50 protein-coding genes (2 of these 50 running past the window's edge) are annotated in these 57671 nt (G+C 71.2%); 21 read left to right on the forward strand and 29 right to left on the reverse strand.

Translation table 11 applies throughout. The features are described 5' to 3' along the window. Both ABZU32_RS18075 and ABZU32_RS18080 read left to right on the forward strand, forming a co-directional pair. Positions 1-85, forward strand: the end of a protein-coding gene (locus tag ABZU32_RS18075; protein WP_354923512.1) for an RNA polymerase sigma factor. 554 nt of this gene lie to the left of the window's left edge; only the last 85 of its 639 coding nucleotides appear in the window; its start codon lies off the left edge, out of view; its stop codon occupies positions 83-85. Continuing rightward, positions 78-1037, forward strand: coding sequence for a CU044_5270 family protein (locus ABZU32_RS18080; RefSeq protein ID WP_354923515.1), 960 nt, complete (start codon positions 78-80; stop codon positions 1035-1037). The genes ABZU32_RS18075 and ABZU32_RS18080 overlap by 8 nt, the downstream gene beginning before the upstream one ends. A 171-nt stretch (positions 1038-1208) precedes the next feature. Here the strand turns inward: ABZU32_RS18080 and ABZU32_RS18085 are convergent, their stop codons facing one another. Beyond that, positions 1209-2711 (reverse strand): PucR family transcriptional regulator, encoded by a 1503-nt coding sequence (locus ABZU32_RS18085; protein ID WP_354923518.1) that lies wholly within the window; start codon positions 2709-2711, stop codon positions 1209-1211. A gap of 93 nt (positions 2712-2804) precedes the next feature. Here ABZU32_RS18085 and ABZU32_RS18090 point away from each other — a divergent pair, with 93 nt between their 5' ends. Genes ABZU32_RS18090 through ABZU32_RS18100 form a run of 3 tightly spaced genes read left to right on the forward strand, consistent with a single transcriptional unit; the run spans position 2805 to position 5599 of the window. Continuing rightward, positions 2805-3266, forward strand: coding sequence for a nucleoside deaminase (locus tag ABZU32_RS18090; RefSeq protein ID WP_354923520.1), 462 nt, complete (start codon positions 2805-2807; stop codon positions 3264-3266). Positions 3267-3269: 3 nt separating this feature from the next. Then, complete coding sequence (locus ABZU32_RS18095) at positions 3270-4226, forward strand: 2-oxoglutarate and iron-dependent oxygenase domain-containing protein (RefSeq protein WP_354923523.1); 957 nt, start codon at positions 3270-3272, stop codon at positions 4224-4226. Next, positions 4223-5599, forward strand: a complete 1377-nt coding sequence (locus ABZU32_RS18100) for a cytosine permease (protein WP_354923526.1) — start codon at positions 4223-4225, stop codon at positions 5597-5599. The genes ABZU32_RS18095 and ABZU32_RS18100 overlap by 4 nt, the downstream gene beginning before the upstream one ends. A 92-nt stretch (positions 5600-5691) precedes the next feature. On the opposite strand, the gene ABZU32_RS18105 is transcribed toward ABZU32_RS18100, so the two are convergent. Beyond that, entirely contained in the window at positions 5692-7029 is a 1338-nt protein-coding gene (locus ABZU32_RS18105; RefSeq protein ID WP_354923530.1) for a helix-turn-helix transcriptional regulator, read from the reverse strand. 364 nt (positions 7030-7393) lie between these two features. Between ABZU32_RS18105 and ABZU32_RS18110 the strand changes: the two genes are divergently transcribed. The 6 genes from ABZU32_RS18110 to ABZU32_RS18135 all read left to right on the forward strand — a co-directional run bounded on the left by ABZU32_RS18110 (position 7394) and on the right by ABZU32_RS18135 (position 11364). Continuing rightward, positions 7394-7657: a hypothetical protein gene (locus ABZU32_RS18110; RefSeq protein ID WP_354923532.1), complete on the forward strand. Its 264-nt coding sequence runs from the start codon at positions 7394-7396 to the stop codon at positions 7655-7657. Then, positions 7654-8073: a DUF397 domain-containing protein gene (locus ABZU32_RS18115; protein WP_354923535.1), complete on the forward strand. Its 420-nt coding sequence runs from the start codon at positions 7654-7656 to the stop codon at positions 8071-8073. Before ABZU32_RS18110 ends, ABZU32_RS18115 begins: the two co-directional genes overlap by 4 nt. 192 nt (positions 8074-8265) lie before the next feature. Continuing rightward, positions 8266-8565: a hypothetical protein gene (locus tag ABZU32_RS18120; RefSeq protein WP_354923538.1), complete on the forward strand. Its 300-nt coding sequence runs from the start codon at positions 8266-8268 to the stop codon at positions 8563-8565. A 30-nt stretch (positions 8566-8595) separates the two neighbouring features. Continuing rightward, positions 8596-8769: a S26 family signal peptidase gene (locus ABZU32_RS18125; protein ID WP_354923634.1), complete on the forward strand. Its 174-nt coding sequence runs from the start codon at positions 8596-8598 to the stop codon at positions 8767-8769. Between the two features lie 107 nt (positions 8770-8876). Next, on the forward strand, positions 8877-9680 hold the full coding sequence (locus ABZU32_RS18130) for a purine-nucleoside phosphorylase (protein ID WP_354923541.1): 804 nt from the start codon (positions 8877-8879) through the stop codon (positions 9678-9680). A 52-nt stretch (positions 9681-9732) separates the two neighbouring features. Further along, positions 9733-11364, forward strand: a complete 1632-nt coding sequence (locus ABZU32_RS18135; RefSeq protein ID WP_354923544.1) for a phospho-sugar mutase — start codon at positions 9733-9735, stop codon at positions 11362-11364. A gap of 267 nt (positions 11365-11631) precedes the next feature. Here the strand turns inward: ABZU32_RS18135 and ABZU32_RS18140 are convergent, their stop codons facing one another. The 5 genes from ABZU32_RS18140 to ABZU32_RS18160 all read right to left on the reverse strand — a co-directional run bounded on the left by ABZU32_RS18140 (position 11632) and on the right by ABZU32_RS18160 (position 16306). Next, the gene (locus tag ABZU32_RS18140; protein WP_354837306.1) at positions 11632-12252 is read right to left on the reverse strand and encodes a PH domain-containing protein; all 621 of its coding nucleotides are present in this window, start codon (positions 12250-12252) and stop codon (positions 11632-11634) included. A gap of 65 nt (positions 12253-12317) precedes the next feature. Next, a complete protein-coding gene (locus ABZU32_RS18145) occupies positions 12318-13397 on the reverse strand; it encodes an adenosine deaminase (protein ID WP_354837307.1) in 1080 nt (359 codons plus the stop codon). 37 nt (positions 13398-13434) lie between these two features. Further along, on the reverse strand, positions 13435-13788 hold the full coding sequence (locus ABZU32_RS18150) for an AraC family ligand binding domain-containing protein (RefSeq protein WP_354923547.1): 354 nt from the start codon (positions 13786-13788) through the stop codon (positions 13435-13437). A 115-nt stretch (positions 13789-13903) separates the two neighbouring features. Then, positions 13904-14617, reverse strand: a complete 714-nt coding sequence (locus ABZU32_RS18155) for a hypothetical protein (protein WP_354923549.1) — start codon at positions 14615-14617, stop codon at positions 13904-13906. A gap of 240 nt (positions 14618-14857) precedes the next feature. Then, a complete protein-coding gene (locus tag ABZU32_RS18160; protein ID WP_354923552.1) occupies positions 14858-16306 on the reverse strand; it encodes an MFS transporter in 1449 nt (482 codons plus the stop codon). A gap of 86 nt (positions 16307-16392) precedes the next feature. Between ABZU32_RS18160 and ABZU32_RS18165 the strand changes: the two genes are divergently transcribed. Continuing rightward, on the forward strand, positions 16393-16776 hold the full coding sequence (locus tag ABZU32_RS18165; protein ID WP_354923555.1) for a MarR family transcriptional regulator: 384 nt from the start codon (positions 16393-16395) through the stop codon (positions 16774-16776). 109 nt (positions 16777-16885) lie between these two features. On the opposite strand, the gene ABZU32_RS18170 is transcribed toward ABZU32_RS18165, so the two are convergent. The 9 genes from ABZU32_RS18170 to ABZU32_RS18210 all read right to left on the reverse strand — a co-directional run bounded on the left by ABZU32_RS18170 (position 16886) and on the right by ABZU32_RS18210 (position 27297). Beyond that, positions 16886-18160 carry a thymidine phosphorylase gene (locus tag ABZU32_RS18170; RefSeq protein ID WP_354923557.1) on the reverse strand — a complete coding sequence of 425 codons (1275 nt, stop codon included), beginning with the start codon at positions 18158-18160 and terminating at the stop codon, positions 16886-16888. Positions 18161-18363: 203 nt separating this feature from the next. Further along, complete coding sequence (locus ABZU32_RS18175) at positions 18364-18783, reverse strand: cytidine deaminase (RefSeq protein WP_354837324.1); 420 nt, start codon at positions 18781-18783, stop codon at positions 18364-18366. Positions 18784-18901: 118 nt separating this feature from the next. Continuing rightward, positions 18902-20173 carry an ABC transporter permease gene (locus ABZU32_RS18180; protein WP_354923560.1) on the reverse strand — a complete coding sequence of 424 codons (1272 nt, stop codon included), beginning with the start codon at positions 20171-20173 and terminating at the stop codon, positions 18902-18904. After that, positions 20170-21306, reverse strand: coding sequence for an ABC transporter permease (locus tag ABZU32_RS18185; protein ID WP_354923563.1), 1137 nt, complete (start codon positions 21304-21306; stop codon positions 20170-20172). The genes ABZU32_RS18180 and ABZU32_RS18185 overlap by 4 nt, the downstream gene beginning before the upstream one ends. Then, positions 21303-22937, reverse strand: coding sequence for an ABC transporter ATP-binding protein (locus ABZU32_RS18190; RefSeq protein WP_354923566.1), 1635 nt, complete (start codon positions 22935-22937; stop codon positions 21303-21305). Before ABZU32_RS18190 ends, ABZU32_RS18185 begins: the two co-directional genes overlap by 4 nt. A 227-nt stretch (positions 22938-23164) precedes the next feature. Then, on the reverse strand, positions 23165-24238 hold the full coding sequence (locus ABZU32_RS18195) for a BMP family ABC transporter substrate-binding protein (RefSeq protein ID WP_354923568.1): 1074 nt from the start codon (positions 24236-24238) through the stop codon (positions 23165-23167). A 224-nt stretch (positions 24239-24462) separates the two neighbouring features. Beyond that, entirely contained in the window at positions 24463-25704 is a 1242-nt protein-coding gene (locus ABZU32_RS18200; RefSeq protein ID WP_354837334.1) for a M20 family metallopeptidase, read from the reverse strand. After that, the gene (locus ABZU32_RS18205; RefSeq protein ID WP_354923571.1) at positions 25691-26872 is read right to left on the reverse strand and encodes a glutamate--cysteine ligase; all 1182 of its coding nucleotides are present in this window, start codon (positions 26870-26872) and stop codon (positions 25691-25693) included. Before ABZU32_RS18205 ends, ABZU32_RS18200 begins: the two co-directional genes overlap by 14 nt. A gap of 215 nt (positions 26873-27087) precedes the next feature. Continuing rightward, a complete protein-coding gene (locus ABZU32_RS18210; protein WP_354837338.1) occupies positions 27088-27297 on the reverse strand; it encodes a hypothetical protein in 210 nt (69 codons plus the stop codon). 111 nt (positions 27298-27408) lie between these two features. On the opposite strand from ABZU32_RS18210, the gene ABZU32_RS18215 reads away from it, so the two are divergent. After that, positions 27409-28536 carry a D-alanyl-D-alanine carboxypeptidase gene (locus tag ABZU32_RS18215; protein ID WP_354837340.1) on the forward strand — a complete coding sequence of 376 codons (1128 nt, stop codon included), beginning with the start codon at positions 27409-27411 and terminating at the stop codon, positions 28534-28536. 69 nt (positions 28537-28605) lie between these two features. Here the strand turns inward: ABZU32_RS18215 and ABZU32_RS18220 are convergent, their stop codons facing one another. The 3 genes from ABZU32_RS18220 to ABZU32_RS18230 form a co-directional block, all read right to left on the reverse strand. Further along, the gene (locus ABZU32_RS18220) at positions 28606-29547 is read right to left on the reverse strand and encodes a YihY/virulence factor BrkB family protein (RefSeq protein ID WP_354923574.1); all 942 of its coding nucleotides are present in this window, start codon (positions 29545-29547) and stop codon (positions 28606-28608) included. Between the two features lie 73 nt (positions 29548-29620). Beyond that, positions 29621-30625, reverse strand: coding sequence for a tryptophan--tRNA ligase (gene trpS, locus ABZU32_RS18225; protein ID WP_354837344.1), 1005 nt, complete (start codon positions 30623-30625; stop codon positions 29621-29623). A gap of 65 nt (positions 30626-30690) precedes the next feature. After that, positions 30691-32016 (reverse strand): hemolysin family protein, encoded by a 1326-nt coding sequence (locus ABZU32_RS18230; RefSeq protein WP_354923576.1) that lies wholly within the window; start codon positions 32014-32016, stop codon positions 30691-30693. 147 nt (positions 32017-32163) lie between these two features. Here ABZU32_RS18230 and galE point away from each other — a divergent pair, with 147 nt between their 5' ends. Beyond that, the gene (gene galE / locus ABZU32_RS18235) at positions 32164-33126 is read left to right on the forward strand and encodes a UDP-glucose 4-epimerase GalE (RefSeq protein WP_354923579.1); all 963 of its coding nucleotides are present in this window, start codon (positions 32164-32166) and stop codon (positions 33124-33126) included. Positions 33127-33239: 113 nt separating this feature from the next. Next, entirely contained in the window at positions 33240-33371 is a 132-nt protein-coding gene (locus ABZU32_RS18240) for a hypothetical protein (RefSeq protein ID WP_354923581.1), read from the forward strand. 83 nt (positions 33372-33454) lie between these two features. Here ABZU32_RS18240 and ABZU32_RS18245 read toward each other — a convergent pair whose 3' ends face one another. Both ABZU32_RS18245 and ABZU32_RS18250 read right to left on the reverse strand, forming a co-directional pair. After that, a complete protein-coding gene (locus tag ABZU32_RS18245; RefSeq protein ID WP_354923584.1) occupies positions 33455-34309 on the reverse strand; it encodes a hypothetical protein in 855 nt (284 codons plus the stop codon). A gap of 152 nt (positions 34310-34461) precedes the next feature. Next, positions 34462-35928, reverse strand: a complete 1467-nt coding sequence (locus ABZU32_RS18250) for an MDR family MFS transporter (RefSeq protein ID WP_354923587.1) — start codon at positions 35926-35928, stop codon at positions 34462-34464. Between the two features lie 122 nt (positions 35929-36050). Here ABZU32_RS18250 and ABZU32_RS18255 point away from each other — a divergent pair, with 122 nt between their 5' ends. Then, a complete protein-coding gene (locus ABZU32_RS18255) occupies positions 36051-36566 on the forward strand; it encodes a PadR family transcriptional regulator (protein WP_354923589.1) in 516 nt (171 codons plus the stop codon). Positions 36567-36989: 423 nt separating this feature from the next. Here the strand turns inward: ABZU32_RS18255 and ABZU32_RS18260 are convergent, their stop codons facing one another. The 4 genes from ABZU32_RS18260 to ABZU32_RS18275 form a co-directional block, all read right to left on the reverse strand. Further along, on the reverse strand, positions 36990-38990 hold the full coding sequence (locus ABZU32_RS18260) for a serine/threonine-protein kinase (protein WP_354923592.1): 2001 nt from the start codon (positions 38988-38990) through the stop codon (positions 36990-36992). Positions 38991-39235: 245 nt separating this feature from the next. After that, positions 39236-40453 (reverse strand): NADP-dependent isocitrate dehydrogenase, encoded by a 1218-nt coding sequence (locus ABZU32_RS18265; protein WP_354923595.1) that lies wholly within the window; start codon positions 40451-40453, stop codon positions 39236-39238. 104 nt (positions 40454-40557) lie between these two features. Next, complete coding sequence (locus tag ABZU32_RS18270; protein WP_354837361.1) at positions 40558-40839, reverse strand: DUF3017 domain-containing protein; 282 nt, start codon at positions 40837-40839, stop codon at positions 40558-40560. After that, on the reverse strand, positions 40826-41947 hold the full coding sequence (locus ABZU32_RS18275; RefSeq protein ID WP_354837363.1) for a citrate/2-methylcitrate synthase: 1122 nt from the start codon (positions 41945-41947) through the stop codon (positions 40826-40828). The genes ABZU32_RS18270 and ABZU32_RS18275 overlap by 14 nt, the downstream gene beginning before the upstream one ends. Before the next feature lie 182 nt (positions 41948-42129). On the opposite strand from ABZU32_RS18275, the gene ABZU32_RS18280 reads away from it, so the two are divergent. Then, complete coding sequence (locus tag ABZU32_RS18280) at positions 42130-42780, forward strand: FHA domain-containing protein (protein ID WP_354837365.1); 651 nt, start codon at positions 42130-42132, stop codon at positions 42778-42780. Positions 42781-42936: 156 nt separating this feature from the next. Here ABZU32_RS18280 and ABZU32_RS18285 read toward each other — a convergent pair whose 3' ends face one another. The 4 genes from ABZU32_RS18285 to ABZU32_RS18300 all read right to left on the reverse strand — a co-directional run bounded on the left by ABZU32_RS18285 (position 42937) and on the right by ABZU32_RS18300 (position 46656). After that, positions 42937-43542: a response regulator transcription factor gene (locus ABZU32_RS18285; protein ID WP_354923598.1), complete on the reverse strand. Its 606-nt coding sequence runs from the start codon at positions 43540-43542 to the stop codon at positions 42937-42939. Positions 43543-43549: 7 nt separating this feature from the next. Beyond that, positions 43550-44686, reverse strand: a complete 1137-nt coding sequence (locus tag ABZU32_RS18290; protein ID WP_354923601.1) for a histidine kinase — start codon at positions 44684-44686, stop codon at positions 43550-43552. Positions 44687-45019: 333 nt separating this feature from the next. After that, positions 45020-45736 carry an ABC transporter permease gene (locus tag ABZU32_RS18295; RefSeq protein WP_354923603.1) on the reverse strand — a complete coding sequence of 239 codons (717 nt, stop codon included), beginning with the start codon at positions 45734-45736 and terminating at the stop codon, positions 45020-45022. Next, positions 45733-46656, reverse strand: a complete 924-nt coding sequence (locus tag ABZU32_RS18300; RefSeq protein ID WP_354923606.1) for an ABC transporter ATP-binding protein — start codon at positions 46654-46656, stop codon at positions 45733-45735. The genes ABZU32_RS18295 and ABZU32_RS18300 overlap by 4 nt, the downstream gene beginning before the upstream one ends. A 482-nt stretch (positions 46657-47138) precedes the next feature. Here ABZU32_RS18300 and pglW point away from each other — a divergent pair, with 482 nt between their 5' ends. The 4 genes from pglW to ABZU32_RS18320 form a co-directional block, all read left to right on the forward strand. Then, positions 47139-51371 (forward strand): BREX system serine/threonine kinase PglW, encoded by a 4233-nt coding sequence (pglW, locus tag ABZU32_RS18305; protein WP_354923609.1) that lies wholly within the window; start codon positions 47139-47141, stop codon positions 51369-51371. 70 nt (positions 51372-51441) lie between these two features. Beyond that, on the forward strand, positions 51442-52188 hold the full coding sequence (locus ABZU32_RS18310) for a hypothetical protein (RefSeq protein WP_354923612.1): 747 nt from the start codon (positions 51442-51444) through the stop codon (positions 52186-52188). 656 nt (positions 52189-52844) lie between these two features. Then, positions 52845-57476 (forward strand): DNRLRE domain-containing protein, encoded by a 4632-nt coding sequence (locus ABZU32_RS18315; RefSeq protein WP_354923615.1) that lies wholly within the window; start codon positions 52845-52847, stop codon positions 57474-57476. A gap of 82 nt (positions 57477-57558) precedes the next feature. Continuing rightward, positions 57559-57671: the 5' end (the start) of a DUF6461 domain-containing protein gene (locus tag ABZU32_RS18320; protein WP_354923618.1), read on the forward strand. The gene runs 943 nt beyond the window's last position; 113 of the gene's 1056 nt are visible here — the first part of the coding sequence; its start codon is at positions 57559-57561; its stop codon lies beyond the right edge, outside the window.

Genomic DNA, 57671 nt, shown 5'->3' on the forward strand with positions numbered 1-57671 from the left:
CGCCAGGAAGAAGACCCGCGCGGCGTTGGGCGGCCTCGATCCGTCCGCCGTCGCCACCGACGAGGAGGACGCCGACCATGGATGACCTGAAGATCCTCGGCGAGATGCGCGCCGAGGCGCCGACGCCGGACGCCGACCGGCTGGGCGGCGTCCGCCGCCGGGTGATCCGGGACGGGCGGAGGTTCGCGCTCATGCCGTCCTTGCTGATCGCGGCGGTGGCCGCCGTGCTGGTCGTCGCGATCGCCGTGCCGATGTCGCGGAGCACGCCGGAGGTTCCGGGCACTCCCCCCGTTCGGACCGTTCTGCTGAACTCCGAGACGGTGCTGGAGAAGGCGGCGAAGACCGTGGAGAAGCGAACTCTCGCGCCCGAACCCCGGGCCGACCAGTGGGTGTACACCAAGAGCCTCGACAGGCAACCCGCGGACGGCGAGACCACGGTGCGGGAGGGATGGACGCGTTACGACGGCAAGCAGACCGCCGGGTGGGACTTCAAGGGGAAGTTCAAGGTGAGCGATGTGCCGCCCGATCCGGACGACGACGATCTCTCACCTCAGCAGTACCGCGAGAAGCTGCTCAAGCTCCCGACCGACCCGGACAAGCTGCTCCGCCACGTCAAAGGCGACCGGCACTGGGTCGACTACCCCAAGGAGGAGGCACAGTCCAAGGTCGTCGAGGACCCGAACTCGCGGGCCTATCGAATCCTGTCGTTGTATCTCGGCCAGCAGGCGGTCATGCCGCCCAAGCTGGAGGCGGCCATCTTCCGCGCGATGGCGAAGATCCCGGGAGTGGCGATCGAGCAGGGCGTCAGGGACGCGACCGGACGAACAGGGCTCGGCCTGTTCCGGCGCACCGAGGGCGAGGAAACGACACGCCGCTACCTCATCCTCGATCCCCGCACCTACCGGGCGATGGCCGACCAGACCATCTGGCTGCGCGACGAACTGATCAACGGCGAGGTCGCCTTCCGCAAGGGCGCCGTCTTCGCCGACGTGGAACTCGCCTCCGGCATCGTCGACAAGCCGGGCCAGGTCCCATAGCCCATACGGCCGAGGTGACGGACACGGGGACGGGCTGACGCGAGCCGATGGACGCGCGACGTCCCCGTGTGCGCCCCGAGCCCGTCTCACGAGCATGGACACTCGCCGGGCCTGCGTTCCCTGCGCGTACCGCTCACACGGCCGACGCGCCCGGCGGGGTCTGCTGGATGGTCAGCGAAGGAGGCGGTGGGCGGTGGTGGCCAGTAGAAGGGCGGTGTGGACGGTGGGGTCGGTGACCGGGTGTCCCAGGAGGGTTTCTATGCGGTGGAGGCGTTGGTAGAAGGATTGGCGGCCCAGGTGGAGGGCGGCGGCGGTGCGGGTGGCGCTGCAGCCGTGGAGAAGGAAGGTTTCCAGGGTTGTCACCAGGTCGGTGCGGTGGGTGCGGTCCCAGTCGACCAGGGGTCTGATGGCGCGGCGGACCAGGTCCGCCGCGTGGGAGGGGTCGAAGTGGCGGGTGAGTTCCAGGTCCAGGGCCAGGGCGCGGGTAGTGACGACGGGAGTGACGCGGCGCAGGCCCAGGGCGGCCCGGGCGTCGCGGAGTGAGGGGCCGAGATCGGTCAGGTCCACGACGGGGTGCCCCACGGCGACGTGGAGCTGGGTGGCACTGAGCCGGCGCAAGGCCTCCTCCAAAGCCTGGGCGGCGGCGCCCACCGTGTCCGTCAGGGAAGGGGGGACGGCCAAGGCTCCGAGTACCAGGCGTGACACCCGGCCGCGGATCGCGGAGGTGTGCAGGATGTGCGCGGCCCGGTCGACGACGGCCAGCGCCGCCGCGGTCTCCACCGCTTCGGCGGCCACCCCGACCAACACGTGGCCGGGCGGCAGCTGGAACCCCGCCATCATGGCCCGCACCGCCGCGTCCGCCTCGGCGGTGCCCTCGATCAGGTCGCGCAGCAGCGCGGACACCTGCCGGTCCCGCTCGCTCGGCGGGCTGCCGGTGCGTAGCATCGCCAGGGCCAGCGCGACAGCCGTCCGCTCCAGCGCGATCATCAGGTCCTCGCCGGGCAGCGCCGACCCGGGCCCCGCCACCAGCCGTCCCCAGGGCCCCCCGTGCAGGGTGACCGGCGTCTCGCACGCGGCGTGCTCCACGGCCCGCCACGCCTCCCGGTCGCCCGCCACACCGTGCGCGGCGACCAGCGCCCCGCTCGCCGCCACCAGCACCAGCGGCGCCCCGATCACCTCGGCCCCGGTGGCGAGCACCCCGGCCACCCCGGCCCCCGCGATGAGCGTCTCGTTGAGCGCCCGGGTGGCCCGGTCCCCGAGGCGCAGCCGCCGGCTGGCGTAGTCGACGATCAGCGTGTTGGCGTGCTCGGTGATCCGGATGAACGGCACCACCGCGTGCAGCGCGATGAACGGCAGCTCCTGCCGCCGCGCCTCCTCTACCAGCTCACGCGGCGTCTCGGGGAAGGTGCGGCCGAGTTCCAGCGCGACCCCCGCCACCCCTCGCTGCGCGATCTCGCGCAGGTAGTGCCGCCGCGCGCCCGCGTCGGTGCCCGCGAGCCCGAGCCCGGTGGTGAGCAGCAGCTCGCCCCCGGTGAGCAGCGGCCCGATCTCGTAGATCTCGCTGGAGTGCACCCAGCGCACCACGCGGTCCAGCGATGCATCGCCCGCGAGTATGCGCGGCCGGGCCTCGCGCAGTACGTCGAAGGCCAGCAGTTCGCGAAGCGTGAGCGGCATACCTACCCGCTTTACGGATTGTCCGGTGAAGGTGGCCATAATACGGACGATCTGCCCGTTCTCGCCGGGCGCCTCCCGGGAGATAGTTGCCCTATGACCAGCGAAGCCGCCGACCCGGTCACGATGCTCGCCATCGCGCTGGAGGAGGCCAGTAAAGGGCTCGCCGAGGGCGGCATTCCCATCGGCGCGGCCCTGTTCGGCCCGGACGGGCGCCTGCTCGGCCGGGGACGCAACCGCCGCGTCCAGGACGGCGACCCCTCGGTGCACGGGGAGACCGCGGCGTTCCGGAACGCGGGACGCCAGCGGACGTACCGGGGCACCACCATGGTGACCACCCTGTCCCCGTGCTGGTACTGCAGCGGGCTTATCCGCCAGTTCGGCATCACCGGCCTCGTCGTCGGCGAGAGCCGCACCTTCACCGGGCAGCACGAGTGGCTCGCGGAGAACGGCGTGTCCGTCACGGTGCTGGACTCCCCCGAATGCGTCGAGCTGATGACCGCGTTCATCGCCGCCAACCCGGCGCTGTGGAACGAGGACATCGGAGAGGATTCATGACCCATGAAGACGGTCCCGATCATCGATCTGACCCCATGGTTCCAGGGCGACGCCGCCGATCGCGCCCAGGTGGCGGGGCAGGTCGACCAGGCGCTGCGCGAAATCGGCTTCCTCCTCGTCACCGGCCACGGGGTGCCCCCGGAGCTACGTGCCGGGGTGCGGGCCGCGGCCAAACGGTTCTTCGCGCTGCCCGAGGAGGTGAAGCGGCGCTACGCCGTCACCGTCGGCGGCCGGGGCTGGCTGCCGCCCGGCGTGGAGGCCAACGGGTACGCCGAGGGCACTCCCACCCCGCCGGACCTGAAGGAGACGTTCGCGGTGGGCGCCGACGACCCGATCGGCGACCCGGTGATCGACGCCGAGTGGTTCCTGCGGAACGTGTGGCCACCGGAGGTGCCCGAGCTGCGGAGCCTGGTCACCGAGTATCTGGCCCGCATGCGCGCCCTGGCCGATGAGCTGCTGGTCGTCTGCGCGGCGGCGCTCGGCCTGCCGGACGGCTTCTTCACCTCGCGGGCCGGCCACCCGTCGTACACGATGAACATCAACAGATACCCTCCGCTGTCGCAGGTCGGCCCGCCCGAGCCCGGCCAGTTCCGCATCGGCCCGCACACCGACTTCGGCACGGTGACCGTCCTCGACCGGCAGCAGGGCGTCGGCGGCTTGCAGGTGTTCACCCGGGACGGCGAGTGGATCGACGCGCCGTACGCCGAGGACTCCTTCACCATCAACATCGGCGACCTGCTCGCCCGCTGGACCGGCGACCGCTGGCGCTCCACGCGGCACCGGGTGCTGCCGCCCGACCCGAGCGCCCCGGACGAGGAACTGGTGTCCCTCATCTACTTCTACGAGTGCGACCCCCTGGCGGAGGTGCAGTCCCTGGGGCCGCCGATCGGCACGGTCGCGCATCCTCCGGTCATCGCGCACGAGTACCTCATGGAGAAACTGAAGGCGATCACGGTATGACGGTTCTGGAACCCCCCGGCGTCGCAGTACGCGAAGGCGACTATGGCGCGAAGGTCACCGCGGTGGAACCCGGCGGTGTCGAGTTCATCCCCCTGGCCGACCGGCACGGCACGCCACGGCAACTGGTGTGGACGTGGATGTCCCCCAACCTCGAATTCGCGACCATCTTCCTCGGCGTGCTGGCGGTCGCCGCGTTCGGGCTGAGCTTCTGGCAGGCCGTGCTGGCGGTCACCGTGGGCACCGGGCTCGGCGCGCTGTCGCACGGCGTGCTGTCGGCGCGCGGCCCGGCGGCCGGAGTGCCGCAGATGGTGCTCGGGCGGCTGCCGTTCGGGTACTGGGGCAACCTGCTGCCCTCGGCGTTCAACACGGTGGCGGCCGGCATCGGCTGGTTCGCGGTGAACAGCGTCAGCGGGGCGCTGGCGCTCAACACGCTGACCGGGCTGCCGGCGTGGCTGTGCCTGGTGGTCGTGGTCGCGGTGATGGTGGTGCTCGGCTTCTTCGGGCACAACCTGGTGCAGGCGTTCGAGCGGTACGCCTTCCTGGTGCTCGCCGTGATCTTCCTGGTCGCGTCGGCGATCATCCTGACCAAGGCGGACCCAGGGTTCGCGGGCAGCGGCGGCGGACTCGGTGGGTTCCTGCTCACCGTCGGCGCCACCTTCGGGTACGCCGCCGGCTGGAACCCCTACGCCGCCGACTACACCCGCTACCTGCCGCCGGACGCCGGCAAGCGGGCCGTGGGGCTCGCGGCCGGGCTCGGCGTGTTCGTCCCGTGCGTGCTGCTGGAGGTGGTGGGCGCGGCGTCGGTCACCATCGGCGGCGACGCCCTCGGGCAGCCCACCACCGCCTTCACTTCGCACTTGCCCGGCCTGATCGCCGGCCTGACCCTGCTGGCCATCGCGCTCGGCGCCGTCTCGGCGAACGCGCTGAACGTCTACTCTGGCGCGATGTCCCTGCTCACCATGGGCGTGCGCCTCCCGCTCACGATGCGCCGCGCGCTCACCGCTGTCGCGTGCGGCGTCGTGGGCTTCGTCGTGGCTCTCACCGGACTTGAGGACGCGGGCCACAAGTACGAGTCGTTCCTGCTCGTCATCTCGTACTGGATCGGCCCGTGGCTGGCCGTCGTGCTGGCCGACCAGTACCTGAGCCGCGGGGAGGTGCCCCTGGCCCGCCTGTACGACCGGTCGCACCGCAGCCCCGCGGGGCCGATCGCCATGCTCGCCGGCGTGGTGTTGTCGGTGTGGCTTTTCTGCAACCAGGAGTTGTACGTGGGCCTGGTCCCGAGCCGGTTCCCCGCGGTGGGCGACATCACGTTCGAGGCGGGCTTCCTCATCGCGGGCGTCGTCTACGTCGCGCTCAAACCCCTGCGCCGCTGACCCCGGCCCCGTGGCGCCCGGCGTCACGGGGCCTCTTCCTGCACGTCGCAGCTCGCGCCGAACCCGTCGGTGAAGCGTCATCGTGGTCGAGTTCAGGCGTGCTTCGAGGCTTCGGTGGTGGCAAGGACCTCACGGAACTCCATGACCGCCGGCCGGGCTTGCTGGGCGATGGAAACGGCGCGGAGCACCATGCGTCCTGTCTCCAGGATGTGGGTGCTGCGGTACGCCGACGACATCCCGCCGATCGTCCCCGCCGCCTGCCGCACCCCTTCGTCCGTACCACCTTGAACGACCGTGCACAGCGCTCCATGCAGGGCGATGTTCGCCTTGTACTGGTAGTCCCGAGTGAGTCTGAGCACGTCATCGCGGGCTCTGGCCGCCGCGGCCTCCTCGCCGGCGCCGGCGAGGACCCAGCTCTCCGCGAAATGAACCTGACTCGCACTCCAGAAGCCCCATGGGTCGGAGGGACTGTCGGTCTCGGCGAGCCGGAGGAGTGCGTGCAAGGTCCGCTTCGCCTCCTCATGCCGGCCGAGCATGGACAGCGCCTTTGCCCGCGTGGTCATGAAGTCGACGCTCGGCTTCCCGGCGATCTGTTCTGCGGACTCGACCAGGCGGATGACGGTCTCGGGGGCGCGCTGGCCGTACAGTCCGTGCCCGGCCTCCTCGCCACGTACGAGCAGGCGGAGCCCGAAGTCACCGGAGAGGTCGGCCGACTGGCGGGCGGTGCGCCACCAGCGGATCGCGGCACCGTGATCGCCGCGGCGGGTCAGCGCGTTCGCGAGGATGGCCGAGAGCGTGGCCGTGACGCGGTGCAACCCGGCCAGCTCGGCGGGGGCGCAGGCATCCAACTGCCTGCGTATCGTCATCAGGTCGATCGCCAGGTCCGCGGCCACCTGCGCGGGCGGCCGGGTGCGCAGCGCGTGCAGATGATCGGCGCAGCTCACCTCCCACTCTGCCACGCTGCGGAAATCGTGGTTCAGAGACAGGCTGAGAAGCCGGCGAACGGGTTCGCCTGGCATGCCGAACGCTCCGAAGGCAGCGCTCGTGGCGGCGAATCGCAGAAGCTGTCGGCGTTCCGTGGCGACCTCCTCGTCGGAATTCTCCTTTGTTGCGAGTGTACGTAGCCGGTCGATTTCCACAACCAACCCATAAAGCGTTACAAGTCGCCCCTCAGCCCCCAGAGCATCATCAATCCCTTTGATGTGATCGGCGCGCGGGCGCGCGAGCCCACGTTCCCACCGGGACAGCTCGCCCTGATCGACGAAGGCGGCCCTGGCCAGCTCACGCTGCGAAATACTGCGCACTTCCTCCCGCCAATGGCGCATATAAGCACCCAGTAGATGCCATGGCGACTCGTCGAGGACGACCGGCTCGCACGCGCGCGGCATGAACAACTCCCCGTGATGGATCGATGGGAATGCGCATCCCATCAACATTCCTCTTGGACCGCTCCCAAAGCTCTTCCACTATGACATCGACCAGGCAGAAAGACCTGCGTAAAGCGAACCGGCCCGACGCTGGGAACGCCAGGCCGGTCCTTGATCAGAAAGGCGAGCCCAGGCCGATGCGAAAGATCAGGCACGCCCCGGCGATCGAGGTCGGTTGGAGTCCCCACCAGCCCCCCACGTCGCCGGACCACAACTCGCCGGCTCGTGACCGGCACGAGCCGTATCCGGCCGGAGCGGCGTCATGAACCGGCGACCAGAACGCCTCACGAGCCGGCGACCCGGACGGCCCATGAATCGGCGACCGCAAGCGGGACGACCGCCGGGCCGGCGACCGGGACGGCACAGGGTGGGTGGCGTACCTCCCGGCCCCGTCCGGCCCAGGCGCTGGGACCTGCCTCAGCGGGCCGCCGCCGCCCAACTCGACCAACTGGAACCGGCCTGGTTCATCTCCTACGGCGTAGGCAGCAGGCGGTTCCTCGCCATCGCCTCCTGGCACCCCGCCCCGCTGATGGTCGAAGCGACCACGGTCCACGACCTACGAGAACTGATGCGCGACGCCGAGCTGGAGGCCGTCCTGTCCCCGGCCCCTATCCCCGCGAGAGCAAGATGAGCCCCGCCGCCCCGTCCTGCTGCACCGGCCTACTGCCCGGCTTGGCCCGTCCCGACGCCGTGTCCCTGGTGATGGCTCTAGTCGTCCAGGACGAGATCGCCCGCCAGAACGGCGACTCGGGTGAGCGGACACGGGCTCCGGCCGTCAATCGTCCGGCGGACCCGCCGGGCGGTCCCACCTCCATCAGGAAGGAAGACCATCACATGGATGACCTGTACGACCGCGACCTCACCGGCATCGCGTTCACCCGGATGTGCGGCGGAAACACGGGCGAGGAGGGCGAGGCGTGCGTCGAGTTGGCCCACATTTTGGGCGTGGACGACGCGTTCGCCCTGCGTGACAGCAAGAACCCGGATGCCGGGACGCTCCGCTTCAGCGGTTCCGAGCTGCGCACCGCCGGCATGACCACCATCTAGCGAGACCATCACCCCGGGTGGCTCCCGCCCGCCGCAGACAGGCGGGAGCCACCCTCACCGTACGGGGCGTTCATGCACTTTCACTGCTACTCGTGGACGGGAATCGGCGACGACCAGCGCCGGGAAGGCGAACGCCGCCCGCCGCTGCCTCCTGGGGACCTCGCCGCGTTCCGAGCCTCGCCTCTGCCTCCCATGCGGACCTGCGACTGGCTGCTCAAACCCGCCAGCATGATCGACACCTCCCCGGAGACCGTCGCCGAGGCACTGACCTGGCTGGCCGAACGCTACAGGGCCGCCGAGCCGTCCTTCCTCCACCCGGCCGGCGAGGCCCGCATCGGCCTGGACACCCGCCTGGCCAACGCCGAGGAGTCACTCACCGGCGGCGTGGACGTCCAATGGGGCATCTGGCTGACAGCCGGCAGATTCCTCACCCTCAACATCACCTGCTGCACCCCCAACCGCCACGCCTCGTACGCCTGTCCTGAAGCCTGATGTTCGCCTGAGTTCCTGGACGAGCCTTACATCGCTCGCTCGTCCGGCTACCGGAGCTTCGGTCCCGTCACGGTGCCACCGGGGCGCATCTGGACCATGGGGGACAACCGCGACGCGGCCATCGACTCCCGCTCCTTCCAGAAGTCTCTGGGCGACGGCACCATCCCTGCGGAGAACGTCGTCGGGATCATCTCCTCGAACTGACGCCCCTTGGCTTCCGCCGATTCGCCTCGGCGGCCCGGGTCACGTGCGCGGGTGCACGGGTACCGGCGTGTGTTGGTGGGAGGCATCCGGTTGTAGCCTCGGTGAGCGTGAGCAAAGACGCTTATTCACTGGCCGCGGAGGCGGCGGGGGTGCTGAAGGCCCTCACCGGGGTTGAGTCCTTCGATGTCGCGCTGGTCATGGGGTCGGGGTGGGTCCCGGCCGCCGACGCCATCGGGACGACGATCGCCGAGCACGACGTGACCGAGGTGCCGGGGTTCGCCGCGCCGTCGGTGGCCGGCCACGCCGGGAAGGTCAGGGCGGTCGAGACCGAGTCGGGCAGGAAGGCGCTCATCTTCCTGGGCCGCACCCACCTGTACGAGGGCCGGGGCGTGGAGCCGGTGGTCCACGGCGTGCGGACGGCCGTCGCGGCCGGGGCGGGCACGGTCGTGCTGACCAACGCGGCCGGCGGGCTGCGGCCCGAGACGCAGGACGTCGGCGACCCGGTGCTGATCAGCGACCACATCAACCTGACCGGCGCCAACCCGATCACGGGCGCGACCTTCATCGACCTGACCGAGGTCTACTCGCGGCGGCTGCGCGAGCTCGCGCGCGAGGCCGACCCGTCGCTGGCCGAGGGCGTGTACGTCGCCTTCCGCGGGCCGACCTACGAGACCCCGGCGGAGATCCGCATGCTGCGGACGCTGGGCGGGGACCTGGTCGGCATGTCCACCGTCCTGGAGGCCGTCGCCGCGCGCGAGGCCGGGGCCGAGGTGCTGGGCATCTCGCTGGTGACCAACCCGGGCGCCGGGCTGGCCGGCGAGCCGCTGAACCACGAGGAGGTCCTGGAGGTCGGCAGGGCCACAGCGGCCCGCATGGGCGTCCTGCTGGCCAAGGTCGTCAACAAGCTGTAGGGCCCCTTAGTTCGGGCGGCGGGTGAGGCAAAAATGCGAGCAAAGGGGTGTGATGTCCGATCTCGTGCGGCGGGCGGAGGAGTGGCTGGCGCAGGATCCCGACCCTGAGACCCGGCAGGAGCTCAGGCGGATCCTCGACGGCGGCGACACCGCGGCGCTCCAGGACCGGTTCGGGGCCAAGCTGGAGTTCGGCACGGCCGGGCTGCGCGGCGAGCTGGGCGCGGGGCCGAACCGGATGAACCGCGTGACCGTCATGCGGGCGGCCGCCGGGCTGGCCGCGCGGCTGGGGCCGGGCGGGCACGTCGTGATCGGGTACGACGCCCGGCACAACTCCGACGTGTTCGCCCGCGACTCGGCGGCGGTGCTGAACGGGGCGGGGTTGCGCGTCTCGCTGATGGGCCACCACTGGCCCACTCCCGTTCTCGCCTTCGCCGTGCGGCACGTTGGGGCCGACGCCGGCGTCATGGTCACCGCCTCCCACAACCCGCCGCGCGACAACGGCTACAAGGTCTACTGGGGGGACGGCGCCCAGATCGTCCCGCCGCTCGACGTGGAGATCTCGGCGGCGATCGACGCCGTCGGCCCGGTGGACCGGCTGCCGCTGGGCCAGGAGTGGCGGACGCTGAGCGAGGCGGACATCGTCGAGCCGTACCTGGCCGCGATCACCGCGCTGCCGATCGGGGACGATCGCGACCTGCGCACCGTCTACACCCCGATGCACGGGGTGGGCGGGGAGCTCCTGCTGCAAGCCTTCGCCGTCGCCGGGTTCGAGCCGCCCGCGGTGGTCGAGGCCCAGTTCGCCCCCGACCCCGACTTCCCGACGGTGGCCTTCCCGAACCCGGAGGAGCCGGGCGCGATGGACCTGGCGCTGCGGCTGGCCGAGAAGGCCGGCGCCGACGTGGTCATCGCCAACGACCCGGACGCCGACCGCTGCTCCGTGGGCGTGCCCACGCGGGACGGCGGCTTTCGCATGCTGACCGGCGACGAGGTCGGCGGGCTGCTCGGCGAGTACGTCATCGAGCACACCACCGCGCCGGACCGCCTGGTCGCCGAGTCGATCGTGTCCTCGTCCCTGCTCACCAAGATCGCCAAGGCGCACGGGGTGCGCCATGCCGAGACGCTCACCGGCTTCAAGTGGATCGTCAAGGCCGGCGACGGGCTGGTCTACGGGTACGAGGAGGCGCTCGGCCACAGCGTCGGGTCCGACCAGGGGCTGCCCGTGCGCGACAAGGACGGCATCGGCGCGGCCCTCACCGTCGCCGGGATGGCGGCGCGGGCCAAGCGGGACGGCAAGACGCTTCTGGACCTGCTGGACGAGCAGGCGCAGCGGTACGGCCTGCACGCGACCGCGCAGCTCTCGTTCAGGGTCGCCGACCTGTCGCTCATCGCCGCCGCGATGGAACGGCTGCGCTCCCGGCCGCCTCAGGCGCTCGGCGGGCGGGCGGTCGGTTCGGCGGAGGACCTGACCGCGGGCGTGGACGGCCTGCCGCCGACGAACGGGCTGCGCTACCGGCTGGACGGCGACGCCCGCGTGGTGGTCCGCCCGTCGGGCACCGAGCCGAAGCTGAAGTGCTACCTGGAGGTCGTCGTCCCGGTGACCGGCACAGTCTCCGACGCCAGGACGCTGGCGGCGAGCGACCTGGACGCCCTGAAGACCGACCTCACCGCTGCCCTCGGCCTCTGAGCCCACGGCACGCCCCACCTCCGGAGCGGCCGGTGGACCACCGTAGCGAGGGCGCCGGAACCGCCGTGCCACGACCCGCCGCCTCGGCGCCTGGTGGGGCGAACGCCGGGGGCGGACGGGACGGGGCACGGCACAAGACGAGCAGGCCGCCGTAACCGGGACGCCGAAGCCGCCGTACCGCGACCCGCCGCCTCGGCGTCCTTGGGGCCGGAGTGGCAGCGGGGAGACGGTGGACGATCGGCGGCCAAGCCTCGTGCCGGGGGGTGGTCAGGAGGTGATGAGGGCGGCTATGACGAGGATGAGGGCGGCGGCCAGGGCGCCGAGGGCCGAGGGGGACCAGGTGGCGGTGAGGGGCGCCCTCTCGCCGGCGGTGCGGGACTTCTTCTCGACCAGTTCGGTGAGCTGCTGGGCGACCCAGTCGGCATGCGTGCGGCCGGCCATGGCCTGCGCCGCCGCGTGCTCGGCCTTGGAGAGCTGGGGCTGGGTGCTGGGGTAGCGCCCGGCCTTGGCGGGGACGCCGGCGGTGCCGCGCCGTACGGCCTTGGCCCGTTCGCGGGCGCTCGCCTGCGGCGTCCAGCAGCGCACGCTGTCGTCGCCCGACTCGATGATGATCGCGTGCGAGACGTGGATGCCGTCGATGGCCTTCCACGGCACGAAGTAGTTGCGCAGCGGGTTGCGCACGAAGATGCCGTCCTCGCGGGCGAGGACGGCCGGGCGCAGGCAGCCGACGAAGACGGCGGCGGTGAGCACCGCGAGCACCGCGCCCGCGACCAGCGCCGACGGGATGCTGCCGTGGGCGATCAGGTCGGCCGTGTTCAGCGCGGCGAACACCATCCACACCCAGCCGAGCACCCATGCGATCTTGGACCGGAAGACCTGTGGCTTCACCGCTCGCTCACCGCTACCTTTCCGTTCAGCAGGCGGTCACCACGCTAACGCCTCCCGCGCACTGCTCACGCCTGCCATTTGAGCTGCGCGAAGCCCGGCTTGATGACACCGTTGATCAGCGCCAGCCGCTCGTCGAACGGGATGAACGCCGACTTCATGGCGTTGACCGTGAACCACTGCAGATCGTCCCACCCGTAGTCGAAGGTTTCGACGAGGTTGGCGAATTCCTGGGACACACTGGTGTCACTCATCAACCTGTTGTCGGTGTTGACGGTGACCCGGAAGTACAGGCGGCGCAGCAGGCCGATCGGGTGCTCGGCGAGCGACGAGGCCGCTCCGGTCTGCAGGTTCGACGTGGGGGCCATCTCCAGCGGAATGCGCTTGTCGCGCACGTAGGCCGCGAGCCGGCCGAGCTTGGCGGTGCCGTCCTCGGCGACCTGGATGTCGTCGATGATGCGCACGCCGTGCCCGAGCCGGTCGGCGCCGCACCACTGGATGGCCTGCCAGATGGACGGCAGCCCGAACGCCTCGCCCGCGTGGATGGTGAAGTGGGCGTTCTCCCGCTGGAGGTACTCGAAGGCGTCCAGGTGGCGGGTGGGCGGGTACCCGGCCTCGGCGCCGGCGATGTCGAACCCGGCGACGCCCACGTCGCGGTAGCGCACGGCCAGTTCGGCGATCTCCATGGACCGCGCCTGGTGGCGCATCGCGGTCAGCAGCGTGCCGACCCGGATGCCGCGCCCCTCCGACCCGACCCGGAAGCCCTCCAGAACGGCCTCGACCACCTGGTCGAGGCTGAGTCCGCCGGAGGTGTGCTGTTCCGGGGCGTAACGGACCTCGGCGTAGACGACCCCGTCGTCGGCGAGGTCCTCGGCGCACTCGGCGGCGACGCGGATCAGCGACTCGCGCGTCTGCATGACCCCGACGGTGTGGTCGAAGGTCTCCAGGTAGCGTTCGAGGGACCCCGAGTCGGACGCCTCGCGGAACCATTCGCGCAGGTTGTCGGCGTCCTTGCTCGGCAGCCTGTCGTATCCGGTCTCGCGGGCCAGGTCGATGATCGTCTGCGGCCGCAGGCCGCCGTCGAGATGGTCGTGCAGGAGGACCTTCGGGGCCTTGCGGATGCCGTCACGTGTGGGCTGCTGAGTCATCGCAACATCCTAGAGAGTGGTCTGCCGGAGCCCCGGCTCATTCGTCGCGGTTCACGGTGTCGGGCGAGAACGCGGGCAGGCAGACCGCGACGTACTCGGCGCCCTCGGGGCCGGCGGTGTAGCGGATCTTCTCGCCCGGCAGGGTCGTGATCGCCTCACCGGCGTGCACCTCTGTCGTGCCCCCTTCGTGCTCGACCACGACGGTGCCGCGCAGCACGAGGGTGTACTCGGTGAACTCGGGCGTCTGGGCGGGCTCCTCCCATCCCGCCGGAGCCACCATGTGGGCGATGGACACCTGGTCGTCGCCGGTGTTGACCCGTCCGACGTACTCGTCGATGACCTTCCCACCCGGGACCGGGATGCGGGTCGCGCCCGCGATTCTGCGTACCACGCGGCCAGTCTAGGAGGCGTACATGAGAACTATGTCCAATTCCGTCCAAGGGGGTGCGCGACCGGCTCCGCCGTCCGCGCCGGCCGGCCGCGGATCGGCGGGCGGACGCCGGGCGTCAGTGGGCGACGTCGATGACCAGGCGGGCGGGGTCGGACTGCTCGAAGACGCGGAACCCGGCGCGCTCGCGCAGCACGAGCGCCACGGTGACGACGCCCTCGTAGTCGCCGGTGCGCACGACGCCGAGGAGGTTCGGCAGCCCGGGCCGCAGGACGGGCGTCCGGGGGAAGGTCGGCCTGCCGTTCTCGGTGTGGGCGTTGGCGGGCTTGAGCATCACCTGCAGGTACGCCCCGCCCTTGATGTCCACGAGCTTGCCCGAGCCGTCCTCGTACAGTTTGCGCACCCAGTCGACGCTGTAGCCGGTCTTGGCGCCCCGCAGGTCGATGACGACCCGGTCGAACCCGGGATGCGCGGCGAACCGCGCCCCCGTGACCACGGGCGGCCGCTCGGGAGAGCGCGTGACGGCGACCCGCCTGGTGCTCGTGGGCGCGGGCGGTTCGCTCGCGCCGGCGGTCGGCGCCTGGCTGACCGGCGGGACGCCGCCCGTCTCGCCCGGCGTCGGGACGGTCCGCCCGGACGGCGTCACGACGGGCGTCACCGCTGGTGTCACGGCCGGTGAGGAGACGGACAGGTCCGGGGATGTCGGAGTAGGGCCTGGCGAGGACGCGGCGGGCGTGCTGCTCGCGGAGGTGTCGGACCCGGGCGCCGCGCCGCAGGCGGCGGTGGCCAGGGCCACAGGCAGGAGGGCGGCTGCGACGGCGATCCTGTTCATGGCCTCGGCTCCTCCACTGAATGCGCCTACTCCTTTGACCCCGAGAATGCCTCACAGGTTCGCGGAGAAACTCCGTAACCCGAAAATGTGTCCGATGTGCCCCTTGACCTCCGAAAGGACGCCACCGCGTGCGCCAGGCCCCCGGCGCGTGCGCACCGAGGGCCTGGACGAGGGGACGTCATGAGGGCGGAGGGAGGACGGAGGCGGTCCGGACCGGCCTGGATCGGAGCCGGCCGTGGATCAGGCGTTCTCCAGGACGGGCAGGTCGCCGCCCTCCTGCTCGCCCTTCGCGGCCGGGGAGGTCGCGCGGCGGGCGAACAGGCCGGTCAGGGCGATGCCGAGCCCGATGAGGGCGATCACCGCGCAGACCGCGAACGAGGACCTGATCGCCGGCATGGTGACCGCGCCCCCGTGAGCGGTCACCACGGCGGTCACGACCGCGAGCATCAGCGCCCCGCCGACCTGGCCGGAGGTGTTGAGCAGCCCGGAGGCCAGGCCCTGCTCGTCGTCGGCCACCCCCGCGGTGGCCTGAATGTTCAGCGAGGGGAACATGAGGGCGAAGGAGATGCCGAGCAGCAGCATGCCGGGGATGACCATCGTGGCCAGGCTCGGGTGCTCCCCCGCGCCGAGGAACACGGCGTACCCGGCGACCAGAGACACCGAGCCGATGGCGATCAGCCGGGCGGTGCCGAACCGGTCGGCGAAGTCGCCCATCTTGGTGGAGGTCAGGGCGACGAGCAGACCCGCGGGGAGGAACGCCAGCGCGGTGTGCAGCGCGGTCCAGCCCAGGAGGTTCTGGAAGTACTGCATGGCGACGAACTGGAAGCTGACGTAGGAGCCGAACAGGACCACCAGTCCGAGGTTGGCCCGCACGAGCGGGCCCGAGCGCAGGATGGCCAGGCGGACGAGCGGGTGCTTGACCCGCAGTTCGGTGACGACGAACAGCGCGAGCAGGGCCACGGCGCCCGCGAGGCTCGCCAGCGTGCGCACCGAGCCCCAGCCGGCCTCGGGGGCCTGCACGACGGCGAACACGAACAGCAGCATCGAGAACGTGATGGTGGCGGCGCCGACCAGGTCGTGGCCTCCGTGGGTGCGCTCCTCGCCGGAGTGGCGCGGCAGGAGCCTGAAGCCCGCCACGAGGGCGATGATCGCGACCGGCACCGGGCTCAGGAAGGTCCAGCGCCAGCCCAGCTCGGTGAGGAAGCCGGACAGGACGAGGCCGAGGGAGAAGCCGCTGGCGCCGCAGGCGGTGAAGATGCTGAGCGCCCGGTTGCGGGCCGGGCCTTCGGCGAAGGTCGTGGTGATGATCGACAGGGCGGCGGGCGCGGTGAAGGCCGCGCTGATGCCCTTGATGAACCGGGCGACGATGAGCAGGCTGCCGTTGTCGACCAGGCCGCCGAGCAGCGAGGCCACGGCGAAGACCGCGAGGGCCGTCAGGAAGACCCTGCGGCGGCCGAGCAGGTCGGCGGTGCGCCCACCGAGCAGGAGCAGCCCGCCGTAGCCCAGGACGTACCCGCTGACGACCCACTGCAAGGTGGAGGTGGACAGGCCGAGGTCGGCCTGGATGGACGGTAGGGCCACTCCCACCATCGAGACATCGAGCGCATCGAGGAAGATCACGGCGCTGAGCACGGTCAGCGCCCCCCAGAGGCGTGCATCCCAACGCTGGTCATGTGAGGTGAGGGACATGGGACAGGACAGTACATGCACATACATTCAATGCACAAGCATTTAATTCCCGTGCATTTATTGACGACGCATGCTACAGTCACGTCATGGACGACGATGTCGATGTCGTGAGCTCATGGCGGGAGATCCTCGCCTGTCATGCCACGACCTGGTGCGCGCTCGAGCGCGAGCTCGGCGACAAGCATGGGCTCGGTGTCAGCGACTTCGAGGTCCTCGACCGCATGGTCGAGTCCGACCACGGCAAGTACCGCGTCCAGGAACTCGCCGACGCCGTCCACCTCAGCCAGAGCGCCCTCTCGCGCCTGATCTCCCGCCTGGAGAAGGCCGGCCTGGTGTGCCGCAACATGTGCGAGGTCGACCGGCGCGGGGTGTTCGTTCAGATCACCGAGGCCGGCATCGAACGCCACCGCCAGGCCCTGCCCACCCACCGCGCCGTCCTCAACACCTCCCTCACCGACCTCCCCCGCTGACCGAGCGAAGGAGTCCGCGCGAGTGGACCCCTCGCCACGACGGCCCGCTCGGCGCTGAGGCTCGCAGGCTCACCCCCGCGCCGTCGCAGGACCGCCGGCGCCGAGTGGGTCAGGCGGTGACGCGGTCGATGACCAGTGGAAGCAGTTCAACGGGGCCCTCGGTGATGGCGTAGGCGCCGGTGAGGGCTTGGAGGGCCCGGTCGAAGCGGGACGGGTCGTCGGCGTGGAGGGTCAGCAGCGGCTGGCCCTCGCGGACGGTGTCGCCGGGCTTGGCGTGCAGGGTGATGCCCGCGCCGAAGGACACCGCGTCCTCCTTGCGGGCCCTGCCCGCGCCGAGACGCCAGGCGGCCAGCCCCACCTGATAGGCGTCCAGGGTGGCGAGGACGCCCGAGGACGGCGCCGTCACCTGCGTGGTCTCGGCGGCGGCGGGCAGTCCGGCGTCCGGGTCGCCGCCCTGCGCGCTGATCATGCGACGCCAGGCGTCCATGGCCGAGCCGTCGTTCAGCGCGTCCGCGGGGTCCTTGCCGCTCATCCCGGCCGCGGCCAGCATCTCACGGGCGAGGAGCACGGTGAGCTCCACGACGTCGGACGGACCGCCGCCGGCGAGCACCTCGACGGCCTCGGCCACCTCCAGGGCGTTGCCGACCGTGAGGCCCAGCGGGCGGTCCATGGCGGTCAGCAGGGCCACCGTGGTGACCCCGTGGTCGGTGCCGAGGTCGACCATGGTGCGGGCGAGCTCGCGGGCCGTCTCGACGTTCTTCATGAACGCGCCCGAGCCGACCTTGACGTCGAGCACCAGCGCGCCCGTGCCCTCGGCGATCTTCTTCGACATGATCGACGAGGCGATCAGCGGGATCGACTCGACGGTGCCGGTGACGTCGCGCAGCGCGTAGAGCTTCTTGTCGGCGGGGGCGAGCCCGTCGCCGGCGGCGCACACCACCGCGCCGGCCTGCCGCAGGACCGCGAGCATCTCGTCGTTGGACAAGGAGGCACGCCAGCCGGGGATCGACTCCAGCTTGTCCAGGGTGCCGCCGGTGTGGCCGAGACCGCGCCCGGACAGCTGCGGGACGTAGGCGCCGCAGGCGGCCACGAGCGGAGCGAGCGGCAGCGTGATCTTGTCGCCCACGCCGCCGGTCGAATGCTTGTCCGTGGTGGGCCGGTCGAGCCCGGACCAGTCCATGCGCGCCCCGGACCGGATCATGGCCTCCGTCCACCGGCCGATCTCGCGCCGGCCCATGCCGTTGAGCAGGATCGCCATGGCCAGGGCCGACATCTGCTCGTCGGCGACCTCGCCGCGGGTGTAGGCGTCCACCACCCAGGCGATCTGCTCGGAGGAGAGCTCGCGGCCCTCCCGCTTGGTGACGATGACGTCGATCGCGTCCATGAACTCAGGATCCCCCGGAACGGTGGTCGGGCATGAAAGGTACGGTCCCGGCGCCCGCGAGGCGGGCGCCGGGAAGGGCGGACAGGGCGCTCGCGCGCGGCCTGAGGCGCGTGCGCGCGAGCCAGGGACGCCGGTCGCGCGTCAGGCATCACACGCCGGACATCACACGCCGGACATCACGCGCCGGACGTCGGCGTCGCGCGTCAGGCGCCGCGGGAGAGATCGTCGGGGCCGAAGGCGTGCGGCAGGACCTCGGCCATCCGCCACGCGCCGTCGGGGGTCTCCACGAGCAGCTCGGGACCGCCGTGCTCGAACAGGAGCTGGCGGCACCGGCCGCACGGCATGAGCAGCTCGCCGTGGCCGTCCACGCACGTGAAGGCCACCAGCCGCCCGCCGCCGGAGGCGTGCAGCGCCGACACCAGCCCGCACTCGGCGCACAGCCCGAGCCCGTAGGAGGCGTTCTCGACGTTGCACCCGGTGACGACGCGGCCGTCGTCCACGAGCGCGGCGGCGCCCACCGGGAACTTGGAGTAGGGCGCGTAGGCGTTGGCCATCGCGTCGGTCGCGGCCTCGCGCAGCGCGTCCCAGTCGATGGGGACGTCGGTGGTGCCGGTGTCGCTCACGTGCTGGTTCCCCCGTGGTTCCGATGGCGTCGGTCATGGCACGGCCGGCTCGCGCCGGCCCGCCTGTTGTCGTGGCGTGGCCGTCCCGTGGCCTGGCCCGTGTGGCGGTACGGCCGTCTCACGTGGCCTGGCCCTTGCGGTACGGCAGGCCGTCGGTCGCCGGCATGCGCAGCCGCTGGGAGGCCAGCGACAGCACCAGCAACGTCGTGAGGTGCGGCGTGAAGGAGGTGAACTGCTCGGGCACGGTGTCGGTGGTGGCGAACACCGCGAAGACCAGGACCGCGAAGATCCCGGTGAACAGCGCCGCGCGGCCCCGCTGCTGCCGTACGAGCTGGTAGACGGCGAACGCGGCGAGCAGCATCGCGACGACCAGCAGCAGCGCGTGGACCGAGGTGCCGCCCTGGCGCAGTTGCAGGGCGTCGGTGTACCCGAACAGCAGCGCGCCGCCGGCCAGGCCGCCCGGCCGCCAGTTGCCGAAGATCATGGCGGCGAGGCCGATGAAGCCGCGCCCGCCGGTCTGGCCCTCCCGGTAGATGCCCGCGGCCACGATCGACAGGAACGCGCCGCCGAGCCCGGCCAGGGCTCCGGAGACCACGACGGCGAGGTACTTGTACAGGTACACGTTGACGCCGAGCGACTCGGCGGCCACCGGGCTCTCGCCGCACGAGCGCAGGCGCAGCCCGAAGGCCGTGCGCCACAGCAGGTAGAAGCTGAGCGGGACGAGCAGGATGGCGAGGATGACGAACAGCGACACGTTCTGCGTCACGCCGTAGAGCACGCCGGCGAGGTCCGAGAGCAGGAACACGTGCGTGTTGGCCAGGTCGCGCAGCGGCGTGCCGATGCCGGGGACGCTGACGGTCTCGATGGGCGGGATGCGCGGCGACTGGGTCTCGCCGCCGCCCTTCATGCCGACGAACACCAGCTTGGACAGGTACTGGGTGACACCCTGGCCGAGCAGGGTGATCGCGACGCCGGAGATGATGTGGTCGACGCCGAAGGTGACGGTCGCGACGGCGTGCAGCAGACCGCCCAGCGCCCCGCCGATGGTCCCGGCGATGACGCCGGCCCACGGGGTGCCGAAGGTCAGCGCACCCCAGGCGCCGCACCAGGTGCCGAGGATCATCATGCCTTCGAGGCCGATGTTGACCACGCCGGACCGCTCGGACCACAGTCCGCCGAGGGCGGCCAGGCCGATGGGGACGGCGAGCCCGATGGCCGCGCCGATGGTGCCGCCGGAGGTGATGTCGTTGGCGCCGGTGACGACCCGGGCGAGCGACATCATGACCAGCAGCGCCAGGACGCCCAGCAGGGCCACCTGCCAGTTGAGCGTGAGACGCCGGGCGGCCGGGGGCGCGGCCGGCGCCTTGGCGGACAGGCCGGTGACCGTCATACGGCCGCTCCCTGGGGCTCGGTGGGGGCCGCGGTGGACAGCTGGCGGCTGACCCGGCGCTGCTCGGCCACCGCGCGGTACCGGTGGACCAGCTCGTAGGCGATGATGACCGAGAGCACGATGGTGCCCTGCATGATGATCACGATCTCCTTGGGGATGCCGTTGAAGTCCAGGATGTCGTTGGAGTTGTCCAGGAAGCTCCACAGCAGGGCGCCCACGGCGATGCCGATCGGGTTGTTGCGTCCCATCAGGGCGATCGCGATGCCGGTGAAGCCCAGGCCCGCCGGAAAGTCCAGGCTGTAGGAGTACGACGCGCCGAGCAGCTGCGGCAGGCCGACGAGCCCGGCGACCGCGCCGGACAGGATCATCGTGTACAGCACCATCTTCTTGACGTTGATGCCGCTGGCGACGGCCGCCGTCTCCGACCGGCCGGTGGCCCGCAGGTCGAAGCCGAAGCGGGTGCGGTTCAGCACGACGTGGTAGGCCACGCCGAGCACGGCCGCCACGATGATCATCCCGAACACCTTGGCCTGGGTGCCGGAGACGAGCGCGATGCCGGGGAAGTGCCCGGACGGGCCGATGGGCTTGGTGCCGACGTTGTTGCCGTTCAGGACGGCCAGCCGGCCGGGAGTGAGCAGCCAGGCGCCGAAGCCGGTGGCGATGGCGTTCAGCATGATCGTGGAGATGACCTCGCTGACCCCGCGCGCGGTCTTCAGCACCGCGGCGATCGACGCCCACAGGCCGCCGACGAGCACGGCGACCAGCATGATGACGCCGACGTGCAGGGGGCCGGGCAGGGTGACCGCGCCGCCGACCGCGGCGGCGACCAGCACGGCCAGGCGGTACTGGCCGTCCACGCCGATGTTGAACAGGTTCATCCGGAACCCGATCGCCACGGCGAGGGCGGAGATGTAGTAGGTGGTGGCGGTGTTGAGGATCAGCACCTGGATGGAGGGGGTGGCGCTGAAGTCCAGCAGCAGCCCGAGCGTCTGGAACGGCTGGTTGCCGTTGAGCAGCAGGATGATCGAGGTAACGACGCCGGCGAAGACGACGGCCAGGACGGGGGCGGCCAGCGCGAGGACGCCGCCGAGCCTGACCCTGCCGAGCAGCCGGTCGGTGAAGGACGAACTCATGCTTCCTCCCCGGCCTCGGCCGCCGCCGAGCCGAGTCGCTCAGGGCCGTCGGAGGCGGCCGGTAGCTGGTCCGCGGGCTCGGCCGTGGCGCCGGTCATGGCGGAGCCGAGCTGTTCGGGGGTCACGGTCGCCGGATCCACGTCGGCGACCATGCGGCCGCGCAGGATGACCTTCAGGGAGTCCGACAGGCCGATCAGCTCGTCGAGGTCGGCCGAGATCAGCAGGACGGCCAGCCCTCTGGCGCGCGCGGCCCGCAGGTGGTCCCAGATGGCGGCCTGCGCGCCCACGTCCACGCCCCGCGTGGGGTGGGAGGCGATCAGGACGACCGGCTCGCTGCTCATCTCGCGGCCGACGATGAGCTTCTGCTGGTTGCCGCCGGACAGCGCCATGGCGTCCACGTCGATGCCGGGGGTGCGCACGTCGTACTCGCGGACGATGCGCTCGGTGTCGGCGCGGGCGCCGGCCCGGTCGATCCACGGCCCCTTGACGTTGGGCCTGCGGGTCTGGTGGCCGAGGATGCGGTTCTCCCAGAGGGGGGCGCCGAGCAGCAGGCCGTGCCGGTGGCGGTCCTCGGGGATGTAGCCGATGCCGCCCTCGCGCCTGCGCAACGTCGCCCAGGCGGAGATGTCGGCGCCGTCCAGGGTGATTGTCCCCTCGGCGGGGCGCATGCCCATGATGGCCTCGACCAGTTCGGCCTGCCCGTTGCCCTCGACGCCGGCGATGCCGAGCACCTCGCCCTTGCGGATGTCGAACGAGACGTCCTCCACGACCGCCCGTCCGTCGCCGGCGCGCACGGTCAGGCCGCGCACGGCGAGGGCCACCTGGTCGGTGACCGTCGACTCGCGCGTCTCGGGGCTGGGCAGCTCGCTGCCCACCATCAGCTCGGCGAGCCGCCGGGCCGTGACGTCCCCCGGGTCCACGCTCGCCACGGTGGTGCCGCGCCGGATGACCGTGATGGCGTCGGCGACGCGCAGCACCTCGTCCAGCTTGTGGGAGATGAAGATGATGGTGAGGCCCTCGCGGACCAGTCCGCGCAGGTTGTCGAACAGCTCGTCGACCTCCTGGGGCACCAGCACGGCGGTCGGCTCGTCCAGGATCAGGATGCGCGCGCCGCGGTAGAGGACCTTGAGGATCTCGACGCGCTGCCGGGCGCCCACGCCGAGGTCCTCGACCAGGACGTCAGGGGAGACGCCGAGGCCGTAGGCGTCGGAGATCTCCTTGATCTTCCGGCGGGCGGCGGCGAAGTCGATGCCGATGCCGCCCTTGCGCGGCTCGCTGCCCAGGATGATGTTCTCCAGGACGGTGAGGTTGTCGGCGAGCATGAAGTGCTGGTGCACCATGCCGATGCCGGCGGCGATGGCGTCCCCCGGCGTGCGGAAGGAGACGGGCGACCCGTTGACGCGGATCACGCCTTCGTCCGGCCGCTGCATGCCGTATAGGATCTTCATGAGCGTGGACTTGCCCGCGCCGTTCTCGCCGACGATGGCGTGCACGTGCCCGCGCAGCACGGTGAGACGGATGTCACGGTTGGCGACGACGCCGGGGAATCGTTTGGTGATCCCCTCGAGCTCGACGGCGGGCTCCGTGGCGGGAGCCGAAGAAGTCGAAGTGCTGATGGCGGCCTCCTCCATGCGGACGGCCTCGGTGGCGCGGCCGGCGCCCGGTGGGGCACGGCGGCCGGCCGTGTCGGCGGATCTGACGGGGCTCTGGAATCGCGGCCCGCGCCCGCGGGCGGAGCCGTAACCGGCACGCGGGCCGGCCGCGGGCGGGTGCCGCGGCCTCGCGTGGCTGAGCGGTGAACCGACAGTAGCCCAAGGGGCCCGGTGATGCGGACCCGGGCCCCTGGACCGTCAGCGGATCACTCGGAGGGAACCTTGATCTCGCCGCTGATGATCTTCTGCTTGTACTCGTCGAGCTTGTTCTTGATGTCGTCGACCTGGCCGCCGGTGGTGGAGAAGTCGACGCCCCCGGCCTTGAGGTCGTAGGTCGTCGGGCCCGCCTTGACGGTGCCGTCCACGTAGCTCTTGAGGAAGTCGAACACCGCGACGTCGACCTTCTTGAGCATGGAGGTCATGATGACACTGCGCACACTCTCGTCGGCCGTGAGGGCCTGGTCGGAGTCCACGCCGATGGCCAGCGCCTTGGACTCCTTGGCCGCCTCGAAGACGCCGCCGCCCGAGCCGCCCGCGGCCTGGTAGACGATGTCGGCGCCGGCGTCGTACATGCCCTGCGCGGCGGTCTTGCCCTTGGCCGGGTCGTTGAACCCGCCGAAGTCCGGCGGCTGGGTGAGGTACTTGACGTCGACCTTGATGTCGGGCTTGACGGACTGGGCGCCCTTGGTGAAGCCGACCTCGAACTTCTTGATCAGCGGCACCTGCACGCCGCCGACGAAGCCGATGTGGTCCTTCTTGGTCTTCATCGCCGCGGCGGCGCCGACCAGGAAGGAGCCCTCGTTCTCGGCGAACACCAGGTTGGAGATGTTCGGCCCCTGGGCGGCGTCGTCGATGATCGCGAACTTGGTGTCGGGGAACTCGCCCGCGACCTTCTTGATCGCCTCGGAGTAGGCGAAGCCGACCGCGATGACCGGGTTGTAGCCGCTCTGGGCGAGCAGGCGGAGCCGCTGCTCCTTCTGCGCGCCGGTCTCGCCGGCCCCCGCCTCGAGCTCCTTGGCGTCGGTGATCTTCAGATCGGTCTTGGCCTTCTCCAGGCCCGCGGCGGCGGCGTCGTTGAACGACTGGTCACCGCGCCCGCCGATGTCGTACGCCAGGCCGACCTTGGGCCCTGCGGCCGCCGGCGCGGAGGCCTCGCTCGACGCGCCCGGGGACGCCGCGTCGGTGCCTTCCGATCCGCTGCCACCACATGCCGCTACGGCCATGAGCATGGCGCTCACCGCGGTCGTGGCGGCCAACTTGCCTGCGTGAATGCGGAGCAAGGTGACTCCTTCCGTGTTCTTCGCCGTCCAACTCGTGTGCACGCGCGAAGCAGACCGCACGGCAACCCTGCACGGAAGATAGTTGTTTGACCGGTGTTGGCCAAACCGCCGCCCGGCTCCGAAATAGGTCCGTTATGCAGCTCACGCCACCCTGTGACCTGCGGAACCGCGAGATGGGGAGACGGGGAGCCGCCTTTCGGACGTCCCCGTCGGGCCTGGCGCCGTCAGGCGGTGACGGGCTGCGCGTCGGACCTCTCGGCCGAGACGGTGCATCCGTCCCACAGAGAGGTCAGGGCTGTGGCGGCCATCACACGCACGCCGACGCCGATGCAGCTCTCGTCCACGTCGAAGGTGCCCTGGTGGATGTCCATCTGCCGGGTCTCCCCCGGGGCGCGCACCCCGAGCCGGGCGTAGGCGCCGGGCACCGACTCCAGGTACCACCCGAAGTCCTCGCCACCGAGGGACTGCGGCGTGGGGACGGTGGACTCCAGGCCGAGCACCTGGTGGGCCGCCTCGCGGAGCATGTGCACGCTGGTGGCCTCGTTGATGGTCGGCGGGACGCCGCGCAGGTAGTTCATCTCGGCCTCGACGCCGTAGGCGATGGCGACCGAGTCCAGCAGCGACTTGAACAGATCGGGGGCCTCGTGCCAGGCCTGCTCGTCCAGGCAGCGGATGGTGCCCTCGGCGACGCCGTCGTCGGGGATGGCGTTGGCGACCGAGCCCGCCTGGACCCGGCCCCACACCAGCGACAGCGACGAGCGGGGGTCGACGCGGCGGCTCAGGGCGGCCGGCAGCTCGGTGACGATCTTGGCGAGGGCGAAGACGAGGTCGGCGGTCAGGTGAGGGCGGGCGGTGTGGCCGCCGGGGCCGGCGACGCGGACGCTGACCTTGTCGCAGGCGCCGGTGATCGGGCCGACGCGCAGCCCGAGCTTGCCGACCTCCACGCGGGGGTCGCAGTGCAGGCCGAATATGCGGTCGACGCCGCTGATGCCGCCGGCCTCCAGCACCTTCAGCGCGCCGCCGGGCATGACCTCCTCGGCGGGCTGGAAGATCAGGCGCACCCGCCCGGGCAGCAGGCCGGCCGCCGCCTGCTCGGCCAGGAACAGCCCGGTGCCGAGGACGATCGCGGTGTGCACGTCGTGGCCGCAGGCGTGGCACACGCCCGGGACGGTCGAGCGGTAGGACACGTCCTTCTCGTCGGGCAGCGGAAGGGCGTCGATGTCGGCGCGCAGGGCGACGGTGTGGCCGCCTCCGCTGCCGATGTCGCAGATCAGGCCGGTGCCGCGGGGCAGGGGGGTCGGGACGAGCCCGGCGGCGGCGAGCCGCTCGGCGATTCGCTCGGTGGTCCTGTGCTCGACGAAACCGAGTTCGGGGTGGGCGTGCAGGTCACGCCGGAACCCGATCAGGGAGTCGTTGTGAGCGCCCAGGAACGCGTCGAGCTCGCCCCTTAGATCACTTGCCGGCATGGCCCATCGCCCCGTTCGACGTTCGCAGGTTGGTGGTGACGAAGCGGTCCTCCGCGAGTTCGACGATCGTCGCGTCGACGATGTCGTCCAGGGTGCCGCCTCCGGTGAGAATCGCGCGCTGGCGCTCGCAGGAGTTGCCCTGCTCCACCACGTCGGTGATGGTGGCGAGCTCTTCGGGGCAGCCGAGGCGTTCGGCCACCGGGGCGAGCTCGCGCGTCAGCTCATAGAGCATGTCGCGCATCGGCGCGGTCGATCCGTGGTCGTCGGTGATGACGTAGGCGTCCAGCCCGTAGCGGGTGGCCCGCCACTTGTTGTCGCGCACGACCCAGGGCGCGGGGTGCGGAAGGCGATACCCGCGATCGAGCTGCTGGTCGAACTGCTGCACGAGGCACTGCGACAACGCCGTCACCATCCCGACCTCCCGAAGGGTCGGTATACCGTCGAACATTCGAATCTCAATCGTGCCGAAGTCGGGGTGTGGCCGGATGTCCCACCACACTTCCTTAATGCTCTTGATGGTCCCCGCGCGCTTCAGGGTGTCCATGTACTCTTCGAACTCGGCCCAGTCGGCCAGCATCTGCGGCGGTCCCGCTGTCGGCAGAGAACCGAAGACGATGGCCCTGCTGGAGGCGAGCCCGGTGTCTTGGCCGCCCCAGTAAGGGCTGGAGGCCGTCAGCGCGAGGAAATGCGGCAGGTAGGCCGCAAGTGCGTTGACGATGGGGATGACTTTATCCCTTTCCCGCACCCCCACGTGGACATGTACGCCAAATGTTTGGATCCTCCATGCCAGCCACTGCATCTCCTCGACCAGCTCGGTGTACCGCTGGACGGGGGCGTAGACGGCCTCGCGCCAGTCGCTGATGGCGTGGGTGCCGGTGCAGGCCAGGGCCATCCCCTGCGGGTCGACCACCTGCCGCAGGCGGTCGATGGTGGTGCGCAGGTCGCGCACGGCCTCCGACACCGTGTGGCACACGTCGGTGATCACCTCGAGCTGGGACTGCATCAGCTCGTGCATGACCTTCGGACGCGGGCTCTCGCTCAACTCGGGGACCGCGTCCAGCACCAGGCGCGCGTCCTGGCGCAGACGGCGGGTGCGCTTGTCGACAAGCTGGAGTTCCCATTCGACGCCCAGTGTCGGGCCGCGCGAAGGATTGAACTCGATTGGCACAGCACGCCTCCATGCGAAAGGTCCCAAGGCCGAGTCTCCGCCTTCGCGACGGCATCGGCCAACCCTACGGTCACCCCAGTACGTCCCGACTTACGGCTTTCCGCACTTTGGCCACCAGACCGGAGGAGGTACCCACTCATGCATGGTCAACCGCAAAACGGTCGTTAACCGTCTCTGCCCGCGCAGGAGGGCTTATATGCGGACGGAGGCCAGGCTCAGCGATCGGCGGGGCGCCGCGGACGCCAGGCGCGCCAGCCGATGACCCCGACCACGACGGCGAGCACCACGTTGACGACGATCAGGATGCCGTGCACCACATAGAAGGCCGTGGGATGCCCGTCGGCGAGGTTGAACCCGAGCATGACCCACTCGACGACCATGAAAGCGGCCAGGACCAGCAGAAAGCCGGCCATACGTCGTGTCATCTTCACCGCCTCCATGGTACCTCCACGGTTACTGACCAGGCACACTCGCGATCTTTGTCGTGTCTTGCCCCACGTGAAAAGCGACAAAGCTACTCTGAATTCCCTATGGGGATGAAGCACGTATCAGCAGTCAGCGCGCTCGCGCTCGCCGGGGGGCTCACGCTCGTCACCCCCGCCCAGGCGCGTTCGGCGACCGACGACACCGCGCCCGTCGGCGGCGGGATGCTCGGCCGCCACGGCGTGGTGGTCGACCCGGCGGCCGCGGCCCTGCCGAAGACCGGGGCGTCGGCCTTCGTGGTGGCCGACGGCGACACCGGCGAGGTACTGGCCGCCAAGGACCCGCACGGGCGCTACCTGCCGGCCAGCACCCTGAAGATGCTCACGGCCGTCACGCTCATCCCCAAGCTCGACAAGACCAAGCTGATCAAGCCTAGCGCCGAGGCGTGCAACGTCGAGGGCAGCGCCGTCGGGCTCACCCAGCACAAGATCTACCGGGTGCGCGACCTGCTCCGCGCGCTGATGATGGTCTCCGGCAACGACGCGGCCGTCGCGCTCGCCGAGGCCAACGGCGGCCTGCCCCGCACCCTGGCCGACATGAACGCCGAGGCCAAGCGGCTGCAGGCGCTGGACACCGTCGCCAAGACGCCGAACGGCCTCGACAAGCCCGGCCAGAGCAGCTCGGCCTACGACCTGGCGCTCATCGCCCGCGCCGGGCTGGCCAACGCCGACTTCCGGGAATACGTCGGCACCAAGGTGGCGAACTTCCCCGCCCCCGGCGGCAAGCACTACGAGATGGCCAACCACAACCGGCTGCTCGGCCGCTACCCCGGCATGATGGGCGTCAAGAACGGCTGGACGACCAAGGCGCTCGGCAGCTTCGCCGGCGCGGCCCGGCGCGACGGGCACACCATCATCGTCTCGATCATGCACCACGAGGGCGGGTTCTGGGAGGAGGTCAAGGAGCTGCTCGACTGGGGGTTCGCCTCCCGGGGCCACGTGGCCGCCGTCGGCACCCTGGTCTCCCCCGTCCCCGACGTCAAGCCGACCAAGCCGGTCGGCGGCCCGCCCGGCGCCGTCCCCGCCGTCTCGCCCCGGCCCGTCGTCGCGGCGCAGGACTCCCCCCTGGTCGGCATCGGCGCCGGCGTCGTGGCCGCGGGCCTGCTCGGCGGCGTGGTGTGGGTCGTCTACGGCGTGCGCCGCCGCTCCCGCACCCGGCGCGAGGAGCCGTCCGAGGTGTGACCGCTCAGCGGGCCCCTCACTCTGTATCGAACGTGCTCAGCGCTGTATAGATGTGTGCGCGGCGGGCCCTCACTCGTACCCGCCGGCGGGCGCGGGGGTCGGCTCGGGAGGCGGGGCGCCGTTGGCGGTGGAGGTCCAGGCGGCGACGTACAACACCCAGCGGCTGGACAGGTTGAGCCACACCAGCAGGCCGACGATCACCGCGAACGTGCCGTAGATCGGGTTGCTGAGGGTGTGCGAGAGGAGCAGCGTGGCCGCCTGCTTGAGCGCGCCGAAGCCGACGGCGCCGAGCAGCGCGCCCTTCAGCGTGGTGAACAGGGGTTCGCCCACCTTGCCCATCCAGCCGAGGATGACCAGGAAGACGAGCATGTCGGCGGCGATGCTGATCAGCACGCCGGCCGTCCGCACGAGCGCCGCGGCCACGACCGAGTCGGCCAGCCCGAGCCAGCCGACGATCGTGCCGGTGGCCTGCACGGCGAACCCGCCGACCAGGACCGACACCACGAGCGTCAGGCCCATCAGCAGCAGGGCGACCAGGTCGCGCAGCTTGCCGACGAACCAGTTCATCGGCGGCTCGCAGCTCACGCAGATCTCGTGGACGGCGTCGCGCAGCGCGTCCACGACGCCGAGACCCGCGTACAGCAGGCCGAGCAGGCCGATGACGCCCGCGCTGCCCCGGGCCGTGGCGAGGTCCTGGACGCGCAACTGGTCGGCCAGGCCGGGAAGCTGCTGGTCGATGGCCTTCACCAGCGTGGTCAGCGCGTCCGGCCGCAGCGTGAGCACGTACCCGAACAGGGCGAACGCCAGCGCCAGCAGGGGGAAGAACGACAGGAAGGCGAAGTAGGTCACCGCGCCCGCCAGCCGGTCGCCCCGCTGGCTCTGGTAGCGGTGGAAGGTGCGGATCAGGTGGTCCAGCCACGGCCAGCGCACGCGGGAGCGTTCGGTCCTGACCCGGCCCCACCGCTTGACGGCCTCGATCGTGCGCAGGATCGAGGCCCACGTGCTTCCCATGCAGGCCATCTACCCCACAGGTGTACGGTATGCGAGCCCGCCCGCGGGGCCTTCGGGCACCGGGACGGTGTGGTCAGAGCTTGGGCAGGAAGCCGACCCGGTCGCGGACGGCCTCCATGGTCTCGCGGGCCACGGCCGAGGCGCGGGCGGCGCCGACGGCGAGCAGGCGGTCGAGCTCGGCCTCGTCGGCCAGGAGCTTCTCGGTGCGCTCGCGGATCGGCGCGAAGGCCTCGACGACCACCTCGGCGACGTCCTTTTTGAAGGCGCCGTAGCCGAGGCCGGCGTAGCGGGCCTCCAGCTCGGGGATCGGCGTGCCGCTGAGCACCGACTGGATGCGCAGCAGGTTGGTGACGCCGGGCTTGTTCTCGGGGTCGGCGACGACCTCGGAGCCGGTGTCGGTCACCGCGCGCATGACCTTCTTGCGCAGCGGCCCCGGCTCCTCCAGGACCTCCAGGAGGCCCTGCGGGCTGGAGGAGGACTTGGACATCTTCGCCAGCGGATCCTGGAGGTCGGTGATCTTCTCGACCTCCTTGGGGATGAACGGCGCGGGGAGGTTGAAGGTCTGGCCGTACCTGCTGTTGAAGCGCTGGGCCAGGTCGCGGGTGAGCTCCAGGTGCTGCTTCTGGTCGGCGCCGACCGGCACGAAGTCGGCCTGGTACATCAGGATGTCGGCGGCCTGGAGGATCGGATAGGTGAACAGGCCCACCCCGGCCGAGCTCTCGCCGTATTTAGCCGACTTGTCCTTGAACTGGGTCATGCGGGCGGCCTCGCCCATGCCGGTGTTGCACATGAGGATCCAGGCGAGCTCGCTGTGCTCGCGGACCTGGCTCTGCACGAACAGCGTGCTGCGCTCGGGGTCCAGACCGGCGCCGAAGAGCTGGGCGGCGGACACGCGCGTGCGGCGGCGCAGGTCGGCGGCCGACGGGTTCACGGTGATCGCGTGCAGGTCGGCGATGAAGTAGAACGCGTCGTGGGTCTCCTGCATGTCGACCCACTGGCGCACGGCGCCGAGGAAGTTGCCGAGGTGGAAGGACTCGGCGGTGGGCTGGATGCCGGAGAGCACGCGAGGTCTGGCCATAGCACTCAATTGTGTCAGGAGTCGGGGACCGTCCGCGACTCGCGCACGGGGCATGTCCCCGTGGATCAGGAGGGGTCCCGGGCCTCCTCAGGGTCCTCGGCAGGGGGCGCGACGACCTTTCTGATGACGCGGACGCGGGCGACGCGGCGGCCGTCCATCTCGGTGACGATCAGCGTGCAGGCGGGCCGCTCGATTTGCTCCCCCATCTCGGGCAGGTGGCCGAGCGCGGCCATGACGTAGCCGCCGAGCGTCTCGTACGGGCCCGCCTCGAGCTCGATGCCGGTCTCGGCGGCGAAGTCCGGAAGGTTGACCAGGCCGTCGATCTCCATCTCGCCGGCGACCAGGCGCACGGACTCGCCGTCGGCGTCGTACTCGTCGCGGATGTCGCCGGTGAGCTGCTCGACCAGGTCCTCCATGGTGACGATGCCGGCCGTGCCGCCGTACTCGTCGACGACGATCGCCAGATGCTGGCCGTCGTCGCGCATCTCGCTCAGCGTGGGCAGAACCCGCTTGGTGGCCGGCAGCAGCTTGACCGGCCTGATGGGCACCAGCTCGCCGATCGGCTCGATGCGCCCGGTGAGCACCGGATCGAGCAGGTCGCGGACGTGGACGAACCCGACGATGTCATCGTAGGAGTCGCGGTAGACGGGGAACCGGGAGTGCGGCATCGCCGCCGCCAGGATCGCCGCCTCGGCCAGAGGCGTGTCCAGCGCCATGAACTCCACCTCGGTGCGCGGCAGCATCACCTCGCGCAGGTGGCGCTTCCCGGCGGTGAAGACCTCGTCGATCAGGTCGCGCTCGTCCTTGGTGAGCTCCTGGTGGCCGACGACCATGTCCCGCAGTTCCTCGGTGGTCATCTCGGCGCGGTCGGCCTGGGGGTTGCCGCCGAGCAGCTTGACCACCCCGTCGGTGGACTTCGACAGCAGCCAGATCACCGGGCGCGACAGCGCGGCCAGCCGGTCAAGGAACGGGGCGACCACCATGGACAGCCCTTCGGCCCGCTGCAGGGCCAGGCGTTTGGGCGCCAGCTCGCCGAGGACCAGCGTCACGTAGGAGATCGCGAGGGTGACCACCACCAGCGCCAGCGGCCGGGCGGAGGCCGCGGGCAGCCCGGAGCGGGCGATGACGGGCTGGAGCTGGCCGGCCAGCGTGTCGGCGCCGACGGCGGCCGACAGCACGGTGGCGACGGTCACCCCGATCTGCACGGCCGACAGGAAGCGGTTGGGGTCGCGGGCCAGCCGCGCCACACGCGCGCCACGCCGGCCCTCCTCGGCCAGCCGCCGGATCTGGCTCTCACGCAGGGAGACCAGGGCCATCTCGGCCGCGGCGAAGAACCCGCCGATCAGGACGAAGACGAGGACCAGGACGATGTTGGCCGCGACGTTGTGCACGTCGATGTCCGTTCGGGTGAGGCGCTCAGGATGATCTGGTCAGCGTACCCGCTGCCCCTTGTCCGCTTGCCGCCGGAGGCGCGTAAGCTAGACGATAGACCTACAAAATCAAACACGATCACACACGATCGAACGGAGGCCGGGCAAGTGAAGCTGCTGGTAACCGGGGGCGCGGGCTACATCGGGAGCGCCGTGGCCGCACAGCTCGTCGAGGCGGGCCACGAGGTCACCGTCCTGGACGACCTGTCCACGGGGCACGCCGACGCGGTGCCCGCCGGCGCTTCGTTCGCCGAGGCCCCGATCGCCGAGGCGGCCGGCGTCCTTGACCCGTCGTTCGACGGCGTGCTGCACTTCGCGGCCCGCTCGCTCGTCGGCGAGTCGGTGGAGAAGCCGTCGCTGTACTGGTCCAACAACCTCGGCGGCACCCTCGCGCTGCTGGAGGCCATGCGCGGTCACGGCGTGCGGCGCATCGTGTTCTCCTCGACCGCGGCGACCTACGGCGAGCCCGAGGGGACCCCGATCACCGAGACCGCCCCGACCCGCCCGACCAACCCCTACGGCGCCTCCAAGCTGGCGGTGGACACGGCGCTGACCGCCTTCGCCGGACTGCACGGCCTCGGCGCCGTCAGCCTGCGCTACTTCAACGTGGCCGGCGCCTACACCGCGGCGGACGGGCGCGTGTACGCCGAGCGGCACGCCGTGGAGACCCACCTCATCCCGAACGTGCTGGCCGTCGCGCTCGGCCGCCGGGAGGCGGTGAGCGTCTTCGGCACCGACTACCCCACCCCCGACGGCACCTGCGTGCGCGACTACATCCACATCGCCGACCTCGCGCGGGCCCACCTGCTCGCCCTGGACGCCTGCCGGCCCGGGGAGCACACGGTCTACAACCTGGGCAGCGGCACGGGTTTCTCCGTGCAGGAGGTCATCTCGGTGTGCCGGGAGGTCACCGGCCACCCCATCCCCACGGTGACCGGCGAGCGGCGCCCCGGCGACCCGGCGGTGCTGGTGGCCTCCTCCGAGCGCATCCAGCGTGAGCTGGGCTGGAAGCCCGAGCGCGCCGACCTGCGCTCCATCGTCGCCGACGCCTGGGCGGCGATCGCGCGCTGACCCCGGCCGGTCCGCGCGGCCCCGACTGGAATCACGTTCCGCGAAAACCGAGTCTCATTCCGTCATCGTGTGGTGAGATCTCCTTCGTGAGGAAAGCTGGAAGCTTTTCACCTTTGACGCTGAGGATGGCGTTCGCCGGTCTCATCATGCTCTGCGCGAGCATGGCCGCGGCCGGCGCCGTCTTCGCGACGACCTACCCCCGCGGAGGCCCGGCCGGCGCCACCTGTCCCGCCCATGCCGGGTGAGACGGACGCCGGCCCGCGCGGGCGGGCGCCGGCGCGGGCTCGGCGGCGCGCGGGCGCAGGACGGGCGCGCACGGCGCCGGGGGTCAGCCGTGGCGCAGCGAGACATGCATGCGGGCCTGGTTGTTGGCCGGCCGCCGGTCGCCCACGCGCGCGGAGTACACCGTGGCCCTGGCGCCGACGTCGCGCGCCCGGCCGCGGGGCACCCGGAAGACCAGGTCGAACGTCCCCCGCGCCCCTGACCTGATCGGCCCGAGCGCGCAGCCCAGCCGTCCGTGCCGTTCCGCGCAGCGGGCGCCCTTGGCCGACAGGAACCGCGCCCCGTTCTCGGTGAAGTGGACCCGCGCGTCGCGCACCACCCGCGGCCCGCTGTTGCGCACCGTCGCCCTGACCGGGAACCGCTCCCCCGGCTTGGCGCTGGTGGCGGCGGGCGACAGCCGGACCGCGAGGTCCGCCCCCTCGTCGACCCGGGTGACCACCTCGGCGCTGTTGTCGGCCTCGTTGTCGTCGACGACCTCCGACGACAGACCGGCCGTGGCGCGCAGCGGGCCGCGGGCGCCCGCCCGCACCAGCCCGAGCACCGTCACGGCCCCGGAGCCGCCGGCCGCGATGTCGTCCGGCGACGGGCACACCACCTCGTTCTTCGCGGCCCCAGGACGGCAGGTGGCCACGTTCACCGCGGCGATGTCCACCTGGTCGGGCAGGTGGATCTTCAGCACGGGGAGCACCGCGTCGCCCGGTCCGGCGTTGCGCACCTTCACCTGGTACGACAGCCACTGACCCGGCTGCGCGACCCGCGGCGACGCGGCGACGCGCACCGACAGGTCCGCCCCGCCCCACCGCCCTGGGGCGGACCCGGACGAGGCGTTCACCACCAGCGGCGCGGCGGAGACGACGAAGAAGACCAGACCGGCGGCGATTCCAGCCGTGAACAGACCCATTGATGTGCGACCCCCAAGCGTTCGGCTCAATTGAACGCCGCCGGAGTCGCGCGCCGCCCGCCCGACACGCGACCCCTGGTGCAGGCGAACCCCACGCGACCGCAAAACCTTGCCACGACGTCCCGCCGGCACCTGACCTGGGCTGATGTGTCCTATTCCGCGAGGGCGGGGGCGCCCGGCGCCGCGCCCCGCTCGATCACGTGCCGGGGCAGGAACACCAGCGCGGCGAGCGCGATGACCGCGCCGGTCACGGCCAGCCACGGGATGACCGCGGCGGCGGCCGCCGCGTGCGCCTCCGCGGGCACGCGGGTGGCCGCATGGTCGCGGACGACCGAGGCGTAGGCCGTGCCGGCGACGGCCAGGGCCACCGACCCGCCGATCTGGCGGAAGAAAGTGAGCTTGGCGGTGGCCGTGCCGATGTAGCCGGCCGGGACGGCGTACTGGACGGCCACCGTCAGCCCCGACAACATCGGCCCGACGCCGAGGCCCATGAGCGCCATCCACGCCACCAGCGCCCACGCCGGGGTGTCGACGGCCAGGCCCGAGCACAGCAGCCCTCCGGCGGCGATGAGGAAGGGCGCGGCCACCAGCCAGGGCTTGTACCGGCGCGTCCTGCCGATCAGGCCGCCGGTCAGCACACTTCCGGCCAGCATGCCGAGCATGAACGGGTAGATGCGCAGGCCGGACTCGGTGGCGCTCATGCCCTGCGCCTGCTGGAAGTAGCGCGGCAGGAACACCGCCCCGGCGTACAGGCAGGCCGCGGTGAAGAAGGAGGCCAGGTTGGCGATGGTGTAGGAGCGGTTGCGGAACAGGTGCATCGGCACGATCGGCTGCTCGGCGCGCAGTTCCACCGGCACGAAGACCGCCAGCAGCACGACGGCGGCGGCCAGCGGGCCCGCGACCGCCGGGCTGGTCCAGGAGTGGCCGTCCAGGCCCTTCTCGGTGAGACCGACGAGCAGCGCGCTGATGCCGACGGTGAAGACGGCGATGCCGAGATGGTCGGGCCTGGCCCGGCCGGTGCCGCCGGCTCGGGGCAGCCGCAGCGCGATGATGCCCAGCAGCACCGCGCCGACCGGGAGGTTCACGAAGAAGGCCCACCGCCAGCTCGCGTGGTCGGTGAAGAACCCGCCGAGGAACGGCCCGGCGATGTAGCTGGCGGCCATGACGCCGCCCAGCGCGCCCTGCACCCTGCCGCTCCTGTCCGGCGGGAACAGGTCGGCCACCAGCGCGAGCGACAGCGGGATGAGCGCGCCCGCGCCGAGCCCCTGCAGGCCGCGGAAGGCGATGAGCTGCCCCATGTCCTGCGCCAGGCCGCACAGCGCCGACCCGAGCAGGAACAGCGTGACGCCGACCAGCAGCAGCGGCCTGCGCCCGTAGGCGTCCGACAGCCGGCCGTACAGCGGGACCGTCACCGTGGAGGTCAGCAGGTAGGCCGTCACGACCCAGGTGTACAGGCCCGCGCCGCCGAACTCGGCGGTGATGCGGGGCAGGGCGGTGCCGACGATCGTCTGGTCGAGCATCGCGAGGAACATCCCGCCGAGCACGCCGAGCAGCAGGAGCCCGTTCCCCTTGGTGGACGGCTCCGTCCGTGCCGGAGCCGTGGTGGTGGTGGCCGCCATCTGTCGTCCCTTCGCCCTTCGTGGCATGGCCGGTCCGTGGCGAGCGCCGCGTCCGGTCCGGCCGAACACGTAGAAGGTGACATGTCTGGCTTGACATGTCAATCCTTGGATATCATGACGCCATGTCCCTGCGCATCGCCCTGCTGGGCCTGCTGTCCTCCTCCGGCCCGGCGAGCGGGTACGACCTGACCAAGAAGTTCGAGGTGTCGATCAACCACGTGTGGCAGGCCGGGCACAGCCAGATCTATCCGGAGCTGGCCAAACTGGCCGCCGACGGCCTGGTCACCGTGGAGGCCGAGGGCGCGCGCGGACGCAAGACCTACGCGGTCACGCCCGAGGGCAGGGCCGAGGTCCACCGCTGGATGCTGGAACACGTACCGGCCGAGCCCGCACGCAGCGAGAACGCCCTGCAGGCGTTCCTGCTGCCGCTCCTTGACGCCCCCGAGGCCGTCGCCGTGCTCGAGAGGATGTCGGCCGTCAGCCGGGCCAGGCTCGGCCACCTCTACGAGCTGAAGGTCGCCAACCCGCCGGCGTCCGGCCGCCTCGGCGTCCACGCCCTCGAACTCGGCATCATGCAGACCGAAAGCTTCCTCACCTGGGCCGCCACCACCATCGACGCCCTCCGCCACGACGCCTAGCGCGGTGACCACATATCGTTCACCGAGCACGACTCTCCACCCCCGGCCGCACCCGGAGCAGTGACCACATACGCTCACCGAGCACGGCACTCCACCCCCGGCCGCACTTAGCGCGGTGACCACATACGCTCACCCAGCACGGCACTCCACCCCCGGCCGCACTTAGCGCGGTGACCACATACGCCCACCCAGCACGGCACTCCACCCCCGGCCGCACTTAGCGCGGTGACCACATACGTTCACCGGCGCGGCTCTCCACCCCCGGCCACGGGCTGTAGTGATCGGCGCCGGGTCGGCGGGTCGTGGTACGGCGATGCCGGCGCCTGCTACGGCGCCCGAGCCGGTGAACGTTCGTGGACGGCGCACCAGCGACGGCGGCGCCGGTGTGCGGAGCTCGACCAGCGAAGGCTCGCGGGGCCCGCGCTAGTCGCAGGGGGCCGGGGCGGGTCTGGTGGTCTCGGGGGTGAAGTCGACCTTGGCGAAGTACTTCCTCAGCAGCGCCTGCGCCGTGCGGTCGGCGTACATCTGGGAGATCGCGGCGCGCACCGCCTGGCACGCCCGCACATCGCCCTTCTTCACCGCCACGGCGTAGCGCTCGTCGGTCAGCCGCGCTCCCAGCACCTTGTAGCGGATGCTCTCGCGGTCGGCGAACCCGGCGAGGAGCAGGTCGTCACCGGGAACGGCGTCCACCTTGCCCTGGCGCAGCAGGTCCATGCACGCGGCGTAGGTCGGGGCCGACTCAAGCTGGACGCGCACGGCATCCTGGACGAGCCCGGTGGTCACGCTGGCCCCCGGAGCGCACATCTTGTGCCCTTCCAGGTCGGACAGCTTCTCGAACGGATCTCCGGCGCGCACGAGCACGTCCACGTGGCCGGTGTAGTAGGGCCCGGCGAACGTCACCGCGTCCTTGCGGCCGGCGGACATCGAGTAACTGGCGATGACCAGGTCGGCCTCGCCGGAGGCCAGCACCGACGCCCGCTCGCTCAGAGGCACGGCGCGGAAGGAGACGCCGCTCGCCGGAACCCCGAGCTGCCTGGCGATGTAGGAGCCGACCTCCACCTCGAACCCGTGCCACCCGCCCTGGCCGTGCAGGGCGATGCCCGGCACCAGGTCGCGTACGGCGATGCTCAGCCGGCCGGTCATGGCGGCCTTGTCGACGATCGAGCGGAAGGTCGCCAGGGTGGCGGACGGGCTCGGCGACGGCGCGCTCGCGGTCTTCGGCGGCGCGGTGCCCATGTGGGACGACGGCCCGGGGCCGCCGAGGCCGAGGCTCGGCCCCCACTGCCGTACGGCCAGCGCGCCGCCCCCGGCCAGCACCAGGACCGCCGCCGCGGCCGCCGCCCAGCGTCCCCTGCGCGGGCGCCGGGAGGGGGCCATGCCGCTCGTGGGCGCCGCCTCCGGGGACCCGGGCGGGCCGCCCGCGGCGTCCGGGCCCACCATCGCGAACCGGGCGTTCTGGCCGGCCGGAACGCCGCCTTGGGCGCCCGGCCAGGCCGTGGGCGTGCCGCCGGGGCCGGCCGCCCAGGCGGTGTCGCGGGTGCCGCCGGTGCCGCCCGTCTCGCGGCCCGCCAGCTCGGCGCCCTCGCTGAGGACCGCGGTGGAGGCGCCGTCGGCGTCGGCATGGCCGAGCAGCCGCAGCAGCACCCGGTCGGCCGTCGGGCGGGACCGCGGATCCTTGGCCAGGCAGGCGCGCACCACGGCGCGCAGCGGGTCGGGCATCGCGCTCAGATCGGGCTCGTGGTTGAGCACGCGGTTGAGCACAACGGCGATGGAGGTGCCGCCGAACGGCGCCGACCCGGTGGCGGCGAAGGCCATCGTCGAGCCCCACGCGAACACGTCCGCGGCCGGCCCCACCTCTCCCCCGGAGATCTGCTCGGGCGCCATGTACGCGGGCGTGCCGACCGCCCTGCTGGTGATCGTGCCCGTCGAATCCAGGATGCGCGCGATGCCGAAGTCGACCACGCGCGGCCCGTCGACGGCCATGAGCACGTTGTCGGGCTTGAAGTCGCGGTGCACGATGCCCGCGCGGTGGATGGCGGTGAGCGCGGTGGCCGTGCCGACCGCCAGCCGCTCCAGCCCGCCCGCCTTGAGCGGCCCCCCGGTCTCGACGGCCTCGCGCAGCGGCCTGCCCTCGATGTACTCGCTGGCGATGTACGGCGTGTCCCCGTCGAGGTCGGCGGCGATCACCCGCGCGGTGCAGAACGAGGCGACGCGCTGGGCGGCCTTGAGCTCACGCGCGAAGCGCGACCTGGCCGTGTGGTCGCCGCTGAACTTCACGTGCAGCAGCTTGACCGCCGCGCGTTCGCCGGTGTCGTCCTGGCCGAGGTACACGACCCCCTGGCCGCCCTCTCCGAGGCGGCCGGTCAGTCTGAAGGGGCCTATCTGCTCGGGATCTCCTCGTCCGAGCGGCCCGAGCTCCGGCATTCCCGTCCTCTGGTCGTGTCAGGTTCCGACCATGAGAACTTTACGGCCCCTTGGGAGTATCGCCGGTGCCCGAGACCACGACGTGACCTCCTCCGGCGGGCGTCATGACCCGGGCGGGTCCCAGGATCCGGGCGGCACGGCACCCCGCCGGGCGCGCGCTTTCGCCGGGCGCGGGCTCTCGCCGGAACGGCGAAGGGCCCGTCCGCCGGACTCCCGGCGGAGGGCCCCACGTCTGCTCGCAGGCGTCAGCCGGCCATCTTCTTCTTGAGGTTCTCGTCCAGCGCCGCCAGGAAGTCCTGGGTGGTCAGCCACTTGGCGTCGGCGCCGACGATGAGGGCCAGGTCCTTGGTCATCTGGCCGCCCTCGACGGTCTCGATGCAGACCTGCTCCAGCGCCTCGGCGAACGCGGTCACCTCGGGGGTGTTGTCGAGCTTGCCGCGGTGGGCGAGCCCACGGGTCCAGGCGAAGATCGAGGCGATCGGGTTGGTCGAGGTCGGGTTGCCCTTCTGGTGCTCGCGGTAGTGGCGCGTGACCGTGCCGTGGGCGGCCTCGGCCTCGACCGTGCGGCCGTCGGGGGTCATCAGGACCGAGGTCATCAGGCCGAGGGAGCCGAACCCCTGGGCGACGGTGTCGGACTGCACGTCGCCGTCGTAGTTCTTGGCCGCCCAGACGTAGCCGCCCTCCCACTTCATCGCGGCGGCGACCATGTCGTCGATCAGCCGGTGCTCGTAGGTGATGCCGGCGGCCTCGAAGTCGGCCTTGAACTCGGTCTCGTAGATCTCGGCGAACAGGTCCTTGAACCGGCCGTCGTAGGCCTTGAGAATGGTGTTCTTCGTCGACAGGTAGACCGGGTAGTTGCGGGCCAGGCCGTAGCGCATCGAGGCGCGGGCGAAGTCGCGGATCGACTCGTCCAGGTTGTACATGGCCAGCGCGACGCCGGAACCCGGGAAGTCGTAGACGTCGAGCTCGATCGGCTCCGAGCCGTCCTTGGGGGTGAAGGTCAGAGTGAGCGTGCCCTCGCCCGGGATCTTCAGGTCGGTGGCGCGGTACTGGTCACCGAACGCGTGACGGCCGACGACGATCGGCTTGGTCCAGCCCGGGACGAGCCTCGGCACGTTGGACATGATGATCGGCTCGCGGAAGATGACGCCGCCGAGGATGTTGCGGATCGTGCCGTTCGGCGACTTCCACATCTTCTTCAGGCCGAACTCCTCGACCCTCGCCTCGTCGGGGGTGATGGTGGCGCACTTGACGCCGACGCCGTACTGCTTGATGGCGTTGGCGGCGTCGATCGTCACCTGGTCGTCGGTCGCGTCGCGGTGCTCGATCCCCAGGTCGTAGTACTTGAGGTCGACGTCGAGGTAGGGCAGGATCAGCTGGTCCTTGATGAACTTCCAGATGATCCGGGTCATCTCGTCGCCGTCGAGTTCGACGACGGGACCCGCTACCTTGATCTTGGGCATGCTTGGGGTTCCCCTTCTTACAACTTCTTACGACTAGGCTGACCAAACCGGTCTTTCTACGCACGCAATCGTCGTGAGGCTACCCGACCGGGTATGCCGGGCCGCTATCTGCCCGTCATCCACTGCACGGCGACGCTGGCGGCGACCACGGCGAGCACGCAGCCGAGGACGCCATAGGTGACGGCGTCGGTGCGCCGCTTGCGCACCGCGAGAAGGCTCTCGCCGCCGTCCGGGACGATCAGTCGCAGCACGGCGCCCAGCAGCAGCGAGCCCGCCACGACCAATGAGCCCGCCCATGCGGGCAGGCCCACCGCGATCGCCCCAAGGCCGATGGCCGCACCCGCCAGGACCAGCAGGTACGACCCCCAGCCCTTACCGTTCGTCAATCGGTACCCACTTCTGGTCGCGCTGCCCGATGTACTCGCTGTCGGGACGGATCAACCGGTTGTCGGCGTGCTGCTCGATCACGTGAGCGGTCCAGCCGGACATCCGGCTCACCGAGAAGACGGGGGTGAACAGGTCCGTCGGGATACCGAGATAGTGGTAGACCGTCGCGGCGTAGAAGTCGACGTTCGGATAGAGGCCCTTCTCGGCGAAGACGACCTCCTCCATCTCCTTCGACATCCGATAGTAGGTGTCATCTCCGCCGGCCTCGCCCAACTCGCGCGACATCTTGCGAAGGTGGGTCGCGCGCGGGTCCTCGGTCTTGTAGACGCGGTGCCCGAAGCCCATGATCTTCTCGCCGCGGGCCAGCTTGTCGCGTACGGCCTGCGCCACGCCGTCCGCGGGGATGCTCTCCAGCGTGCGCATGACCTGCTCGTTCGCGCCGCCGTGCAGCGGGCCCTTCAGCGTGCCGATGGCGGCCACGATCGCCGAGTGCATGTCCGACAACGTCGCCGCGCACACGCGGGCGGCGAAGGTGGAGGCGTTCATGGTGTGGTCGGCGTGCAGCACCAGGCAGGCGTCGAAGACGTCGACGGCGTGCTGGTCGGGGACGCGGCCGGTGATCTGCAGCAGGAAGTTCGCCGCGACGCTCAGCTCGGGGTCGGGCTCGCGCAGCGGGGCGCCGGTGCGGGCCGCGTGGTACCGGGCGACGAGGATGGGCTGCTGCGCGGTCAGGCGCGCGGCCTTGCGGCAGTTGGCCTCGGCCTCGTTGGAGTCCTTGTCGGGGTCTTCGGCGCCGGCGAGGGAGACCAGCGTCCGTAGCGCCTCCATGGGGCCCTGTTTCTCGGCGATCTCGGCGACGTTGGCTTCGACGAGGGCGCCGAGGGTGCGGCCCCTGACCAGCTCGGCTCCGTAATCGGCCAGCTGCTGTCGCGTGGGGAGCGTGCCATGCTGCAGCAGGTGCGCGGTCTCTTCGAAGCTCGTGCGGCCGGCCAGGTCGTGAATGTCGTAGCCGCGGTAGAAGAGGCGACCGGCTTTGCCGTCGATGTCGCTCAGCGCTGTGGACGCGGCGACGACATCGGCGAGGCCTTTGGTGGGGTTGTCCGCCATGTGTTGTTTCCTCCGCTTATCTTCGTCCGCAGTCTACCTGTGAGCTGGTAAAACCGGCCGAGGAGGTCCAGACCAATTTCTGCATTGATTCTCGTTATGGCAAAGGAGATTCCCCAACCCCTCGTTTGGGTAAGCCGGAGCTGTAGCGGAAGTAACGGCGGGCTACCTGGGGAGGAACTGCCGTGGAGGGGCCGTTCATACGCGTCGAGGACACCGGTGAGGTGGTCCCGTTGCGCCCCGAGATCACGACGATCGGCCGAGGCCGAGGCGTCGACGTGAGGCTGGCCGATCCGAGCGTGTCACGGCTGCACGCCGAGTTCGTCCGCCGTGGACCCTACCTGTATGTCGTTGACCTGGGCCTGTCCCGCAACGGCACCCGGGTGAACGGCAGGCCGATCGCCCGGAGGGTGCTGGACGACGGCGACGTCGTCTCCTTCGGCGCGGCGCGCTGCCGCGTGGGTGGCATCCCGAGGGAGGACTTCGCGCCGGAGGTCGAGCTGCGCCGCGCGGCCGCGCCCGAGCTGACCAGGCGGGAGGTCGACGTGCTGACCTCCCTGTGCAGGCCCGCGCTGTCGGACGAGGCGTTCGTCGCGCCGGCGACCGCCCGCGAGATCGCCGACGACCTGGTGGTGACGGAGGCCGCGGTCAAGCAGCACCTGCTGCGCCTGTACCAGAAGTTCCGCATCCCCGAGGGCATCAACCGGCGCACGAGGCTGGCGAACGAGGTCGTCGCCCTCGGCCTGGTGCGTCCCACGCCCGTGGTGCCCCCACAGCGCACCTCCGGGCCGGGCGAGTCCCCGCCCCCACAGACGGCCGGCCGCAGGGCCTCATGACGTCCACGCCACCGGCGCTTCCGCGTCCGCCTGGCGGCCCCCGGCCCTGAACGCCCAGGGACGCCGAGACATCGACGTCCCTGGACGTGTTCCGGCGGCGGAGCGAGGGGCACGGTCGGCCATCGGCGCCCAAGAGCCAGCCGTGTCCGCCGGCGGTCAGAGCCAGCCGTGTTCGTCGGCGATCAGGGCCGCCTCGGCGCGGGTGGCGGCGCCGGTCTTGCCGATGGCCGCCGACAGGTGGTTGCGCACGGTGCCGTTCGACAGGCGCAGCGCCCTGGCGATCTCGGCGACGGTGCCGCCGTGCCGGGCCTCGCGCAGCACGTCGCGCTCGCGCGCCGTGAGCGGGCTCGTCCCGCTGGCCAGCGACTCGGCCGCCAGGGCGGGGTCCACGACGCGCAGCCCGGCGTGCACCCTGCGGACGGTCTCGACCAGATGCTCCGGCGAGGAGTCCTTCACGACGAACCCCGCGGCGCCGTTCTCCATCGCCCGCGCGAAGTAGCCGGGCCGTCCGAAGGTCGTGCAGATCACCACCCGGCAGGAGGGGACGGCCGCGCGCAGCTCCGCGGCGGCGGCCAGCCCGTCGCCGCCCGGCATCTGCACATCGAGCAGCGCCACGTCGGGGCGGGTGCGCCGCGCCGCCTCCACCGCCTCGGCGCCCGACCCGGCCTGAGCGACCACCTCGATGTCGGCCTCCAGGGCGAGCATCGCGGCCAAGGCCCCCCGGACCAGCGCCTGATCGTCCGCCAGCAGCACCCTGATCACGGCCGCCTCACGTCCGGCTCGCCCGGAGGCGGTAGCCGCCCTGGGGCAGCGGGCCGGCCTCCAGGCGGCCCTCGACGGCGCACAGCCGTTCGGCCAGGCCGGTGAGGCCGTTGCCGGCCGGGCGGACGCGGGCCGGCGAGCGGCCGTTGTCGCGGACCTCCAGCGTGGCCTCGCCGAGCCGCACCTCGCACCGCGTCGCGCCGCTGTGCCTGATCACGTTCGTGACGCCCTCGCGCAGCACGTACGCGAACGGCTCGACCAGCTCGGCGGGCACGTGGTCCACCGAGGCCGGCAGGGTGGCGGCGATGCCCGCCGCCCGCAACGCCTCGCGCGCCCCGAGCAGCTCCACCGTCAGCGACGGCCGGCGCTGGCCGGACACGGTGGCGCGGATCTCCCCGTGCGCCTGCCGCGACAGCCGTTCGACGTCACGCAGTTCGGCAAGCGCCCGTTCGGGGTCCGCGCCGCTCTCCAGTAGGCGCCGCGCCAGGCCCGTCTTGGCGGTGATCGTCGTGAGGCTGTGGCCGAGCACGTCGTGCAGATCCCTGGCCAGGCGGGCGCGCTCGGCGGCGGCGGCCAGCGTCTCGATCTCCTGCCGGGCCCGGCTGAGCTGGATGACCAGCCGGACCAGCAGGCCGATGGCCACCGGGGTCACCGTCTGCGAGATGAGCTCCTGCGCGTCGCTCCAGCCGACCCCGCCGTTCAGCGCCCAGGTGGCGGCCAGTTCCGCCGTGCCGACGGCCAGAGCCAGCAGCAGGCCCCAGCGCGCGGGCAACAGCCACACCGCCGCCGTCAGCGCGTAGGCCAGGTGGCCGAGGTCGGCCGGGTGCCCGCGCAGCAGCGCCACCCCCGTCCCCAGGGCGAACAGCAGGCCGACGATCACCAGCCGGTCGCGGGGCGGCCGGGTGACGCCGTACATCATCGCGAAGACCCACACCGCTCCGTAGAGGAGAACCAGGGCCGCTACGAGGACCTGGGCCGGCCCGGCGCCCGGCCGGACGACGGCGGTGATGGCGTCCCGCAGCGGCCAGACCAGGAACAGCGCGAGCACGACGACGCCCCGCGCCCTCCGCCACCGGCCATCGCTCACCGGGGTGAGGTTCCACACCGGCCACGCCGTGGCACCGAAGAGGCCCTGCTCGTGCATGGATTCACCCTAATCCCGGCCTGTAACTCCGACCCGTCGCCCGAACGCCGGATCTCCCTTGACCCCGCCTGGTGCGATGTCCACGAACGTTCACCGAGCCGGCCGCCGTAAGGGCGGCGCCAATCTCGCCGTCCCCACGACCGGCCGCTTCGGCGCCGGAGTACGCATCCACTGAGGCGGCGAAATCCTGGACCCGGTCAAGCTGAGCGGACACCGCACCACCACCACCCGCCGACCACCGACCCGCACGGCACTCAACCAACCGATCCACCGCAGCGGCCGGCATGTGCTCATCCGCCGCGGCGATCACCGCGTTCCCATCGCTGCCCTTGGTCAAGCGCGGGCGCCGTCGTGGCGGTAGCGGACGATGACCGCCGCGCCGAGCGCGAGCGTGTACAGCCCCAGCACCAGGGCCGCCTGACCCACCCGGCCGCCCCCCGCGGCGGCGGCGTGCGCGATGTCGGCCAGCCAGTAGGTCGGCAGCGCCTGGGCGACGGAGGCCAGCGCCCGCGGGAAGACGCTCACCGGGATGAGCAGGCCGCCGGCGAAGCCGAGGAGCAGCAGGAGCGCACCCTGGTAGGTCTGGACGTTCTGCGGCGTGGCCACCTGGCCGACGAGCAGGCCGAGCAGGGCGAACGGCACGGTGCCCGCCCACACGCCGAGCACCGCCCCGGCCCAGCCGCCCGCGGACAGGTGCACGCCCGACAGCAGCGCCGCGGCCAGCGCCACCCCCGCGATCGGCAGGACGGCCACCAGCATCGCCACCGTGGCCTTCGCCGCCAGGTATCCGGCTCCCGTGAGCGGGGTCAGCCGGAGCTGGCGCTGCCACCCGGCGCCCCGTTCGACGGCCGCTCGCGCCCCGGTGTCGAGCGCCGCCCTGAACGCGCCGAAGGCGGCGAGGCCGCCCATGATCGAAGCGGCCCCGTTCGCGCCGCCGAACATGCCGGCCTGCAGCAGGAACAGGCCCACCGGCAGTGCGACGGCGAACGCCAGGAACCTGGAGTCGCGAACCACCCGCCTGACCTCGAACAGCACGTATGCCATCCTCATCGCCGCTCCTCCTCAGGGTCCTCGGTCAGCCGCAGGAACGCCTCTTCCAGGCCCTGCGCGACCACCTCGATGTCGCGGGCGGCCGGGAAGCGGGCCAGCAGCTCCCGTACCACCGCGTCCGCGCAGCGCAACTCGGCGCGGTCGCCGCGCACCCGCGCCTCGACCACCCCGGGCAGCCGCCGCAGTTCCTCGGCGTCCACTCCGGGGACGCAGGCCCGGACGGTACGGCCGGACACCCCTGCCATGACCGCGGCGACCGGGCCGTCGGCCGCGATCCTCCCGTCGCGCATGAGCACCACCCGGTCGGCGTAGTCCTCGGCCTCCTCCAGGTAGTGGGTGGCGAAGATCACCGTCCGGCCGGAGTCGGCGAAGGCGTGCATCGACCGCCAGAAGTCCCGGCGCCCGCCCACGTCCATCGCCGCCGTCGGCTCGTCCAGCACCAACAGGGCGGGGTCGCAGACCAGCGCCATGGCGAAGCGCACCCGCTGCTTCTGGCCGCCGGACAGCCGCGCGGCCCGGCGCGGGCCGAGATCCTCGACGCCGGCCTTGCGCAGCGCCTCCTCCACCGGCAGCGGAGCGCGGTGCAGCGCGGCGGCCAGCGCCACGGTCTCCCTGACGGTGACGTCGTCGAGCAGCCCCGCCTCCTGGAGCATCGCGCCCACCGCGCCACCGGCGACGGCCCGGCTCGGCGGGTCGCCGAACAGCCGCACCTCGCCCGCGTCCGGCCGGGTCAACCCCAGCAGCATGTCGACCGTGGTGGACTTGCCGGCGCCGTTGGGACCGAGCAGGGCCACGACCTCGCCGCGCCCGATCAGCAGATCGACCTCCTCCACGGCGCGGACCTCGCCGTAATGCTTGCGGAGTCCGCGGAGCTCCACCGCATACTCCTGGGCCGTCCGTGCGGCCTGTGTCGTCGTCATGCCGCCAGCATCCGGCTCCCCGCGCCGCCACTCCCCCGCCGTTTGTCACGACCACCCCACGACAGATGTCACGGCCTCCACCGCGTGCCGGATCGGACACCGTGAGTGTGCGAAGCCCTGCGCCCCCGTGCGGGCCGCCTCGTACGCCTCTCCCCGGCCTTGAGCACCGCCCCGCCGCGACGATATCCGGCCGACCGTTCTCCGCAAGGCCGCAGATGCCCCGCGAATCGGGATTCAGCCGAGCCCGGCCGACCGTCCCCCCGCCTCGGCCTGAATCGTTCCCAGCACCCCGAATCGCACGTCCTCGGCAACGCTCACCGCAGCCCTCCCGGCCTTGATCACCGCCCCCGCCGCGACGATATCCGACCGTTCCCGCACCGCAAGCCCGCAAGGTACGGGTAAACCACGGGGAAGTCCGGCGCGACCTTATGTGGCCCGGCAGGATGGACGGCGGGCGGGCACGGCTTCCGAAGATAGCTGGGGTGGGTGTGGAGGCGGGAAGCAGGCGCTGGGTGGAGGTCACTCCGTCGGAGTACGCGCACGAGAGAGGCGGGCTGGCGGCGATCCGCGACCTGCTGCCGGACACCGACCCCTACCGTGCCTGGTCGAACTTCACCTTCACCACGCGCAGCGGCCGGCAGTACGAGGTCGACCTGCTGGTGATCGGCCAGGCCGGCGTCTACCTGCTGGAGCTCAAGCACTGGTCGGGGACGATCACCGGGGACCATCAGACCTGGTTCCACAACAGGCGCGCCGAGGACAATCCGCGTCTGCTCACCGATGTCAAGGCCAAGCACTTCAAGCAGCTCCTGGTCGACGTGTCGGGCAGTGCGCGCGGCATCCCGTTCGTGTACGCCGGGGTCGTCCTGCACCAGCCCGGCGCACAGGTGCGGCTCACCGACCGGGGCCGGGCGGGGGTGTACCGCATCGACGGGCAGGGGCCGGCGGGGCTGGACGAGCTGCTGGCCGACCTGCTGGCCAGGCCGCCCAGGGACGGCCGTGATGTGATCGACCGTGAGCGGTCGGTGCGGCTGGCCAAGGTGATCGAGCGGGCCGGGGTGCGGCGCAGCGTGCGGCACCGCACGGTGGGCAACCTGCTGCTGGACGACAACCCGCTCGCCGAGGGGCCGGGCTGGCAGGACTACCTGGGCCGGCACACCGCGCTCGACCGGGTGCGCCGGGTGCGGTTCTACATCCGGGACGCGCAGGCGTCGGACGAGGAGAAGATGGCGAGCCTGCGGGCCGCCCGCCGCGAGTTCGGCATCCTGGAGAACGTCAGCCATCCGGGCATCGCGCAGGCCATCGAGTTCTACGAGCACGAGCGCGGCCCGGCCGTGGTGTTCGCGCACGACTCCTCGGAGGTGCGGCTCGACCATTTCCTGGCCGGTCGCACCGACGGCCTGACGATCGACCACCGGCTCGACCTGGTGCGGGCGCTGGCCGACACCCTCGGGTACGCCCACCGGCGCAGGCTGGTGCACCGGCGGCTCAGCCCGCGCTCGGTGTTCGTGCGGCCGATGGCGCAGGGCCGGTACGGCGCGCGGATCCGCGACTGGCACACGGCCCTGCGCATGGCACCCGCGACGCGCGACTCCTATGTCCCCGGCACGCGCACGCTGGACGACCTCACCGACGTCGGCGTGCACGGGTACCTGGCGCCGGAGACCCGGCACGACCAGGACGCCGACCCGGTGGTGGCCGACGTGTTCGGTCTCGGCGCGCTCGCCTACCTGATTTTCACGGGGCGGCCTCCGGCGGACAGCGGCGAGGAGTTGCAGCAGGTGCTCGCCCAGTCGGGCGGCCTGGACGTCAGCGCGGCGCTGGACGGCGCGCCGCAGGCGATGGTCGACCTGGTCAGGGAGGCGACGGCCGGGGACACCGACCTGCGGCTGCAGTCGGTCGGCGACTTCCTGCGCGAGTTCACCAAGCTGGTGGCCGAGCTGTCGCAGCCCGAGGAGGCGGCCGAGCGGGTCGACCCGTTCGAGGCCGAGCCGGGCCGACGCATCGGCACCGACGAGGATCCGGCGCGGTTCGAGGTGCTGCAGCGCCTCGACCAGGGTTCGACCGCGCTCGCGCTGCTGGTCCGGGACGAGCGCCGCCTGGCACAGGACGGGCCGGCGGGCCGCGAGGGGAACCGCCGGGCCGAGGCCGTGCTGAAGGTCGCGCTGGACGAGGACGCCGCGCGCCGACGGCTGCTGGACGAGGCCGAGGTGCTGCCGCAGGCCCGCGACAGCCGCATCGCCCAGCTTCTGGAGGGGCCGCTCGTCGTGGGCGGCCGTACGGCGCTGCTGCTGGAGGACGCCGGGCGCGAGAGCCTGGCCGCGCTGGTCAAGCGGGAGGGGCGGCTGTCGCTGGACCTGCTGGAACGCTGGGGCAAGGACCTGCTGGAGATCCTGGTCTCGCTGGACCTGGCCGGGGTGAACCACCGCGACATCAAGCCGGACAATCTCGCCTTCCGCGAGCTGGGCAAGAGCCGACAGGTCCATCTCACGCTGTTCGACTTCTCGCTGTCCCGCGCCCCGCTGGAGAAGACCGGCGTGGGCACGCCGCCGTACCTGGACCCGTTCTTCGACCCGGTGCACCGCCCGCGGTACGACGCGGCGGCCGAGCGGTACGCGGCGGCGGTGACCCTGTACGAGATGGCCACCGGCCAGACGCCGGAGTACGGCGAGGGCAACCGCAGCCATCCGGCGGTGATCAGCGCCGACGTGACGATCGACCCGGCGCTGTTCGAGCCGACCGTACGCGAGGGCCTGGGCCGGTTCTTCGCCAGGGCGCTGGCCCGCGACCCGAAGAGCCGGCACGACACGGTCGAGAGCATGCACACCGAGTGGCGGGCGATCTTCGCCGTCGTGCCGCCGGCGGCGGGCGACGCGACGCCGGCGGGCGCGGCCGAGCCGGTGGCCGGGGAGGAACTGGACGAACGGGCCGCCGCCGCCGGCCTGGAGACGCCGGTCGCCGACGCCGGGCTCACCCCGCGCGCCGTGGACGCCCTGCACCGGGTGGACGTGCGCACGGTGGCCGACCTGCTGGCCCGTTCCCCGTTCGACATCGCCCGCCTGTCGGGGGTGTCGGAACCGACCCGACGCGAGGTGCGCCGCCGCGCCAAGCAGTGGCGGGCCCGGCTGCGCCCGGGTGAGGGCCTCACGCCTGCGCCGGCCGGGCCGCGGGACGTGCCCCGGCACAGCGTGGACGGCGTCCTTGCCTCGCTGCTGCCCAGGCCGGGCCGGGCCGACTCCTCGGCGGAGGCGGTGATGCGCGCCTACCTCGGCCTGTCCGGGGACCACCCGCCGATGATGTGGCCGACGCACGGCGAGGTCGCGCGGGTGAGCGGCATCACGGCGAGCCGGGTGGGGCAGATCGCGTCCACGGCCCGCGAGAGCTGGCGGCGCAACCGGGCGCTGACCGAGGCGCGGGCGGAGATCGCCGACCTGGTCGCGCAGGCCGGTGGCGTGGTCGCCGCGACCGACGTCGCCGAGTCGCTGCTGACGGCGCGCGGCTCGGTGAGCGACGGCGCCGAGCGGCTGACCCGGGCGCTGGGCCTGGTGCGCGCCGCCGTGGACGTCGAGGGCGACCGGGGTGCGGAGGCCCGCCTGCTGACCAGGCGGTGTTTCGGCACGGCCGTCCTGGCTCTGGAGGTGCCGGACAACCCCGAGGCCGTCCCGGGCACCGACCTGCTCGACTACGCCGTGCGCCTGGGCCGCGCGGCCGACCGGCTCGCCGCACTCGCCGCCGAGGAGTCGCTGCCGTCGGCGGCGTACTGCGAGACGCGGCTGCGCGAGGTGCGGCTCGCGCCGGGCATGGCGCCGCTGACCCCGGTACGGCTGGCCGCGCTGGCCGCCGCCGCGTCGGAGAGGGCGGCGGCGAACGGCCGCGGCGAGGTGTACCCGGCGGGGCTGGACCCGGTGCGGGCGCTGCGGCAGCTCGCCTCCTCGCTGGCCGTCGTGCGGCACGGCCTGGACGCCGAGCAGCTCAGGGCCCGGGTGCGCGCCCGCTACCCCCTGGTGGGCGAGCTGCCCGACCGGCCGAGGCTGGACGCGCTGCTGCACGTGGCCGAGGTCCCCCTGGTGTTCAGCGACGGGCGGTACCTGCCGCGCGACCGGGCCTCCAGCGGCCTGGCCACCGGCCACGGCCAGACGTCGGTCACCCGCGTCGGCGGCGGCAGCCGGGCCCGTGAGCCGGTCGCCTTCGAGCGGCGAATGGCCGCCTCGCTCCCCGAGCACGCCTTCGTGACGCTGTCGGTCGACTGGCGCCACTACACGCGCGCGGTGGCCCGGCTGGCCGGGCGGTTCGGCGTCACGCCGGTGGACGCCACGACCGAGCTGCTGGCCGCGATGCGGCGGGAGGCGGACGCGCACGAGGTGGACTGGTCGCTGGTGCTGCGCAGCGACCGCCCGGACGCCGCCCCGCAGGACGCTGCGAACCTGCGGACGCTGGTGGCGATGGCGGCGGCGCCGCTGGAGGAGCGCCTGGAGGGCGACCGGCGGCCGTTGCTGATCGTGGAGGCCGCGCCGCTGGCCCGCTACGACCGGCTGGCGGTGCTGGAACGCCTCGCCGACCAGGCCACGGCCCGGCCCGCCGCCCGCTGGCTGCTGCTGCCGGTCGAGCAGGACGGCCCGCCGTCCATCGACGGCCGCCCCGCCCCCGGCGCCCTGACCGCGCTCCGCCTCCCCACCTCCTGGATCACTCGCCCCGAGGACACCGCGGCCTCCTGACCGCCCCCGGCCGGGCCTCCCCAGGCCGATGAGTGGGGCGGAGTGGGTGTGCCGTTCTAGGAGCAGCGGAGTGGTTGACGTCAAGAAGGTTCTGACTCTGGTCGTTGCGACGACGGCCGTCATTGTACTGGGCGGGTGCGGGCGGCAGCCGATCACTCAGGCGAGCTCAGGCGGCACCGGCAACGCCAAGACGGGAAAGCTCGACGTCGCCGTCTTACGGACGCGCGAATACGATCACCTGGTCTTCGACTCCCCCGAAGACCTTGCCGCCAGTCGTGCCGCTCCTGTCGTGGTCGCGGGCGAGGTGGCGAAATTCTCGCAGGGCCGCGTCATCATCGGTGCGGTTCCCGACGACAACCTCTACAACGTCGTCATGCAGGTCGACGTGACGGAACAGTTGAAGGGAATCAACGGGACAGATGCCCTGGTGAATCGGCAAGTGCTCGTGGAGCTTCCCCAAGGCCCGCTTTGCGGCTCAGATCTCACGCCATGCCGGTCTCTGCGGGACTTCGAGGCCGCCATCCCTGCCGGAACTTGTGTCCTGCTGTTCCTCCAACCTGCCAAGACCTCGGCGGCAGGCATGGCCGACGGCGGAAGAACGGTCGATCCTCATGCTGGACGACCGGCGAACGCCCCGCTTTTCACGGCATATCCGCAGGGCCTGGTCTTCGAGCAGGCATCAGATGTCGACAAGAAACTGGTCGGCGGTTTCGAGGACCTGGAGGATCAACCTGAAGGCTGGCAACCAAAGAACCGCTCGATGTCTCCCATGAATGAATACATCAACCGAATTAAGTCCAAAGGGTTCACCGGGTAACGAACACCGTCCGATCACGACCCCGCAGTCAACATCGGCGACGAGGCGGCGGCTCTTGATCAGCGCCTGGTCGCCGCAGTCCCCGTACGCTGCCGACGACCTGCCACCTCGGACCCACGCACCCGCGTACCGATCCCCACCCCGAGCCAAGAACTATGGGAAAGCCGACAAGACCCGGTCGGCCCGCCACCCATACCCGCATTCACCGGGCCCGACCCACGCGGAGAAATTTGCCCCTGAAGATCACGAACGGAATAGCACGGTGGATTCAGGCTTAGTCAGTTCTTCGCGTTCGATGTTCTTGCCGGACTATTTGTCGGCGAAGATGCGCAGGTATCCGGCGTCGGTCAGCGCGCGAGTCAACGGGGCCAGAAGTTGTCCAGTGGTCGAGACGCGGGCGTAGCCGATCAGGGCCCGGCAAAAACACCTCATGGTGCAGGCCGTTTCCCTTACGGAGCACACCGCCCCCGTCACTGAAAACTATCTTTACTTTTATTTGCGCTTTATGTAATGATCACTCCGCTTTGCGACATTTAGTCGCATCTACTTGAAAGGCTGGAGTGAACACATCACCCACAGCGTCAGGCTTATCCAGCCGGACGCGGCGTCGCGCTGCCCTGATCGGGGTTGTAGCGCTGCCGCTCTCACTGCTGAGCGTGCCCGCGGCCGCCCAGGACCCCCCACCATCCCCCAACCCGACCCTCGCATCGCCGACCCAGCCGAGCGCCGCCTCTGATCCAACGCTCAAGACCGCCTGGGACAAGGCGGCCACGTCCGGCAAACCCGTTGAGGTGCCTTCCCGGTTCACCGAGACCATGAAGGTCTGGGCACAGCCCGACGGCAAGAACCTGCGCGCCGAGTTGCACACCCAGCCCGTCCAGCTCAAAAACAAGGCCAGCGGCGCCTGGGAGCCCGTCGACACCCGCATCGTGACCCACGGCGGCACGCTGCAGGCCGCACGGGTCAAAACCCCGCTGACCTTCGGCGGGCGCGGCACCAAGCACCTGGTGTCGGCCGCCGAGGAAGAAGGCAAGATCGCCTTGGAGGTGACCCGGGCGCTGCCGGAGCCGAAGATCTCCGGTAGCACGGTCACCTATCCCGACGCCGTCGCGCCAGGCGCCGACCTGGTGGTGCTGGCCCTGGCCGACGGGTTCGTCTCCCAGGTGGTCTTCCGCCGCAAGCCGGATGGCCCGGTGACGGTGCGTCTGCCGCTCACCCTGCCTAAGGGCACCTCATTCGGCAAGGGCCCCGAGGGGCTGCCGCAGCTGAAAGACGCCGAGGGCAGGGCCAAGGCGGCGCCGGTCGTGCTGACCGCGATGGACGCCAAGGTGGAGGCCTCCCCCGAGCAGGGCAAGAGCTCCCCGGTCACCGCCCGGGTGGAGACGTCCGGCGCGACCTCACAACTGGTGTTCACCCCGGATGCGGCGTTCCTGGCCGACCCGGCGCTCACCTACCCGGTGACGATCGCCGCCGCCTCCCAATGGTTCGGCGGCGGCACCCCCGACGACGCCTGGGTCAGCAAGAATAGCCCGAGCAGCAATAACGCCGCGGCCGGATGGCTGCGCGCCGGCACCACCCAAACCAGCGCCGACATCGCCCGCACCTACCTGAAGTTCAACACCACGGCACCGGAACTCGTGGGCGCCACGGTGGTTGATGCGGACCTGTATGTCTGGAACTACAAGTCCGGCGGCCCCAATGGCCAGCTATGCGGCAACGAGATCGGGTCGGGCATCGCCGCCTCCCTCATCACTTCCGCTTGGACTCCCACCGGCTTGAGGTGGTCCAACCAGCCCTCCAACGCGGGCATCATGACGGGCTCAGGCAACAAGGCCGGCTACAACATCGACGCCAGCGGCACCTGGTGCGCCAGTGAAGCGGCGCTCGTGCACCGGGTCACCGGCATGGCCCGCGCCTGGATCGAACAGGGCGTGGCCAACCATGGGCTGGTGCTGCGCGCGGTCACCGAGAGCCCGGCAATCAACTGGCGTCAGTACTACGCCAGCGAATACAGCGGCGACCCCTACCCGGGCTACCGCCACCCACCCACCCTCATGATCGAATACACGCCGGCCCCGGAGTATCCGCCCGGTGACGACGTCGGATGGTTCAAGGCCGGCGAAGGCTTCCCCGACAGCGCGACCGCGGACCAGATCCGGGCGGCCACCTACCGGTCGAGCCAGCCGATAGAGGCGGGCGAGGTCTCCGACGCGGAGGCGGAGGCGATGCAGGGACAGGCGCCGGAGTTCGTGGAGAATCCGGCCGTCACCTTCGGACGCCCTGCCGACGTGAGCCAGGAGGAGTGGAACTCACTCAACCCCAACAATCCTCAACCCGATCCCGACCAGCCGTCCGTGATCAGGACGGTGCCGGACCTCGGCGCAACGAACGCCCAACCGGACGTGCATGTCGAGGCACGCTTCAGTGAGCCCGTGACAGGGGCGCACATCACCCTCAAGGACCGCACAGGTCAGACGGTGCCCGGCACATCAGGCGCCAACGCTTCAGGAGACGGCGCGACATTCGTCCCTGACGCGCCCCTCGCGCCCGGCATGCAGTACACCGCGGAGGTCAGCGGGGCCCAGGACGCCGACGGGCATCCGATGGTGGCGCCGTACGACTGGCCGTTCACCATCACGTTGTCGACCTCCACCCCCACGCCGACGCCCACCGACCCGCCAGGCGAGCAGCGGACGATCTCGCTGCCAGTGCAAGCCGACACATGGGTGGACGACCATGGATCAGTTGGACCGCAAGGGCCGACGCTCTGGTCCGGCGCATACGATTATGAACAGTTCAAGGCGATCGAGCGAAGCTTCTTGAGCTTCGACACCTCATCCATCGCCGGAAAGACGATCGTCGGCGCCGAGCTGGAACTGTGGAACAGCTCCGCATACGGCTGCGGCACCAGCCAGTCCGGCATCAAGGCACAGCTGCTCACGCAGCCCTGGAACGCCGACCTCCTCACGTGGGACGACCAACCGGCGACCAGCGGCGAGGGTGAGTCGATCGCTCGCGATCCGGGCGGATGCGCCGACGACTCCCCGGCGACCGATGTCGCCTGGACCTGGCAGGTGAAGGACATCGTTCAGGCGTGGGCATCGGGTCAGGACGACTACGGTTTCATGCTGCGCGGCGTGGACGAATCCTCAGACGCCCCCCAGTACGACCGTGGATTCCACTCAGCGGAGACCGAAGCGGAGGTCCCGCACCCGCCGGTGTTGAAGGTCACCTTCATCGACGGCGGCTCCGGCCCCAGCCCGAGCCCCACTGCGGGACCGGACACCGTCCCGCCCACCGTCGTCGCCGTGGAACCGGCTGACGACGCGGACGACGTGGCGCCCGCCGCGCAGATCAAGGTGACCTTCAGCGAGCCGGTGGCAGCGGCCTCTTTGGCACTTGTAGACATCTTCACGGAGGAGGGCCTACCCGGGGACACGACCATGAGCCCCGACCGAAGGGTGCTGACGTTCACGCCACGGTGGCCCCTCGACTCCTGGTACTGGTCCACCGTCAGTGGGGTCACGGACGATGCGGGCAACGCCATGGCCGAACCCTACGAGTGGTGGTTCGGCGTGGGGCCGCTCCTGACGATGGCGCAGAAGAAGGCTCGGGCGTCCGCCACCACGGCGGGCGGTCCGTCCGTGAGCAGGGCGTGGACGCGTACGCGGAAGGCCGGCGACGGCGTCGCGAAGCTCGTGACCACCACACCGGAATTCATGATCAAGGTAGCCGCCCCCGGCAAGCGGCATGCCGTCGTGGAGGTGCAGGTCGAGCACGGCCCGAAGGTTCCGGCACAGGGCAAGGGGCTCATCTGGTCGGGGATCGCGAAGTCCGGCCCCGGATCCGTGGGCATCGTCCGCATGCCGACCGGGAAGATCATCGATGGCTGGGACGTGCGCTGGCGAGCCCGTGCCCTCAGCGGTGGCGTGATAGGGGCATGGTCCGGTTGGCAGGCGGTCACGGTGGACACGTCTCGCGCGGCGCCGCTGGCCTCCGTGCAGGCGGTGGCGGCCGAGCCGACCTTCACCTATGACCGCATCGAGAACGACGCGCAATGCCGCGCGCTGACGGGCCCGAAGGCCTACACGGTGAAGAATTCCTACAACTGGTGCATGTGGGGCGAGATCGGCTCACAAGTGAGCTTCTACGTGAACAGGAGGCGCGTAGGCTCCGTCAGATACGACGCTCGCGTCACGCTCACCGCTCATTCCTTCACGGGAGAGTCTAAGAGCACCGCAGCCCGGCTGGCGAACCAGTACGGCAGTCGGCAGTTCAAGGTGTATTTCCACCTGGACAAACTCGAAAGAAGCGGGAAGACGAACATCCCGGCCCTGCTCCCAACGGTCAAAGCCGGGGCGGAGACGTTCCCCTTCAGCCTCGGGCTCGCGTTCAATCCGACGAACAAGTGTTCCGTGTCACCGATCGGATTGAACAAGTTCATATACAAGACCCCCGAGGCATGGGAGCAGGAAGGCGGCAACTTCACCTTCACCTCGGATCCCGCGGACTTCGCGGCGCCGGATCACAGGGCTCGTTGCAAGTTGCAGCCGCAGGTTCACATGCTCGAGCAGGTGGAGGACCCGTACGCATACCTGATGCAGGAGAACCCGGTCTTCCGCTGCGACAGCTCGCCTGCCATCAAGACGGCGAAGGGTGGTTGCGTGGTCTTCAAGGACGGCCGCCCGGTCTTCGAGTTGAGCAAAGCGGCCCAGGTGAAGGGGCCGGGAAATCAGCTCATGACCAACCCGGTCAAAGAGTCGGCGCAGCACATCTGGGACGCCTGGAACAATCCGGTGAGCACCGTGCCCTTCGACCCCAACAAGAAGGTCCCCGGCTTTTCCTGGAGCACGCCCTTGCAGCGGAACACCGACACCAGCAAGAAGGGACTGGGTGGGCAGAACAGAGAGGTGGCCATCAAACAGTGCGACATCTCCTTCAGCGATCCGCGGCCGCGTCCGCCCGGTCTACGGTATACCCGTAAGCTGAAGGATCCCCAGGGGAACACGATTCGCCGATCGTGTGATGAGTTCCCCTTCGCCGCCACTCACCAAGGAGCGTCACTGGCGGGCACCAACTATTCGGCTCGCGCGATTCTGGCGTCCGACAACTCCACCGCGGGATCCTGGATGGGCTGGTGGTTCGAGCGTAACCGTGTTCTGGAGAAACAGAAGTTCACGGTACGGATCTCGGACAGCCAGGAACCTGGATCACTCGGCTACTATCCGCCGCCGGGCACGGATACCCTGGCCGACGAGCAGATTGTTCCTGACGCCGAGGCTTCCTAGCCGTCCATACTTCGCATAAGGTGTGGCCCGGCCTCCGGCTTTTCCGGTTGGCCGGGCCCTTTCTCTTTGCCGGGAGACGACATTGGACTCCGATGCGCTGACGCACTACCGCAAGCTGCTGGAGGAGAACCTGGACGTCCCGTTGTGCGTCACGTGGATTGAGTGCATGCCGGCCACCGAGGCGCTCGTCGTGGC

This window comes from Sphaerisporangium sp. NPDC005288 (assembly GCF_040607475.1).
GTDB classification, from domain to species: Bacteria; Actinomycetota; Actinomycetes; order Streptosporangiales; family Streptosporangiaceae; genus Sphaerisporangium; species Sphaerisporangium rhizosphaerae.

What these genes read in the sequence shown, in the direction of transcription:
- ABZU32_RS18080 (WP_354923515.1), top strand. Translation starts at nt 78, where the DNA reads ATGGATGACCTGAAGATCCTCGGCGAGATGCGCGCCGAGGCGCCGACG.
- ABZU32_RS18085 (WP_354923518.1), bottom strand. Translation starts at nt 2,711, where the DNA reads ATGCCGCTCACGCTTCGCGAACTGCTGGCCTTCGACGTACTGCGCGAG.
- ABZU32_RS18090 (WP_354923520.1), top strand. Translation starts at nt 2,805, where the DNA reads ATGACCAGCGAAGCCGCCGACCCGGTCACGATGCTCGCCATCGCGCTG.
- ABZU32_RS18095 (WP_354923523.1), top strand. Translation starts at nt 3,270, where the DNA reads ATGAAGACGGTCCCGATCATCGATCTGACCCCATGGTTCCAGGGCGAC.
- ABZU32_RS18100 (WP_354923526.1), top strand. Translation starts at nt 4,223, where the DNA reads ATGACGGTTCTGGAACCCCCCGGCGTCGCAGTACGCGAAGGCGACTAT.
- ABZU32_RS18105 (WP_354923530.1), bottom strand. Translation starts at nt 7,029, where the DNA reads ATGGGATGCGCATTCCCATCGATCCATCACGGGGAGTTGTTCATGCCG.
- ABZU32_RS18115 (WP_354923535.1), top strand. Translation starts at nt 7,654, where the DNA reads ATGAGCCCCGCCGCCCCGTCCTGCTGCACCGGCCTACTGCCCGGCTTG.
- ABZU32_RS18120 (WP_354923538.1), top strand. Translation starts at nt 8,266, where the DNA reads ATGCGGACCTGCGACTGGCTGCTCAAACCCGCCAGCATGATCGACACC.
- ABZU32_RS18135 (WP_354923544.1), top strand. Translation starts at nt 9,733, where the DNA reads ATGTCCGATCTCGTGCGGCGGGCGGAGGAGTGGCTGGCGCAGGATCCC.
- ABZU32_RS18145 (WP_354837307.1), bottom strand. Translation starts at nt 13,397, where the DNA reads ATGACTCAGCAGCCCACACGTGACGGCATCCGCAAGGCCCCGAAGGTC.
- ABZU32_RS18155 (WP_354923549.1), bottom strand. Translation starts at nt 14,617, where the DNA reads ATGAACAGGATCGCCGTCGCAGCCGCCCTCCTGCCTGTGGCCCTGGCC.
- ABZU32_RS18160 (WP_354923552.1), bottom strand. Translation starts at nt 16,306, where the DNA reads ATGTCCCTCACCTCACATGACCAGCGTTGGGATGCACGCCTCTGGGGG.
- ABZU32_RS18165 (WP_354923555.1), top strand. Translation starts at nt 16,393, where the DNA reads ATGGACGACGATGTCGATGTCGTGAGCTCATGGCGGGAGATCCTCGCC.
- ABZU32_RS18170 (WP_354923557.1), bottom strand. Translation starts at nt 18,160, where the DNA reads ATGGACGCGATCGACGTCATCGTCACCAAGCGGGAGGGCCGCGAGCTC.
- ABZU32_RS18180 (WP_354923560.1), bottom strand. Translation starts at nt 20,173, where the DNA reads ATGACGGTCACCGGCCTGTCCGCCAAGGCGCCGGCCGCGCCCCCGGCC.
- ABZU32_RS18185 (WP_354923563.1), bottom strand. Translation starts at nt 21,306, where the DNA reads ATGAGTTCGTCCTTCACCGACCGGCTGCTCGGCAGGGTCAGGCTCGGC.
- ABZU32_RS18190 (WP_354923566.1), bottom strand. Translation starts at nt 22,937, where the DNA reads ATGGAGGAGGCCGCCATCAGCACTTCGACTTCTTCGGCTCCCGCCACG.
- ABZU32_RS18200 (WP_354837334.1), bottom strand. Translation starts at nt 25,704, where the DNA reads ATGCCGGCAAGTGATCTAAGGGGCGAGCTCGACGCGTTCCTGGGCGCT.
- ABZU32_RS18210 (WP_354837338.1), bottom strand. Translation starts at nt 27,297, where the DNA reads ATGACACGACGTATGGCCGGCTTTCTGCTGGTCCTGGCCGCTTTCATG.
- ABZU32_RS18215 (WP_354837340.1), top strand. Translation starts at nt 27,409, where the DNA reads ATGAAGCACGTATCAGCAGTCAGCGCGCTCGCGCTCGCCGGGGGGCTC.
- ABZU32_RS18220 (WP_354923574.1), bottom strand. Translation starts at nt 29,547, where the DNA reads ATGGGAAGCACGTGGGCCTCGATCCTGCGCACGATCGAGGCCGTCAAG.
- trpS (WP_354837344.1), bottom strand. Translation starts at nt 30,625, where the DNA reads ATGGCCAGACCTCGCGTGCTCTCCGGCATCCAGCCCACCGCCGAGTCC.
- ABZU32_RS18245 (WP_354923584.1), bottom strand. Translation starts at nt 34,309, where the DNA reads ATGGGTCTGTTCACGGCTGGAATCGCCGCCGGTCTGGTCTTCTTCGTC.
- ABZU32_RS18250 (WP_354923587.1), bottom strand. Translation starts at nt 35,928, where the DNA reads ATGGCGGCCACCACCACCACGGCTCCGGCACGGACGGAGCCGTCCACC.
- ABZU32_RS18255 (WP_354923589.1), top strand. Translation starts at nt 36,051, where the DNA reads ATGTCCCTGCGCATCGCCCTGCTGGGCCTGCTGTCCTCCTCCGGCCCG.
- ABZU32_RS18260 (WP_354923592.1), bottom strand. Translation starts at nt 38,990, where the DNA reads ATGCCGGAGCTCGGGCCGCTCGGACGAGGAGATCCCGAGCAGATAGGC.
- ABZU32_RS18265 (WP_354923595.1), bottom strand. Translation starts at nt 40,453, where the DNA reads ATGCCCAAGATCAAGGTAGCGGGTCCCGTCGTCGAACTCGACGGCGAC.
- ABZU32_RS18275 (WP_354837363.1), bottom strand. Translation starts at nt 41,947, where the DNA reads ATGGCGGACAACCCCACCAAAGGCCTCGCCGATGTCGTCGCCGCGTCC.
- ABZU32_RS18290 (WP_354923601.1), bottom strand. Translation starts at nt 44,686, where the DNA reads ATGCACGAGCAGGGCCTCTTCGGTGCCACGGCGTGGCCGGTGTGGAAC.
- ABZU32_RS18295 (WP_354923603.1), bottom strand. Translation starts at nt 45,736, where the DNA reads ATGAGGATGGCATACGTGCTGTTCGAGGTCAGGCGGGTGGTTCGCGAC.
- ABZU32_RS18300 (WP_354923606.1), bottom strand. Translation starts at nt 46,656, where the DNA reads ATGACGACGACACAGGCCGCACGGACGGCCCAGGAGTATGCGGTGGAG.